Below are 55,221 nucleotides of genomic sequence, written 5' to 3'. Positions count from 1 at the left end.
TTCGTCGCGAACAGCGGAGTTTACCGGGCTGCGGTTTTCGGCACGAAGTCGGGCCTCCTGCAGTGAAGAAACCCGGCCGGTGTCACAGCCCCAGCGGGTGGGCGGGGGCGTCGAGGCCGGCGCCCAGCAGGCTTAGACCTAAGGCGAAGATCAGCAACCCGCCGGCCAGCGCCACCCCCTGGCCGGCCCGGGCCCAGGCCAGGCTGCCGCCCTGGTTGCCGGCGATGCGCCCGGCCCAGTGGCGGGCCTGCACGGCGAGGATCGCCAGCACCGACACGGTGATGGCGGTGCCCACGGACATGGCCAGCACGGCGGCGATGCCCGCCAGCCACAGGCCCAGCACGTTGGCCACGGCCAGCACCAGGATCGCGCCGGTACAGGGGCGGATGCCCACGGCCACCACGGTGCCGATCATGGCACCCAGGCTGTCGCTGCGGGCCGCCTGTTCGGGGGTGACGTGGTGGGCGTGGCCGCAGCCGCAGCCGTGTTCATGATCGTGATGATGGTCGTGTCCGTGCGCGTGATCATGATCATGTGCATGCTGCGCCACCGGGCGCAGGCGCCACAGGCCGCGCAGGGCGCGAAACACCAGCCAGGCACCCACCGCAGCCACCAGGGCGAAGCTGATCATCTCAAGCGTCCTCACCTGTCCGAGGGCATCCCGGGTCAGGCGCTCTGCGATCACCACCACGCCCACCACCAGGGCGATGGCGGTCAGTCCCTGCAGCAGGGACGAGGCCCAGGAGAGCACCAGGCCGCGGGTCATGTGCTGGCGATGGGTGAGCAGGTAGGTGGTGATCACCGCCTTGCCGTGGCCGGGCCCGGCGGCGTGGAAGATGCCGTACAGGAAGCCCACCAGCACCAGGGCGAAGGTATTGGCGGCGGTGGGGGCGTTCTGGATGCGCTCCATGCCCCGGGCCAGCTGCCGGTGCAGGTCCCGCTGGGTGTTGAGCACCCACAGGGTGGCCCGCTCCCAGGCGTTCAGGGCTTCCGGTTCGCTGGCCGTGGCATGGGGCGCTGAACTGCCGCCGGACAGGGGTGAGGCCCCGAGCAGCGGGGCCCACAGCAGCAGTGCGATCAGCACGGCCGGGATCAGGGTGCCGGGTCGCATCGCACCTCCCCGTGTTCGGTGAAGTGGCGGCCCAGGTCCGGGTCGCCGGTCTGGTTGGCGTCCAGGGCGGCGGCCCGGGCGACGATCACGGGATCGGGCCGGGGCTGGCGGATCTGCAGGCCGCAGCGTTCCGAGGCGCCCTCCAGGGCCACGGTCGCGTCCGGGTCGTGGAGGATCTCGATGTAGTAGCTGGGATCGAACACGGCGTAGGTGAGCGGCGCGGTCTCAGGGTTCACTGGTGCCGGCAACACCAGGGTAAAGCCCAGTTCCAGGCGACCGGCGGCATTGACCAGGCCATGATCCCGGACGCTGAAGCCCTGCATGCGCTGCCCGCCGTGGCTCACCTCGGTGAAATAGTGGTAGGGGGCGAGGTTCTCGATCATGCGGTTGCCGATGTCCGCGAGCTTTTCCTCCGGTGTGTTGCCCCGGGCATCGGTGGCCATCTCTTCCAGCAGCACCAGGCTGTAGAAGGGATCGATGCGCCAGACCTGGCGCAGGGCGGTAATGCGCCCCGCCTCGTCGAACACCACCGCCACCCGCAGGTCGATCCAGGCGTGGGGGTGGGCGTGGGCCTGGGCACTCAGCAGAACCGCCAGGAACAGGACGAGGCCAGTGAGCAGGCGGCGCAGGGGCTGTAGGGCGAATGGCTGCATGGGTGAAACGGGTCGCTGATCGTGGGGTGCCTTGTTATCACATAACCTGACTGCTTGGTAAGTGCAGGCTGGGCAAAGTTCATCAAGGGGCGCTTCAGAGCCGCAGGGAACGCAGCCTGGCATCGAGCCGTCCGGCATCCAATGGCGCGTGATGAATGATCTCCAGGCGGGTCTCCTGCCCCGGTGTGCGGGGTTCAAGGGTGCCCTCGCCGGAGACCCGGTTGAGGGTGAACCAGCCCCGGTCGGTGTGCAGCACGCCCTTGGTCCGGTCCCATGCACCCCCGTGCAGCAGCTCGATCAGGCCTTCGTGCGCCAGCCGAACGGCGGGGCCGAGCAGCCAGCTGATGCCGTGGTAGCCGTCGCCGTGCTGGGTCGCCAGGAACCAGTCGGACCGCGTGCCCGCAGGTGAATCATGGCTGTCCCCATGCGCGTACTCAGGATGATGGGTGTCCCCAAGTAGATCACCATGCGCGTACTCAGGATGATGGGTGTCCCCAAGTAGATCATCGTGCCCAGGATGATGGGTGTCCCCAAGTGGATCATGGGTGTCCTCAACGGATCGCTTTGGATGGGCTGGCAGGTCCAGCCAGGCGGGGTCCAGGGCACCCTGGCTGACCAGGGCGGTGCGGGACTTGGGCGGGTCCAGCCTCCGGGCGAAGTCCAGGAAGGCCTCCCGCTCCGCATCGCTGTACAGATCGGCCTTGTTGGCCACCAGCACGTCGGCGAGCGCGATCTGGTCCTGCCAGGTGGGGTGCGTCCGGTGCCGGGGTGAGGCCAGATGGCGTGCGTCGATGAGGGTGATCACGGCGCGCAGATCAAGCACCTGCCGGTAGAACTCACCAGTGAGGGTCTCGATCACCCGGGCCGGGTGGCCCAGGCCGGTGGGTTCGATGAGGATGCGCGCGGGGCGCTCCTCCCGGATGAGCCGGTTGAGCCCCACGGTGAAGGCCTGGCTGCTGACGCAGCAGAGACACCCGCCCGGCACCTGGCGGATGGCCACGTCCTCGCCTTCCATCAGTTGTTCGTCCACCCCCACCTGGCCGAACTCGTTGACCAGCACCGCCCAGCGTTCGCCCGCTGGACGATGGGCCAGCAGATGGCGGATGGCGGTGGTCTTGCCTACGCCGAGGAAGCCGGTGATCAGGTGGGTGGGGATGGGCATTGGATTCAAAATTCAAGATTCAAAATTCAAAGGGGTGGAGTCGTGTTTCTTTGAATTTTGAATTTTGAATCTTGAATTGTCTTCCAGCCGGTCGATCAGCGCTTCCCAACGTACCCGGCGCGGGCCGTCGATGCCGAGCTGATCCAGGAGCGCGGTCAGGGCCGCGCGGTCCGGGGCGGCGGGGGTGAGGTCCAGGTCTTGCGGCAGGTCTTCGATGTCGCAGTGGATGCCGGTGAGCCGGCGCGAGAGGCGCACGCTGTGCTCGTGTTCGGCGATCAGGTCCGCCAGGCGCCTGGCGCCGCGGATGTGCAGTTTCGCCACTGCATCGGTATCGGCAAACAGCGTGTCCAGGTCGCCGAACCGGCGCAGGATGCGCGCGGCGGTGGCCATGCCGATGCCGGGCACGCCGGGGATGTTGTCCACCTTGTCGCCGGCCAGGGCCAGCTGATCGGCCACCTGCTCCGGGCGCACGCCCAGCTTCTTCTCCACGCCCCGGGCGTCCAGGCGCCGGTCCTGCTGGAATTCCCACCACAGGTCGCCGGGGCCCACCAGCTGGGTCAGGTCCTTGTCGGCGGTGATCAGGTGCACGCTGCCGCCCGCGGCCTGCTGACGGGCGGTCAGGGTGCCGATGATGTCGTCGGCCTCGTAGCGGGGGCTGGAGAAGGCGGGAAAGCCCAGGGCAGTGACCAGGGCGCGGCACTGGCGGAACTGGCGCTTGAGGGATTCCGGGGCCGGCGGGCGGTTGGCCTTGTATTCGGGGTAGATCTCGTGACGGTAGGACTGGCCGAGGCTTTCGTCGAAGGCGAACACCACCGGCGCCGGCGCGGCCCGGGTGAGCAGGCGCACCAGGAACTCGCCGAAACCGGTCACCGCATTGGCCGGGTGGCCCTCACGGTCGGTGATGGCCTCGGGCAGGGTGAACCAGGCGCGGAACACGTAGATGCTGGAGTCCACCAGCCACAGGGGGCTGGCGCGGTCGGGGTCTGTCACGGGGTGTCCGGGCGGGCAGGGAGCAAGGCCCGTAGCTTATCAGCTGCGCGCTCAGCTCACGATGCGCAGCCGCTGGGTCTCGATCCAGCCGGGGATCTCGGCGGCGGGCAGGGGGCGGGACAGCAGGTAGCCCTGCACCTGGTCGCAGCCCATCTCCCGCAGCAGGTCCAGCTGGGATTTCTCCTCCACGCCCTCGGCCACCACCTCCAGGCGCAGGGCGTGGGCCATGAGTACGATGGCGCGCACCAGGGCGCGGGTGTCCTCGGCGTGCAGCATGTCTTCCACGAAGCTCCTGTCCACCTTGAGCTGCCGGATGGGGAAGTGGCGCAGGTAGTTGAGTGCCGAATAGCCGGTGCCGAAGTCGTCGATGCACAGGCCGATGCCCATGGCATCCAAGGTCTGCAGGGTCTCCGCCACGTGACGGTTCTGCTCCATGAGCAGGGATTCGGTGATCTCCAGGTGCAGGCGCTCGCTGGCGATGCGGTGCTGGCGCAGGCGGCGGGCGATGCGGCTCACCAGGCCGTCGCGGCGGAACTGCACGGGGGAGAGGTTGATGGCCAGGGTCAGGTGCGAAAGCCCCCGTGCGTCCCACTGGGCCAGCTGCGCGCAGGCGGCATCGATCACCCAGTCGCCGATCTCGTGGATCAGCCCGGAATCCTCGGCCACGGGGATGAACTCGTCCGGTGGCACCAGGCCGCGCACCGGGTGCTGCCAACGCATCAGGGCCTCGAGGCCCCGCACCCCCGCGCCGCTGAGGGAGACGATGGGCTGGTAGTGGAGCAGGAACTGGTTCGTGTCCAGGGCGGTGCGCAGTTCGCCCTCCATGGTCAGCCGGGCGCGCACGCTCCGGGTCAGTTCCGGCGAATAGAAATCGAAGGTGTTCTTGCCCCGGGACTTGGCCTGGTACATGGCGGTGTCGGCGTCCTTGAGCAGGTCCGCCTCCGCGGTGTCGTCGCTGGGATAGAGGGTGATGCCGATGCTGGCGCTCATGGTGATGCTCTGTTCACCCAGCATGAAGGGCGCGCGCAGGGTGTCCAGCAGCTTGCGCACGAAGGTGACCGCGTCCTCGGGGCGCTGGATGTCGGTAAGGATCACGGTGAACTCGTCGCCCCCCAGGCGCGCCAGGGTGTCGGTCTCGCGCAGCACCCGGCCGAAGCGCCGGGCGATCTCCTGCAGCAGCCGGTCGCCGGCGGCATGCCCCAGGCTGTCGTTGACCCGCTTGAAGTCGTCCAGGTCGATGAACAGCAGGGCGATCAGCCGCTCGTGGCGCTTGGCGTATTCCATGGCCTGGTGCAGGCGGTCCTGGAACAGCGTGCGGTTGGGCAGTTGGGTCAGGCTGTCGGAGTAGGCCAGTTCGTTGAGCCGTTCCTGGGCCTGCTCGCGCTCCCGGACCTCCTGGGCAAGTGCCTCGGACTGGGCGCGCAGGGCCCGGGTGTGGTGGCGGATCTGCTGGCGCAGGAACAGGGCCAGGCCGATGACCAGCAGCGTGAGCAGCACGATGCCGGCCAGAATCACCGGGTGCCAGCCGGGAAGCGGTCTGGGCGTCCCGCCGGTATCGCCCAGCCAGCGGTTCATGCTCAAGTGGTACAGGGAGCCGGGCTGGGTCTTGAGCTCTCTGAGGTGCCGGTCGATGGCCTGCAGGACCGGCGCCATCTCCGGGCGGGCGCTGGCGAAGTGCAGTTCCACCGGGTTGAAGATGATGTGGGTGGGAATGGCCTCCGGCACCCGGAACTGGCGCCCCACCAGGCGGTTCACGGCGGCGGCGTCCACCTCGCCATGGGCCAGCAGCTGCATCACTTCCCGGTAGTCGGCCACGGGACGGAGCTCCGCCTGCACGTTGAACTCGCGCAGCAGGGACTCCAGGGCCTGGGCGTGGGTGTCGCCGGCCTTCACGGCGATGCGCGCGCCGGCCAGGTCCAGCACGGAATCCACGACCACGTCCCGGTGCCGGTAGATCACGCCCCAGTTGGTGAGCATGGCCTCGCGGTTGAACTGCAGTACCTGGGCCCGCTCCGGGGTGTAGGCGATGGCGGCGATCAGGTCGATCTGCCGGTTTTGGCCCATTTCCAGCAGCTCCGCAAAGGAGGCGGCCACGTAATGGATCTTCCAGCCCTCCCGGCGCGCCGCCTCCTCCAGCAGGTCGATGACCAGGCCCCGGGGTCCCTCGGCATCGATGCCGATCAGGGGCGGGTTCACGTAGATGCCCACCCGCAGGGTCTCACCGCTGGCCTGTCCGCTGTTCAGTGTCTGGAATTGGGCCTGGGCGGGCGCCCAGGCCAGGCACAGGAGCAGCAGCCAGGTGACGGCAGCAGGGGTGGGGTGCAATCGCATGGGGCCTATTTGAGCCGGTTGATGTCGTTGCGCACGCCGGCCAGGGATTGATCGAATTCCTTGCGCTCGCTGGGCTCCAGGGGCAGTTCAATCACCGACTCCACGCCGTTGCGGCCCAGGATGCAGGGCACGCCCATGGCCACGTCGCGCTCGCCGTATTCGCCCTCCAACAGGGCCACGGTAGGCAGCACGCGCTTACGGTCCAGGGCGATGGCGTCTACCATGGCGGCGATGGCCGCGGCCGGGGCGTCGTAGGCGCTGGAGGTCTGTTTCAGGGCCAGGATCTCGGCGCCGCCGTGGCGGGTGCGCTCGACGATGCGCGCGATGGCCTCCTCGGACAGGAAATGGCGCACCGGGATGCCGTTGATGGTGGAGTAGCGCAGCATGGGCACCATGGAATCGCCGTGCCCGCCCAGCACCATGGCGTTGATGTCATTGACCGAGAGCCCGGTCTCCAGGGCGACGAAGGAGGCCATGCGCGAGGAATCCAGCACGCCCGCCTGGCCGAACACCCGGTTGCGCGGCCAGCCGGTGCGCTGCCAGGCCCGGTAGGTGAGCACGTCCACGGGGTTGGAGACCAGCAGCAGCATGGCATCCGGGGCGTGTTCCATGATCCCGTCCACGAGCTTGTCCAGGATCGCCACGTTGGTGTCCAGCACGTCGGAGCGCGACATGCCGGGCTTGCGGGGGATGCCGGCGGTGATCACCACCAGCTCGGCGCCGCTGAGGATGGCGGCATCGGTGCCGCCCTTGAGGCGGGTGTCGAAACCGAACAGGGGCGCGGTCTCCTGGATGTCCAGGGCCGCGCCTTCCGCCGCCCCTTCCCTGACGTCCAGCAGGACCAGTTCACGACAGGTGTCGTTCTTGGCCAGGAACTGCGCGGTGGATTCGCCGACCCGGCCGGCGCCGATGATCGCTATCTTTTCCATGGGGGTCTCCCGTGGTTTTGGGCCTCACCTAAGTGTAGACACATAACGCCGGTGACCGGTACCCGGGAAGGATGAAGGATGAAGCAAAAGTCGATCCTCTCACGGAGCCACGGGGACTCGGAGAAAGGCAAAGATTTCAACACCTCCGTGCCTCCGTGTCTCCGTGAGAGGATCGGTATTTCTGGGCTAGGGGGTGATGCGCGCCACGCCGGTGTCCACTGCGGCACGGGCCACGGCGGGGGGCACCACCTCGATCAGGCGGCTGTCCAGGGGCTTGGGAATGATGTACTCGGGGCCGAATTCCAGGTGCTTGAGGCCGTAGGCGTCCAGCACCGACTTGGGCACCGGCTCCCGGGTCAGGCGCGCCAGGGCGTGCACCGCGGCGATCTGCATGGCCTCGTTGATGGTGCGCGCGCGCACGTCCAGGGCGCCCCGGAAGATGTAGGGGAAGCCCAGCACGTTGTTCACCTGGTTGGGGTAGTCGCTGCGCCCGGTGGCCATGATCAGGTCGGAGCGGGTCTTGTGGGCCAGCTCGGGCAGGATCTCCGGGTCCGGGTTGGAGAGGGCGAACACGATGGGCTTCTCGGCCATGGAGCGCAGCATGTCCGGGGTGAACAGGTCCGGGCCGGAGACACCTACGAACACGTCGGCGCCCGCGCAGGCATCGGCCAGGGTGCGCGCCTCGGTGTCGTTGGCGAAGATCAGCTTGTACTCGTTGAGGTCCTCGCGGCGGGTGTGGATCACGCCCTTGCGGTCCACCATGAAGATGTTCTGCTTGCGGGCCCCCAGGGCCAGCAGCAGGCGCATGGAGGCGATGCCGGCGGCGCCGGCGCCCAGGCACACGATGCGCGCCTCCTCCAGGCTCTTGCCCTGCAGTTCCAGGGCGTTGAGCAGGCCGGCGGCGGCGATGATGGCGGTGCCGTGCTGGTCGTCGTGGAACACCGGGATGTCCAGGCGCTCGGAGAGGCGGCGCTCGATCTCGAAGCAGTGGGGCGCGGCGATGTCTTCCAGGTTGATGCCGCCGAAGCCGCCGGCGATGCGCGCCACGGTGTTGATGAAGTCCTCGGGCTCGGGGGCGTTGACCTCGATGTCGAACACGTCGATGCCGGCGAAGCGCTTGAACAACACCGCCTTGCCCTCCATCACAGGCTTGCTGGCCAGGGCCCCCATGTTGCCCAGGCCGAGCACCGCGGTGCCGTCGGTGATCACCGCCACCAGGTTGCCCTTGGCGGTGTAGCGGTAGGCGTCCTCGGGGTTCTTGTGGATGCGGCGCACCGGTTCGGCCACGCCCGGGGTGTAGGCGAGGATCAGGTCGTCCTGGGTCTCGGTGGGCTTGGTGACGGTGATGCCGATCTTTCCGGCGGGAGCTGCTGCGTGGTAGTCGAGGGCGCGTTCGTTCAGGTTCTTCTTGGGCATGGTGTTTTGTTATCGGTTATCGGGTGTGGTGTGTCGGGTGTGAGGATTCACATGACCGGGTGGCTGGGCGGGGTGCCGGCACGGGCCTCCTCGTAGAGGGGCTGCATCTTCACCGCCAGTTCGCTCAGATAGCGAATACGGGCGTCTGAACTTGGGTGGGTGCTCAGGAACGCAGGCGGGCTGCCGTTGCCCATGGCAGCCATCTTCTGCCACAGGGTCACGGCGGCCTGGGGGTCATAACCGGCCCGGGCGGCCAGCTCGATGCCGATCACGTCGGCCTCGCGCTCCATCTGGCGGCTGTTGGGCAGCTGCACGGCCAGGGCCGCGGCCAGCACCGCGCCGGTCATGGCCACCTGGGAACGTTCGCCGGACAGGGCGAAGCCGGCCACCGCCAGGTTGGTGGCCAGTGCCACGGACATCTTCTCGGCGGTGTGCGCGGACAGGGCGTGGGCCACCTCGTGGGCGATCACCTGGGCCAGCTCGTCATCGGTGGCGTTGAGCTTGGTGATCATCCCGGTGTAGATGCCCATCTTGCCGCCGGCCATGGCGAAGGCGTTGGGTACGTCGTTGTCGATCACCTGCATCTCCCACTCCCAGTTGCGGGTCTCGGGACGGTAGGCGATGGCCTGGGCCACCACGCGGCCGGTGATGCGGTCGATGCGTGCCTTCACCGCCGGGTCGCTGTTGAGCCGGCCCTCCTCGCGGATGGGGGCGAGCATCTGGGCATAGGCCTGGCGGGAGGCGGAGATGGCCTGGCTTTCGGGGACCAGCATGAGCTGCTGGCGGCCGGTGACCGGGTTGGTGGCACAGCCGGCCATGAACAGACTGACCAGGCCCAGGAGGATCAGCAGGAGACTGAGGGTGCGCTTTGTCATGGCGGTGCTTCGTGATCAGGTGTGGGTGATCGGGGCGGCTGCCGTGTGCCGGGGCTCAGGATCCGTTCACGGCGAGGATCTCGAGGTCTGCCGCGTGTCGCAGGCGGATGCGCAGCTGGCCGCGATGATTATAGACGTAGCCGCGTCCCCGTACCCGCGCATCCATGAGGCTTGTGACATCCAGATCCGGGAAAAATTGCAGGTCTTCCCGGTCGATGCGCAGGGCCACGTCGCCTTCCAGGTTGATCCAGATCGCCCGGCTGCTTTCGCCGATGCGTGTCACGCGGCCTTCCACGCGCCGGAAGCCGGTGGCGTCCCGGGGCAGCTCCGAGGCCTCGAACAGGCTGTTGTGGCTCAGGGACCAGATACCCCGCTGGGCGATGCCGGCCTCCCGTTCCGCGTCCCGGTAACAGTCCAGGTTCCAGTCGTTGGGCGGGATGGTCAGGCGGGTGCCGAGGCCCTGCTGCAGCATCAGGGCGGTGATGCTCCGGCCGTCGGGTGTGTAGAGATGGGCGAGGGTGCGCTGGTAGCGGTCGTGGCGCTGCCGGTCGTGGACGACGAGCACCTGCTGACCGTGCTCGGCGAGCAGGTCCATGAGGGCCTGGCGGGCCTCCTCCGCATAGGGCTCAGCCTCGCGCCGCTCGTCCCGGTGGTGGAACTCCGGCGTGTCCAGGCCGATCAGGCGGATGCGCCGCCCGTCCACCAGCCTGACGGTGTCGCCGTCATAGACGAAGTCCACCCGCGCCTTCCCGTGGTCCTGGCCCGGGGGCAGGCAGCTCTCCGGCAGCTGGGCGAGGGCGGGGGTTGTCGCCAGCAGGAGCGCGGCGAACAGGACGGCAAAAAAAAGGGCGCACCGTGCGTGCGCCCCTTGCATGGTTCGAGCGAGAACCATGAGCGGGTATTACATGCCGTAGCGGCGACGGAACTTGTCCACCTGACCGGCGGTGTCCATGATCTTCTGCTTGCCGGTGAAGAACGGATGGCAGGCAGAGCACACTTCCACGTTGAGCTCCGAACCCTGGTAGGTGGAGCGGGTCTTGAAATTGTTGCCGCAGCTGCAGGTCACGGCGACTTCGTGGTAATCGGGATGAATATCGGGCTTCATGGAAGCGTCCTCAAAACCATGTCTGGCAAGGAAAAGAGGCGCAATATACTGAATCCGGACCCCGGGGGCAAGGGGTCAGGGCTTCACAGGACCGGTGCCGGGCACTATGCTGCGCTGCCCCAGAGTCATGCCCCCGCGTGCAGCTTGTCCGGGTAAGTGCTTGTCCCCCAAGCGCTTCAGGGGTTTTCCACAAAACCTGTGGATAACTTTGTGGAAGAAATGGGGTCAACAGGTCCCGGGGCTTGCCGGATCAGGGGGGCTGTTGGATCGGTTAAAAAATAGCCAATTATTTAAGTGTCTGAAATGCTTGCTTTATTAGCATTCCCTGCGCGGGGGCTGTCATCATTTTCATCAACCGGTCATCGGCCGAATTGTCTGCCCCATTGATGTGCATAAACGTCAGGATTTTGTCGAGGTCGGTGCATGAGCAAATCGTCTGAACAGGTGGCTTGCGGCGGGCGCGTGGGTTTCGTCAGCCTGGGCTGCCCCAAGGCCCTGGTGGATTCCGAGCGCATCCTCACCCAGTTGCGGGCCGAGGGCTACGGGATCTCGCCCAGCTACGAGGACGCCGACCTGGTGGTGGTCAACACCTGCGGCTTCATCGACGCGGCGGTGGAGGAGTCCCTGGAGGCCATCGGCGAGGCGCTCACCGAGAACGGCCGGGTGATCGTCACCGGCTGCCTGGGCGCCGAGGCGGACAAGGTGCGTGACGCCCACCCCGGGGTGCTGGCCATCACCGGTCCCCACGCCTACGAGGCGGTGATGGCCGAGGTGCACCGCCACCTGCCCCCGTCCCATGCCCCCTTCGAGAGCCTAGTGCCCCTGGGCGGCGTGAAGCTCACCCCGCGCCACTACGCCTACCTGAAGATCTCCGAGGGCTGCAATCACCGCTGTACCTTCTGCATCATCCCCCAGTTCCGGGGCGACCTGGTGAGCCGCCCGGTGGGCGAGGTGATGCAGGAGGCGGAGAACCTGGTGGCCGCCGGCGTGAAGGAACTGCTGATCGTCTCCCAGGACACCAGCGCCTACGGCGTGGACGTGAAATACCGCACCGGTTTCTGGCAGGGCCGGCCCCTGCGCACTCACATCCAGCAGCTGGCCGAGGCCCTGGGCAGCCTGGGGGTCTGGGTGCGCCTGCACTATGTCTACCCCTACCCCCACGTGGACCAGCTCATCCCGCTCATGGCCGAGGGCAAGCTGCTGCCCTACCTGGACGTGCCCCTGCAGCACGGCAGTCCCCGGGTGCTCAAGGCCATGCGCCGTCCCGCCGCCTCGGAGAAGGCCCTGGAGCGCATCCGTGCCTGGCGCGAGATCTGCCCCGACATCACCCTGCGCAGCACCTTCATCGTCGGCTTCCCCGGCGAGACCGAGGACGAATTCGAGGAACTGCTGGCGTTCATCAAGGAGGCGCAGCTGGACCGGGTGGGCTGTTTCGCCTACTCGCCGGTGGAGGGCGCCGCCGCCAACGCCCTGCCGGACCCGGTGCCGGAGGAGGTGAAGGCCGAGCGCCTGGAGCGCTTCATGGAGGTGCAGGCGGCCATCAGCGCCGACCGGCTCCAGTCCAAGGTGGGCCGGACGCTCACGGTGCTGGTGGACGGCGAGGACGAGGACGGTGCGATCATCGCCCGTTCCAGCGCCGATGCGCCGGAGATCGACGGCGTGGTGGTGATCGAGGACGGCGAGGGGCTCGAGGCCGGACAGTTCGTGGACGTGGAGATCACGGCGGCGTCAGAACACGACCTGTTCGGCAAGCGGAAGGGCGAAGTAGGAATTGGGAAGTAGGAAGTGTGAACTGCGAAGCGCGAAGTTAAGGGCTTTTCATTCGTACTTCCCAATTCACATTTCTTCCTTCATAACGATCCGATCCAGGCGCAACACCCGCCGCTGTCCCAGCTGATTGCGGGCGATCATGAATTCCGCGTGCCGGCGGGTGCGCAGATCCGTGGGCCTGAGGGTCTCCACCCGGTCCATGCCGTAGCGGTCCTTCCATCTCACCTTCAGGGTCCGGCCACGCATGATGGCCAGTTCGTATTCGCTGTAGAGCTCGCAGGAGATCGGGGTGTAATCCGACGTCATCGTTCAGTCGTTCTCGCGACGGGCGTGGATGGCGATGCCACCGCCGTCCACGGTGGCGGTGATCAGGATGGGGGCGCAGCAGGTCTGGCAGTCTTCCACGTAGCTGGCGGGCAGGGTGGTGAGGTCCACCTCGGTGTCGAAGCCCGCGCCGCAGTGGGGGCAGATCAGGCTGACGAACTCAAGGGGCTGCATCGCCGTCGGGCAGGAACAGGGCCTGCAGGTCGTTGAGGAAACGCCGGCCCAGTTCGGTGGGTTCCAGGCGTTCGGGGTCAGCGGTGAGCAGGCCCCGTGCCACGGCCTCGCCGCGCATGGGCTCCAGGGCCTCGGGGGAGAGCCCGGTGCGCTCGGTGAACAGCGCCAGGGGCACGCCCTGGTTGAGCCGCATGGCATTGAGCATGAATTCGAACACCGTCTCCTCCCGTGTGAGGGTGTGTTCGCCGCTGGCGGCCTCGCCCGAGCGGGCCGTCTCCATGTACTGCCGGGGCTGGCGGTGTTTCCAGCGCCGCAGGATGCGGCCTTCCGCCGGCAGCGAGATCTTGCCGTGGGCCCCGGCGCCGATCCCCAGGTAGTCGCCGAACTCCCAGTAGTTGAGGTTGTGGCGGCAGGGGCGGCCGGCGCGGGCGTAGGCGGAGACCTCGTACTGAGTATAGCCGGCCTCGGCCAGATGCGCCTGACCGGCCGTGTGCATGTCCCAGAGGGTGTCCTCCTCGGGCAGCACGGGGGGGTGGGCGGCGAAGCGGGTGTTGGGCTCCAGGGTGAGCTGGTACCAGGACAGGTGCTCCGGACCCAGGGCCAGGCCCTCGGCGAGGTCCTTGAGCGCGCCGGCCACGGTCTGCCCCGGCAGGCCGAACATCAGGTCGATGTTGATGTTCTCAAAGCCCGCCGAGCGGGCCGCCTCAAAGGCCGCCCGCGCCTCCCGGGCGCCGTGGATGCGCCCCAGCTGCCTGAGCTGGTCGTCATCGAAGCTCTGCACGCCGATGGACAGCCGGTTGACCCCCGCCTCCCGGTAACCCCGGAACCGGCCCGCGTCCGTGGTGCCCGGGTTCGCCTCCAGAGTCACCTCCATGTCCGGCCGCCAGGGCAGGCGCGCACGCAGTGCCGAGAACAAGTGGTCCAGGGCCTCCGGCGAGAACAGGCTCGGCGTGCCGCCCCCCAGGAACACCGACTCCAGGCGCCGCCCCCAGACCCGGGGCAGCTCAGATTCCAGGTCCGCCAGCAGGGCATCCACGTAGGCCGCCTCGGGCACCGCCTCCCGGGCCTCATGGGAGTTGAAGTCGCAGTAGGGGCACTTGCGCACGCACCAGGGGAGGTGGATGTAGAGGCTCAGGGGGGGCAGGAGCATGGGGCGGGAAGGGGAGGTTGGGAATGGAAGTGCGAAGTGTGAATGGGGAAGTGGGAAGTTGAAAGCCCTTCTGACAGGGCCCGCAGGTCGGCCTTCAGGCCGACGCCGCTGTTCATCGGAGCCTGGTTCGTCGGCCTGAAGGCCGACCTACGTTCGGATTCAAGGTTTGCGGTTGTCGGCCGATATTCTGGTTCAGGTATCCCCTACGCAGGACCCGAAACATGCTTGCCGCCCTTACCAATGCGCCGCTGCGCGCCACCCCGGCCATCCCCGCCCAGCCCAACGGTCCCGGTCAGCGGGCCACCCCGGCCGTCCCGGCGGTGCCGCCGGGACGGGTGCCCGCCGAGCCGCCCGAGGCGGAACAGGTGCGGGTGCTGGAAGAGGTCAAGGCGCGCCTGGAGCAGGACACGGACTTCCAGATCATCAAGCGCACCTTCCGCATCGGTGACGACGACAAGGCCCCGGCCGAGGCGTCGAAGCAGGCGGCAGGCAATATCGAACCCGTGGTCGAGTCCGCTCCGCCGGCCCAGGGTGCTGCGGTCCAGGGTACGGCGGGCCTGGAGCTGGACATGCGTTTCGAGCGCACCACCTTCATCAGCGTGGAGGTGGAGGGCAATGCCGTCACCGGCGAGTTCCGCATCCGTTTCGAGGCCTTCCGCCAGGAGAGTTTCAGTGTCAGCCTGAACATCCAGGACCAGCCCCAGCGGGCCGACCCCCTGGTGCTGGACCTGGGCGGCGAGGGCGTGACGACCACCGGGGTGGATGAGGGCGTGGCCTTCGACATCACCGGCGATGGCCGCAAGGAGCAGGTGAGCTTCGTGTCGGGCAATTCCTGGTTCCTGGCCCTGGACCGCAACGGCAACGGGGTGATCGACGACGGGCGTGAACTCTTCGGTGACCAGCACGGTGCCGCCAACGGCTTCGACGAACTGGCCCGTTTCGACAGCAACGGCGACGGCGTCATCGACGCCCGTGACGAGGTGTTCGACCGGCTGCGCCTGTTCCGCATGGACGCCGACGGCACACAGCACCTGAAGTCCCTGGAGACCGCGGGCGTGAGCGCCATCCATCTCGCCTACGTCAACACCGAGAAGGCGCTCAACGAGGATGACCTCATCGCCCAGGTGGGCCGCTTCGAGCGCGCCGACGGCAGCACCGGTCAGGCGGTGGATGTGCTGCTGGGGTATCGGGCGCTGGCCTGAGCTGGCGGGGTAAAGTCAAAGGCTGTTCTCTCGCGGAGGCGCGGAGACGCGGGGAAAATCTTGTAGAAAAAACCCCGTGCCCCCGTGTCTCCGTGAGAGGATCGGGTTTTTGTTTGAGCAGATTCGTTGGAAAAAACCAGATCTCTCGCAAAGCCGCAAAGACGCCAAGAAAACCCATTCAATCATCTTTTCCCCGCGTCTCTGCGCCTCTGCGAGAGAAACGGTTTTGGTCTTTTCAGCGCCCCTGAAGCCGCTCCAGCAGGATCCGAAGCGCCTGCCCGCGATGGCTGCGGCGGTTTTTTTCCGCCGGGCTGATCTCGGCGGCGGTGAGTTCCAGTTCGGGGATCTCGAAGATGGGGTCGTAGCCGTGGCCGCCCGGGCCCCGAGCCTCGCTGGCGATGCGGCCCTCCCAGTTGCCCTCGGCGATCACCGGCGAGGGGTCGTCGGCGTGGCGCAGGTAGACCATCACGCAGCGAAACCGCGCCGTGCGCTGGGAAGGCTCCACGTGTTCCAGGGCCTTGAGCAGCTTGCGGTTGTTGGCCTCGGCGTCGCCGCCGGGGCCGGCGTAGCGGGCGGAGTAGATGCCGGGGGCGCCGTTGAGGGCGTCCACCTCGATGCCCGAGTCGTCGGCAATGGCGGGCAGGCCGGTGTGGGCGGCGGCGTTGCGCGCCTTGAGGATGGCGTTCTCGACGAAGCTCAGCCCGTTCTCCTCGGCCTCGGGCACACCGAAGTCCGACTGGGGCAGGATGGTGATGCCGGTGCCGGCGAGCAATTCCGACAGCTCCCGCACCTTGCCCGCGTTACCGGTGGCCAGCACGATCTTCATGGTTGTATGCCTTTTGCAGTGACTTGCCGCAGGGGCGCAGAGAAAATCAAAGGATCGGACAGGATTAACATGATTGACATGATGAAAAATCAGTCATCAAAAGAAGTGCTTTAAATCCTGTGAATCATGTTCATCCTGTCAATGAACTTTGATCTTTCTTCGCCTCCGCGCCTCTGCGGCATTCAGTTCAGTTCAAGTCAGTTCAGTCCTGTTCCAGCGCCGCGCGCTGGGCGGCGATGATGTCCTGGATGCCGCTCTGGGCCAGCGCCAGCATGCTGTTGAGTTCGTCCATGCGGAAGGCGTGGCCCTCGGCGGTGCCCTGCACCTCGATGAAGGCGTTGGCGTCGTTCATCACCACGTTCATGTCGGTCTCTGCGTTGGAATCCTCGGCGTAGTCCAGGTCCAGCACCGGCACGCCCTGGTAGATGCCCACGGACACCGACGCGACGGCGCCGAACAGGGGGTTGCGCTTGAGCTTGCCCTGTTTCATCAGGTGGGTGATGGCGTCGTGCAGGGCCACGTAGCCGCCGCTGATGGAGGCGGTGCGCGTGCCGCCATCGGCCTGCAGCACGTCGCAGTCGACGGTGATCTGGCGTTCGCCCAGGCCTTCAAGGTCCACGGCGGCGCGCAGGGAGCGGCCGATCAGGCGCTGGATCTCCTGGGTGCGCCCGCCCTGCTTGCCGCGGGCGGCCTCGCGGGCCATGCGCTCGTGGGTGGAGCGGGGCAGCATGCCGTATTCGGCGGTCACCCAGCCGCTGCCCTTGTTGCGCAGCCAGGGCGGCGTGCGGTCATCCACGCTGGCGGTGCACAGCACCCGGGTATCGCCGAACTCCACCAGCACCGAGCCTTCGGCGTGCTTGGTGAACCGGCGGGTGAAGCGGATTTCGCGCAGTTGGTCGGGCTGGCGGCCACTGGGTCGCATGGGTAACTCCTTGGGGGCGTGCGGGGGGCGGATTATAGCCTAAGTGGCAAGTGGCTAGTCTCAAGTGGCAAGGGAAACCCCTTGCGTGGTTGTCTGGGGCTTTATACTTGCCACTTGCCACTTGCCACTTGCCACTTGTCCGAAGGATCTCTCCATGATTCATAGCATGACCGGCTTCTCCCGCGCCGAAGCGGAAACCCCCAACGGCACCCTTGCATGGGAGATGAAGAGCGTGAATCACCGTTACCTGGAGGTGAGCCTGCGGCTGCCGGAGGCCTTCCGGGCCCTGGAGAACGCGGTGCGCGAGCGGGTGCAGGCCCGGCTGGGGCGGGGCAAGGTGGAGGTGTCCCTGCGTCACCAGGCACCCGCCGGCGGCGAGGCGGGGCTGGAGGTGAACGAACCCCTGGCGAAAAGGCTCATCGAGGTGTGCGGGCAGGTGGAGCACTGGGTCATGAACCCGGCACGCATCACGGCCCTGGAGATCCTGCGCTGGCCGGGGGTGGTGCGCGAACCGGCCCCGGATCTGGAGTCCCTGCACGGCGAGGCCATGACGCTGCTGGATGCCGCCCTGGACGAACTGGCCGCCACTCGGGCCCGGGAAGGGGCTCGCCTGCGCGAGACCCTGGAGACCCGCTGCAAGGCGATCTCGGAACTGGTGGCCCAGGTGCGCGAGCGCCGGCCAAAGGTGGTGGAGGCCCTGCGCGAGAAATGGCGCGCGCGCATCGCCGACCTGGGCGTGGACATGGAGCCGGGCCGCCTGGAGCAGGAGCTGGCCCTGCAGGCCCAGCGCCTGGACGTGGACGAGGAGCTGGACCGTCTGGACGGACACCTGAAAGAAGTGGCCCTGATCCTCGAGCGCGACGAGCCGGTGGGCCGGCGTCTGGACTTCCTCATGCAGGAGTTCAACCGCGAGGCCAACACCCTGGGCTCCAAGTCCAGCGACATGGAGACCACCAAGGCGGCGGTGGAACTGAAGGTGCTCATCGAGCAGATGCGCGAGCAGGTGCAGAACGTGGAGTGAGCCGTGCCCCGCTACTACTTCGACCTGAAGATCAGCCGCGATGAATACCTGCGTTACTACCAGGGCGCAGCGACGGCGGTGCGCGTCGTGGACCGCGAGGGTCGCGGCGTGCGCTTCCCCGCCTCGGCGTTGCGCGGTCACGTGACGCCCACGGGCATCAGCGGCAGTTTCTGCCTGGTCACCGACGAGAACCACAAGCTCCTGCGCCTGGAGCGACTCTAGCAGGCTGTTGTTCGCCGTCCCCGCGCATCATCCCCCCGCCTCTCCAGCGCTGGTCTATAAAGACTGATCTGGATCAAGGACGACCTGTCCCCGCGGTCCTATCTTTCGAGCGTGCGACGCGCTTGAAATCTTCTCGCCCGACCCCATCGTCGAGAACAACAGCGAACCACTGATGAACAACCCCCGGTGTCGCCGTGGCGGCCCGGACGTATAGGAGGTCATATCATGGCAATGATGCGTTACGAACCCTGGAGCCTGCTCAACCAGCTGACCCGCGAACTGGATCGCCTGTACCCGGGCGCCGAGGCGGGCGAGTCCGCCGCCACCAGCGACTGGACCCCGGCGGTGGACATCCGCGAGGACAAGGATGCCTACGTGATCCACGCGGACATCCCCGGCGTGGACCCGAAGGACATCGAGGTGAACATGGAGAACGGCGTGCTCACCATCCGCGGCGAGCGCAAGTCCGAGACCAAGGAAGAGCGCGAGAACTACAAGCGCGTGGAGCGGGTACGCGGCACCTTCTACCGCCGCTTCACCCTGCCGGACACCGCGGATGCGGAGAAGATCAGCGCCAAGAGCGTCAACGGTGTGCTGGAGGTGCGCATTCCCAAGCAGGAAACCGTGCAGCCCCGGCGCATCTCCGTGGAGGGCTGATCTCGCCTGAGTCGGTTCCCGTCCCGGTGTTCGTGCCGGGACGGAGCCCATGTTCATGATTGCGCCGCGTTCCCACGCGGCGCAATCGTTTGCGCTATCGTAGACGGATCATGGAATACAAAGATTATTACAAGCTGTTGGGTGTCTCCCGGACCGCGACCCAGGACGAGATCAAGAAGTCCTATCGCAAGCTGGCGCGCAAGTACCACCCGGACGTGAGCAAGGAACCCAACGCCGAGGAGCGCTTCAAGGAGATCAACGAGGCCTACGAGGTGCTGGGTGACGCGGACAAGCGCCGTGCCTACGACGACCTGGGCGCCAACTGGAAGTCGGGTCAGGACTTTCGTCCGCCGCCGGGCTGGGAGGACATCTTCTCCGGCGGCTTCCGCGGCGCGGGCCCTGGCGCCGGTCGCGCGGGGCCGGGGTTCGGTGGCGACGAGGCCGGCTTCTCCGATTTCTTCGAGACCCTGTTCGGCGGCGGTGCGCGCCGTGCCGGTGGGCGTCGTCCCGGGGGTGGTTTCCAGGCCCGGGGCGCGGACCAGACCGCGCGCATCGAGATCACCCTGGAGCAGGCCGCCCACGGCGGCTCCATGCCGGTGCAGCTGGGCAATGGCCGCAAGCTCCAGGTGAAGATCCCGGCCGGCGTGACCGAGGGCCAGCGCATCCGCCTGGCGGGGCAGGGCGGTCCCGGCGCCGGAGGCGGTCCCTCGGGGGACCTGTTCCTGGAGGTGGCCATCCGTCCCCATCCCTGGTTCCGTGTGGAGGGCCGTGACCTGCACCTGGACCTGCCGGTGACCCCCTGGGAGGCGGCCCTGGGCGCCACGGTCAACGTGCCCACCCTGGGCGGTCGCGTGGAATTGAAGATCCCGCCGGGTTCCCAGTCGGGCCGGCGCCTGCGTCTGAAGGGCAAGGGCTTGGCCGGCAAGCCACCCGGTGACCAGTATGTGATCCTGCAGATCCACACCCCGCCGGCCAGCAGCGAGGCGGCGCGCAAGTTCTACGAGCGCATGGCGAAGGAGATGCCCTTCGATCCCAGGGCGCATCTGGGGTGAAGGCGATTCAAAATTCAAGATTCAAAATTCAAAGGGAACCTGGACGCGAATCTCCTTTGAATTTTGAATCTTGAATTTTGAATTACTCAGTCTTGAACTGCCCCATGCGTTTTTCCAGTTCCCGGCTCAGGCCCAGCAGGAGTTCCACGGCGCGACGGCTCTCGGCGGCCTGGTTCGCGGCGCTCAGAGAGGCCTCGCTCACCTGATTGACGTTCTCGGCGATCGCCTCGGTGACCCGGGTCTGCTGCTGGGCGGCGCTGGCGATCTGCATGTTCATGTCGTTGATGTGGCCGATGGCGTCGGCGATGGCGCGCAGGGCCTGACCCGCCTGACCGATGCGCGTGACCCCCTGTTCCGCCTGGTCGCGGGCCTGCCGACTGGTCTGGGCGGCCTGCTGTGCGCCACCCTGGAGCTGCTCTATGATGGCGCGGATCTCCTGCGTGGAATCCTGGGTGCGCGAGGCCAGGGTGCGCACCTCGTCGGCCACCACTGCGAAACCCCGGCCCTGTTCACCGGCGCGCGCGGCCTCGATGGCGGCGTTCAGCGCCAGCAGGTTGGTCTGCTCGGCGATGGACTGGATCACCTCCAGCACGCCGCCCACCTTGTCGCTCTGCTGTTCCAGTTGGTCGATCACCCGGGCCGAGGTCTCCACCTGGCGCGCCAGTTCGTTGATCACCGCCACGGTGCGCTCGATCTCCTCGCGGCCTGAGCGGGCCTGCGTGTCCGCCTCGCGGGTGGCGGCGGCGGCCTCCTGGGCGTTGTGCGCCACTTCCCGTGCGCTGGCCTCCATCTCGGTGACGGCCGAGGCGATCTGCTGGGTCTCGGCCTGCTGGTCCCGGGCGGCCCGGTCCGTGCGCTCCGCCGCCTGGGCCAGGCCCTGGGCGGTCTCGGAAAGTTCGTGGCTGCTGGAGCGGGTCAGGCGGATGGCGTCGTGCAGGGCCGCCACGTAGTCGTTCAGCCCACGGGCCAGCGGACTGCGTGCCGCCGGGTTGCGGAAGGTCAGGTCGACCATGCCGTTATCCACACGCATGTGTCCACCCATCAGGTGCAGTTCCTCCGACTGCACCGCCTCGCGTCTGAGCAGCACCGCCATGTACACCAGCAGGGCGGTCTCGAACACCACGAATCCTGCGTGGATGAACACGATGTCCAGGCCGGTGCGCCATTCGAATATGTACACGCCCAGGTTTGCCTCCTGCATCCAGTTGAAGGCCAGGTGGTGCACGGCGATCACCGCCGCCGCGGTCACCAGGGGCAGCCAGTCACGGTAGTAGAGCAGGAAGGCCAGTAGCACGAAGATGGCGAAGTGCATCTCGATCATGCCCCGGCTCTGGTGAATGATCAGCGCCGAGAACACCATCAGCGCCGTGGCGTTGACCAGGCGGTTGAGCAGGCTGCCCGGGGTCAGCCACAGCAGGGCGGTGGGCACCAGGGCGGCGGGCAGTCCGATGACCAGGGCCGCGGTCCAGGTGCTGTGCCATCCGGCCAGGGCCAGGGCGAGTGCCAGCAGGAACCAGCACACGGCGACCATGATGAGATCGCCGTGGCGGTGCAGGTTGTGGAGGCTGAAGCTTTCGGTGGCGGACATGGGTCTCTCCGGAGTCAGGTGCGACGGTGCGTCTCGGGCCAGGCACAGAAACAGGCGGTATCGAGCAGGTTGAGGCGGCGCGGGTCTTCGCCCCGCTGCAGATCGAGCAAGGTGTCGGCCACCGGGCCGTCGGCCGCGGGCCGACAGCTGGTGCTGGCGCGATAGGGGCCCAGATACGCGAGGCTGCCCTCCGGCGACAGGACTGCGGCCAGTGGGCTCGCCGGCGGGGCCGTGTCCGGATCGGCAACCGTCACCTGCAGGCCGTCGATGCGCCGGAAATGCCTCAGGGCCCGTTCGAGGCTCCCCTCGTCCGGCACCACCACAGTGATCCGGGTGTCCTGTGCGGGTTCGGCGGCGAGGATGCGGTGCAGGTGATCACTGCTGGCCTGACTGCAGGCGCAGGCGGGGTCCCAGAAGTGCACCAGATGAATGCCTTCTTGAACCGAGTCTTTATGCAGTTGCCGGGTCAGGGCATCCACCCGGGCCTCATCCAAGCTGGCCAGCGCGGCATGAACAGGCGGGCTGCCCGGACCCTGCTCAAACCACCAGAAGGCCACGGCGGTGCCCGCCAGCCAGGGCAGCACGAGGGCCAGGGCGGCCATCTGGCGCCAGCGATGCGGGCGCTGGGGGTTGGCATGTGTCATGGGGGCCATGGGGTGATGTCAGCCGGTTTGTGCTTGTTGTCGGCCAGTGCCCGGAGTTCTTGACCGGTTTTTCGGTTCGACCCGACGAACGGCATGCGGTTCAGGGGAGTGACATGGAGATCTTTCATTCCGTATCGCCCTGAGTTATTTCCTCTCCAAGGAGATGGAGCAGACCCGCCGGGAGCGCAGCGAGTTGCAGAACGAAAGCAAGCGGTGAACTTCCGCCGCCGCAGGGCAGTCACAGGGGCATTCGGTGGTATCAACCGCGAGTCATCGACTGGTGAGGTCCCATGTATCACGTGCATTTCAAACTTCGAAACACCCTGACCGTTTTCCTCTGCCTCCTGCTGCTGGCCATGGCGCCCATGGCCTCGGCCACCCTGCCGGTGGAGGTGGACGGCGAGCCACTGCCTTCGCTCGCCCCCATGCTGGATCGTACCATCCCCGCGGTGGTGAACATCGCTACCCGCGGGCGCGTGGTGGAGCGCAATCCGCTCATGGAGGACCCCTTCTTCCGGCGCTTCTTCGACCTGCCCCAGCAGCCCCGTGAGCGCCAGACCCAGGGACTTGGCTCCGGCGTGATCCTGGACGCGGAGCAGGGCTACATCATCACCAACTTCCACGTCATCCAGCGGGCCGACGAGATCGTGGTCACCCTGCACGACGGCCGGCGTCTGGACGCCGAGGTGGTGGGCACCGACCCGGCCACGGACCTGGCGGTACTCAAGGTGCAGGGTGACAGCCTCACCGCGGTGAAGGTGGCCGATTCCGACGCCCTGCGGGTGGGCGATTTCGTGGTGGCCATCGGCAACCCCTTCGGTCTGGGTCAGACGGTGACCTCCGGGATCGTGAGCGCCCTGGGGCGCAGCGGTCTCGGCATCGAGTCCTACGAGGACTTCATCCAGACGGACGCCTCCATTAACCCCGGCAACTCCGGCGGCGCCCTGGTGAACCTGCGCGGCGAGCTGGTGGGCATCAATACCGCCATTCTGACCCCGGCGGGCGGCAATATCGGCATCGGCTTTGCCATCCCCGTGAACATGGCCCTGCAGGTCAAGGAGCACCTGGTGGCGCACGGCGAGGTGCGGCGCGGCCGCCTGGGTGTGACGGTGCAGGATCTGACTCCGGAGCTGGCCCAGGCCTTCGGCATCTCCCAGACCCAGGGCGCGGTGATCGCCCAGGTGGAGCCCGGTTCCGCCGCCGAGCGCGCCGGGCTCAAGGAGGGCGACGTGGTGCTGCGGGTCAACGAGCGCCGGGTGCGCAATGCCACGGAGCTGCGCAATGCCATCGGCCTGCTGCGGGTGGGCAGCGAGGTGAAGCTGGAGGTGGTGCGCGACAACCGCCGCCGCACCCTCACCGCCGTGGTGGCGGAGATCCGCGCCGCCACCACCGAGGGCGCGCAGTTCAGCCGTCGCCTGGAGGGTGCGAGTTTCAGCGACATCACCGAGGCCTCGCCCCTGCACGGCCGCGTGCAGGGGGTCCTGGTGACCGGTGTGCAAAGCGGCAGTCCCGCCGCGCGCGCGGGTCTTCGGGAGGGGGATGTGATCCTGTCGGTCAACCGTCAGCCGGTGAGCAATCTGGAGGAGATGCGCCGCGCCGTGGGCAGCAATGGCCAGCGCTTGCTGCTGAACATCCGGCGGGACGAGGGGGCGTTCTTTCTGATACTGCAATGAGGGAAGTCGGAAGTGTGAATTGGGAAGTCGGAATTGAAAGACCCTTAACCCGAATGTTTCATGAATTGCGCACGCCCTCGCTTGTCTCTTGTCCGCACAGGGGATTTTCCTCAGTCGGCCGTATAGCCCGATACGGCGCTCCCTCGGAAAATCCCCTGTGCGGCCAATATCCTGCGCGATCATCGCGCGAATTCATGAAACATTCGGGTTAACTTCGCACTTCCCAATTCCAACTTCCCACTTGATTTTCACCCTTCCGTGTTCTTCTCCACCCAGCGCACCTGCCCGTCCTTGAGGGTCTCGCGCTTCCAGAACGGGGCGCGGTGCTTGAGCTCTTCCATCAGGTAACGGCAGGCCTCGAAGGCGGCCTTGCGGTGCGCGGACCAGACGGCGGTGAGCACGATGGGATCGCCCGGCTCGATGGGGCCGACCCGGTGGGCGATCAGGCAGTCGTCCAGGGGCCAGCGGCTGCGGGCCTCGGCGACGATGCCTTCCAGGTGCTTCTCGGTCATGCCCGGATAGTGCTCCAGGGTCATGCCGCGCACGTCGTCGCCCTCGTTGAAATCCCGCATGGTGCCCACGAACACGGCGGTGGCGCCGAAGCTGCCGGCGGGCAGCTGGGCCTGGTGGGCCGCCAGGCGGGCCCAGGGGTCGAAGGGTTCGGGGTGTAGCGAGACGCTCATCTCAGCCGCCCGTGACCGGTGGGAAGAAGGCCACCTCGTCGCCGTCGCGCACCGGGTGATCCGCATCGGCGTATTCCTGGTTGATGGCGATCAGCACCCGGTCGGGCATGGCTTGCTCGGGCACGGCCCGGGCCCAGATGCCGCCGGCGGTGTCGTTGCCGTCGGCATCCAGTTGATCCTCGGCGCGGCCGACGCGCTCGCGCAGGCTGGCAAAGTAACGCACGGTGATGGACATGGTTTAGGCTTACACTCTCGAAAGCTTGAATAACCAACCGGAAGTATACCCGCTATGAGCACGCTGACCCACTTCAACGCCAAGGGCGAGGCCCACATGGTGGACGTGGGCGACAAGTCCGTCACCCACCGGGTGGCCGTCGCCGAGGGCCACATCACCATGGAGCCGGAGACCCTGGCCCTGATCCGTTCCGGGACCCACAAGAAGGGGGACGTGCTGGGTATCGCCCGGGTGGCCGGCATCATGGCCTCCAAGAAGACCTCCGAGCTGGTGCCCCTGTGCCACCCCATCTCCCTGACCCACGTGGAGGTGGAGCTCTCCACGGCGGATTCGCCCCCCTCGGTGCACTGTCGCGTCACCGCCGAGACCCGCGGCCAGACCGGCGTGGAGATGGAGGCGCTGACCGCCGTGCAGGTGGCCCTGCTGACGGTCTACGACATGTGCAAGGCGGTGGACCGGTTCATGACCATGGGCGGCGTGCGCCTGGTGCACAAGTCCGGCGGCAAGTCGGGTACGTGGGATTTGAAAGGCAGTGGCTAGTGGCAAGTCTCAAGTGGCAAGGAAGATCAAAAAGTTTAACCCCCTCTCCCTCAGGGACAAATCCGCCGGGAGCGGATTTGAACAGCCGCCAGGCTGGCCCGAAGGGTGGAGGGCAGGACGCCCGGAATAGAGGGTTGGGGTGAGGGTGGTCTCCCTTGCCACTTGAGACTTGCCACTAGCCACTGATTTACCGGTGCATCAGCTTGATGGACGTGGCCAGCTGATGGACCCGGCGCTTGATCTCGTCCCGGGTGCGCAGGTATGGCTTGCTGTCCTCGCTGCCGGCGGCCTGGCGCTCGGGGCTGTCGATGGGCCAGTTCTTGTGCACGAAGCTGTCCCGCTCCGGTAGGCGGATACGCTGCACATCGGCGCACAGGGTTACCACCAGGTCAGCCCATGCCAGCAGGTCCTCGTCCAGGCGCCGGGCGTCGAGCCCATCTGTCTTCAGGCCGTCTTGTTTGAGCGCCTCGACGGTGCGCGGATCCAGGCTGCTCATGTCCATGCCGGCGGCACGTACCTCCACCACATCGCCGAGCAGCCGCTTGCCATAGGCCTCTGCCATGGGCGTGCGTGCCGAGGTGGCCTGGCTGACGAACAGGATGTGGGGCTTGCGTCTCAGATTGGCTTTGCCGGTGGCCATGGGGCAGGGTCTCGTCGATGCGCTGGGTGTCAGCCCATTGTATACACGGGACGCGCGCTCATGACAGGTTGTCGCCTCTGCAAGCCGTCTCTGCGCGCGTTACACTGAGTGGCAAAATCGTTCATCCATTGGTTTGCTGGAGTCATCCGACCATGAAATGGTTAAAGCGCGTCCTGATTGCCCTGGTCCTGCTGGTGGTGCTTGCCGGTGTGCTGGCCGTCTACCTGATCGCCACCTTCGATCCCAACGCCTACAAGGACCGCATCAGTGCGGTGGTCAAGGAGCAGACCGGCCGGGACCTGGTCATCGAGGGCGAGATCGGCCTGTCCCTGTTCCCCTGGCTGGGCCTGTCTCTGGGTGAGACCTGGCTGTCCAACGCGGAGGGCTTCGCCGACGAACCCTTCGCGCGCATCGGCGAGGTGGAACTGTCCGTCGCCCTGATGCCCCTGCTGCGCCGTGAATTGCAGGTGCAACGCATCCGCCTGGTGGGTCTGAGCCTGAATCTCGAGCGCGACGCCCAGGGCCGCAGCAACTGGGACGACCTGGTGGCCGAGGCGGAAGAAGATGAACGCGAGGACCGTGAGCGTCACGAGCGCGAAGCCCCCGGCCTCAAGGACCTGGACATCGGCGGTGTGGAGATCCTGGACGCCCGGGTCTCCTGGCGGGATGCCCAGGCGGGCACCGCCCTGCGCGTGGACCCCCTGAATTTTGAGCTGGGCCGCATCCGCCTGGGCGTCGAGACCCCTCTCTCGTTGTCCCTGACCCTGATCCAGGAGGATCCCGCCCTGCGCGCCTCGGTGGATCTCAATGCCCTGGTGAACCTGGACCTGGACGCCCAGCGCTATGCCCTGCGCCGACTGGTGGCCAGGCTCCAGGCCGAGGGAGAGGCCCTGCCCCGGGCCATGGAGGCGAAGCTCGAGGCGGACGCGGCCGTAAACCTGGCCGAGGACGTGGCGAGCCTGGAACGCCTGACCCTGGAGAGCCTGGGGGTGCAGCTGGTCGGCCTGGTGCGGGTGAACAACCTCACCGGCGAGAAGCCCGTGGCGACCGGCGAGCTGCGTTCCAACACCTTCAGCGTGCGCGAACTGCTCACCAAGCTCGGCGAGGCCGCCCCCGAGACCGCCGATCCCGAGGTGCTCAAGAAGGTCGCCGTGGATCTGGCCTTCGAGGCCAACGCCGAGGCAGCCAGCCTGTCCCAGTTGCTGATTCAGCTGGATGACACGCGCCTGCGCGGCAATGCCCGGGTGAGCAACTACGAGCGCCCGGCCATCCGTGCCGAGCTGGACGTGGACCGCATCAACCTGGACCGCTACCTGCCCCCGCCGGCCAAGGAGGCCGCGCCCCGCCCGGATGCTCCGGCCCGGGAGGGCTGGCCCGATGACCCCATCGACCTGCCCGTCGAGATGCTGCGCAGCCTGAACCTCAATGCGCAGCTGACCATCGGAGAGATGATCATCAACCGCCTGAACCTGGCGCGCATCTCCCTGACGCTCACCGCCCGGGACGGCCTGGTGGAGGTCAAGCCGCTCACCGCCAACCTCTACAACGGTTCCGTGGAGGCGCTCATGAGCCTGGACGTGCGTGGCGACACGCCCCGCTACAGCTTCGAGCCCAGGCTCCAGGGGGTGCAGATCGGACCGCTGCTGGATGACATGACCGAGGGCAAGGGCAAGCTGGCCGGCACCACCCAGCTCAACGCGCGCATCACCACCCGGGGCAACAGCGTCAAGCAGATGGTCTCCGCCCTGAACGGGGACGGGCGTTTCGAGTTTGCCAATGGCGCGGTCAAGGGCATCAACATCGCCCAGATCATCCGCGACGCCGAGGCCCGCTTTCGGGGCCGCACCGTGGAGCGCAGCGACGAACCCAACCAGACCGACTTCTCCGAACTGCGCGGCAGCTTCACCATCGCCAACGGCGTGGTCACAAACAACGATCTGGCGGCATCCTCGCCGCTGCTGAGGGTGCGCGGCCAGGGCACCGCGGACCTGCCCCGGGAACAGCTGGATTACCGGGTGGACACCACCCTGGTGGCGACCCTGGAAGGCCAGGGCGGGCGCAGCCTGGATGAGCTGCGCGGTGTGAACCTGCCGATTCGCATCCGCGGTTCCTTCAGCGATCCGTCCTTCAGCCTGGATCTCAGGCCGATCCTGGAAGGCCGGGTGCGGGAAGAGGCGGGGCGCCGCATCGAGGAGCAGGTGACGCCGCGCATCGAGGAGCGACGCGAAGAGATCGAACAGCAGCTGCGCGACCGCCTGCCCCGGCTGCCTGGCCTGCGATAACAGACCACCCGGGCGCTGTGCGATCACATCGCCGTGAAGGAACCATCCATGTGGCCGGTGCACCCGCACCGGCCACATGCGTTCAGCCGAGCAGGGTCTCGACCTGGGCCCAGTACTTGTCGCCCCGGGTCTTGCCGACCATGCCGGTGACCATGTTGCGGCAGGTCTCGCACAGGGCGCGCAGTTCCGCGCGGCTCTTGCAGGACTCGAGCTTCATGGCCATGTCGGTGGCCATGGGACCGAGGCTGTCGAGCAGCAGGTGACTGAGTTCGAGCCGCAGCTCGCTGACGTCCTCATCGCGGCCCACCGGGTCGTTGGCCCCGTCGCCGAATTCCGACACGTCGTGTACCGCGGTGCCCCGGCTGAGGGTGATCAGGCCCATGTGTTCCAGGGCGATGATGTGACCCACGGCGTTCTCCTGCTCGAAACGATCGACCAGGCTGGCGACGTCGGTTTGGCCATCGACCATGATGAGCAGCTGGCGAAGCTTGGGAGGGAGTTTGAGGGCCCGGGTGTCGATTTCCTCGAGGCCCTTGGGGGTCTTGCTGTAGATGCCGGTCTTGTCCATGACGGCTTACCTCGTTGCTGATGATGATGCTGCGATTTCACGGTACTCCCGGTGTTTCCCCCGGAGCAATCCAGACCGGCCCCGTTCGCCGATCGTACGAGACCCTTCGTCGGTCGCGCCGGTGGCCGGTGCTTTGTTTTGTGATGGCGCTCACGCTGTGCGCGTCGGCCATCGCGGCTGCGACACCTGCTGCTACCGGCCAGCCGGTGCAGGTGCGTTTCGACGGTGCGCGCATGGATATCCACCTGGACGTGCTGCTGGTCGCCCCGGAGCAGGGGGTCATCGCGGCCATCCACGACTACGAGCGGCTGGGCCTGATCTTCCCCCTGGTGGTCGACAGCGGCATCGAGCAGGACTTCGGCGATGGTGTGCAGCGGGTGCGCGCCCACATGGAGGGCTGTGTGCTGTTCTTCTGCCGCCGCCTGGAGCACGTCCTGGACGTGCGACGGGCGCCCGGTGGTGGCGCCTGGAGCAGTGCCCAGAGCGTGCCTGCCTTGAGCGACGTGCGCGCCGGGCATTTCTCCTGGCGCACCGAGGCGGTCTCGCAACGCCAGACGCGCCTGGTGTTCTCCGGCCGGGTGGAACCCGACGTGTGGATCCCGCCCCTGATCGGTCCGCCCATGGTGCGCCGCTCCGTGGAGCGGCAATTCCGTGAATCCATGCCGCGCCTGGAGCGGGTCGCCTGGGCTCACCGGGGCCGCTGAGATAACTGCCAACGCCTCATGTCCGCATCCGATTTCAGCCAACGCCTGCTCGCCTGGTTCGAACGCCATGGCCGCCATGACCTGCCCTGGCAACAGGACATCAACCCCTACCGGGTCTGGGTCTCGGAGATCATGCTCCAGCAGACCCAGGTGGGCACCGTGATCCCCTATTACGAACGCTTCATGGCGCGCTTCCCGGACGTGGCGAGCCTCGCCAATGCGCCCCTGGACCAGGTGCTGCATCACTGGTCCGGGCTCGGCTACTACGCCCGGGCCCGCAACCTGCACAAGGCCGCCCAGGTGGTCCGCGATCAGCACGCCGGAAGATTCCCCGAGGACATCGAGGCACTGAAATCCCTGCCGGGCATCGGCCGCTCCACTGCCGGGGCCATCCTTGCGCTGGCCTGCGGGCAGCGCCAGCCCATCCTCGACGGCAACGTCAAGCGGGTACTGGCCCGGCACCGGGCCGTGGAGGGCTGGAGCGGCGAGACGGCGGTGCTGCGGGATCTGTGGCGCTTGGCCGAGGCCCACACCCCCGCTGAACGGGTGGCCGAGTACACCCAGGCCATCATGGACCTGGGTGCCACGGTCTGTACCCGCAGCCGCCCCGCCTGCGGCCACTGTCCCGTCGCTGAAGACTGCCGTGCGCGTCTCGAGGGCCGCACCGGCGAGCTGCCCGCGCCGCGCCCGAAGCGCGTCCAGCCCCTGCGCGAGACCTGCATGCTCATGGTCACCACGCCCCAAGGGGTGCTGCTGGAACAGCGCCCGGCGCGGGGGCTCTGGGGTGGTCTCTGGGGCTTCCCCGAGGTGGATGACGAGGCATCGGCCCTGGCCTGGTGCCGCGCGTCCCTGGGCCTGGATCCGCAACGGCTGGAGGCCTGGAATCCCTTCATTCACACCTTCACCCACTTCCGTCTGCGCATCACCCCGCTGCGGGTCTCGTTGCAAGACCCTGCCGGCTGTGTGATGGAAGCGCCCGGGCGGGTCTGGTATAACACCCGGACCTCATCAGGCCTCGGGCTCGCAGCCCCGGTGGCCCAACTGCTTGAAAAACTGGATCTCTAGAAGGAAAGACACATGGCTCGCATGGTGAACTGCGTACTGCTGGGTAAAGAGGCCGAAGGCCTGGACTTCCCCCCCTACCCCGGGGAACTGGGCAAGAAGATCTACGAAGGCGTCTCCAAGGAGGCCTGGCAGAAGTGGGTCAAGCACCAGACCATGCTGATCAACGAATACCGCCTCACCCCCGTGGACCCCAAGGCCCGCAAGTTCCTGGAAGAGGAAATGGACAAGTTCTTCTTCAGCGGCGGCTCCACCAAGCCCGAGGGTTATGTAGCCCCCAGCAAATAAACAGTAGCAAGTCTCAAGTGGCTAGTGGCAAGGAAAGACCGGTTTTCCCTTGCCACTTGCCACTAGCCACTAGCCACTGTCTTGACGCCGGGCCCCGCGCCCGCTTTAATACAGCCCCTTCGACCCCGCCCCAGGCCATCTCAAGGCCCGATACGGGTGGTGTCAGTCAGATCAGGCCAGGTAGCTCAGTTGGTAGAGCAGGGGATTGAAAATCCCCGTGTCGGCGGTTCGATTCCGTCCCTGGCCACCAATACATAAAGGTCAACAGTTCGCTGTTGGCCTTTTTTCTTGCCCGATCGCGCCGGCTCCCGCGTGTTCGCGAGGATTCCTGCGGAAGCCTGCGGACTTCGGCGTCCGGCCCCTGGCCCCGTCCAGGGCCACCTTCCTCTCTCTCCCGGCCATTTTTCTCTCCGGCCTCGCTCCCCCGGACACGCCCGAAGTCCGCAAAGGCCGCGAGCGCGGCCATTACAAATCAATGCGTTGCGCGCGGACGAATCAAGCGGTTGGATTGCAGCATCGCCCGACCAAAGGAAACCACACCGTTCACGCTGGTGCCGACGCAGTTTGAAGAATGTCAGAAACATCTATATACTTCTGACAATCGGAGACCACCCCATGAGTCACCTCAGCGAAGCCATTCTGTCCGCCGCCCAGGCCCTCCCGGAGGGAGGCCTGGTCTCGCCCAAGGAATTTCTGCATTTGGCTTCCAGGGCGGCGGTCGATCAGGCGCTGGCCCGACTGGCCCGCGAGGGGAAGTTGCTGCGCGTGGGACGGGGGGCCTACGCCCTGCCGGTAGCCAGCCGCTTCGGTTCGCGCCCGCCCTCGACCGAGGCCGTCGTCGAAGCCATCGCGTCCACCCACGGTGAAGTCGTCGTGCCCAACGGCGCGGCGGAAGCCAATGCGCTGGGGCTGACCACGCAAGTGCCGACCCGGGAGATCTTTCTGACCTCGGGACCCACGCGCAAGCTGCGCCTGGGCAACCGCATCGTCGAGTTCAAGCACGGCAGCCGCTGGCAGCTCGCGCTCGGCAAGCGCGCGGCCGGCAAAGCCATTCGCGCCCTGTCCTGGCTAGGGCCCGAGCAAGCGCCCTCCGCCCTGCACATCCTTCGTGCCAAGTTGCCTGCCGAAGAATGGGCCGCCTTACAGGCCGCGCGGGCGGTCCTGCCAGGCTGGATGGCGCGCGCCGTCAGCGAGATGAATGCGCATGGCTGAGTCCTGGTTTGGGCTCAGCCAGGCCGATCGGGTCGAGGCCCTGGAATACGCGGCGGCGCAGAGCGGCCGCCCGGCACATCTGCTGGAAAAAGACATCTGGGTGGTGTGGACGCTCGCGGCGATCTACGTTTCCCCCATCGCCGACACGCTGACCTTCAAGGGCGGTACCTCGCTTTCCAAGGTTTACAAGGTCATCGACCGGTTCTCGGAAGACATCGATCTGACCTACGACATCCGCGCCCTGGTGCCGGATCTGCTGCGCGAAGGCAATCCGATTCCAGCGTCTGCCAGCCAGGAGAAGAAGATCACCCGCGCGGTGCGCGCACGGCTTCCCGACTGGATCGAGCAGACGGTACGCCCCGTCATCGATGACGCCTTGGCCGCGAACGGCTTGCAGGCGGACTTGCGTCTCGCCGGCCAGGACCGCGACAAGCTGATCATCGCCTATCCCGCCGTCAAGACCGGCACGGGCTATGTCTCCGCGACGGTCCAACTGGAGTTCGGGGCGCGGGCCACGGGCGAGCCGCATGAGTTCCATCCGGTGGCTTGCGACATCGCGCCGTGGATCGAGGGCGTGACCTTTCCGACGGCACGCCCTTTGGTGATGGCCGCCGAGCGCACGTTCTGGGAGAAGGCCACGGCCGCACACGTCTACTGTCGTCAGGAACGCCTGCGCGGCGAGCGCTACTCACGTCATTGGTACGACTTGGCCGCGCTGGCGCAAACCGAGTACTTCGACAAGGCCGCCGCCGATCGAGAACTGGCGCATCAGGTGGCCAAGCACAAGTCGATGTTCTTTGCCGAGAAGGATGCCAACGGCGGCAAGATCGACTACGTCGAGGCTGTGAGCGGCTCGCTCAGGCTGGTACCCGAAGGCGCATCACGCACGGCGTTGGCACAGGATTTTGCGGCGATGCGCGAGGACGGCCTTCTGGTGTCGGATCAGCCGGAGTTCGATGCGATTCTGGAAACCTGCGCCGCCATCCAGGACAAGGTCAATCGGCTGGCTTGAAGTCGGCCGTTTCAAAGCCCAGCTCGCTCCCGCTGCTCCTCCCACAACAACGGCGTCCCCGACGCCAGATCGAACAGCGTCACCTCCGGCGGCAGGGTCTCGTCGAGGATGGCGGCGACGATGTCCGGCGCCAGGGTGGTGAGGTTCACCATCCGGCTCACATAGGCCCGATCCATCCCCTCGCGCTCGGCCACCTCGGATAGCGTGCGGGCCTCGCCGGACTCCACCATCGCCAGCCAACGGTGGCCGCGGGCGAGCGCAAGCTGGATCGGTGTCGGCGTGTCGTCCCACGGGCGTGGTTGCATGGCGCTGCCGTCCGGCAGGGCCACGGCCTTGCGGCTGCCACGGCGCTTGATCCGGATCGGCACGGTGACGGTGAGGCTGCCGTCGCTCGCGGTGATCACCTCGGCCTGGCCGGTCTTGTCGATCAGGATTTCGCTGCGGGCTCCATCCCTGGAGCCCGTCCCTGCGGGACCAGCCTTGCGGCTGTCCAAATTCGTTCCCGACGAATTTGTCATGTCACGGCCTCCTCAAGGGTTTCCGGGGTGGGTTCACGGCGCACATCCTGTGCGCCGCCCTGCGGGCAGCCTTCGGCTGTGCGAGACAGCGGTTTGGGACACCCACAATACCAGACTATGGGTGTTCCAATGCGGATCTGCTGTGCGAGACAGCGGTTTGGGACACCCACAATACCAGACTATGGGTGTTCCAATGCGGATCTGCGGTCAGTCGTGAAACCTGCGCCGCACCTACAGCGGGCTGACCGGCACGAGCCAGACCTACCCCCTGGCAAATGACGAGACCGACTCCGGGCTCGGTCGCCCCAACGCGCTGCTGCGCATCGAGCTCGAGGCGAACCGCTCGGGCGTGACGAGCCTGCAGAAACACTCGGTGAGCTTCGAGCGCGCCGGCTATGGACTTCACTACGGCAAGTACTACGGAGGCATCTGATGCCCGCAAGCCTTGATCCTAACCTCGGCCTCAACTACGGCTGGAGCACCGGTGAATCCGGCTGGGCCGCCGGCATGGACGCCAACCTCAAGCGCCTCGGCGCGGTGGTGGGGCTGTCCGTGAAGGACCGCGACCTCACCACGCCACCGGCCAGTCCCGCCAACGGCGACCGCTACATCGTGCCCGCCGGCGCCACCGGCGCCTGGTCCGGCAGGACCGACCAGATCGCCGTGCGCATCGCGGGCGCCTGGGAGTATCACGTCCCGAAAGTCGGCTGGGCCTGCTTCATCGAGGACGAGGACGTGCTCGCCGTCTACAAGCCCACCGGCTGGAGCGCCGGCCTGCCCGTCTGAACCATCCCTCACCCCACCGTCCCGAACCCGCCCACGAGGCGGGTTCGTCGTTTCTGGAGACCGCCGATGACCGAAGACCCCAAACCCGCCCTCGTCGAGAACATGGTCCTGCTGCGCCGCGAGGACTTCGAAGAGTTGCTCGACTGCGCCGCCGAACGCGGGGCCGAACGCTGCCTCGCCCACCTGGGCCTGGAGAACGGCAGTGCCGCGCGTAACATCCGCGAGCTACGCGACCTGCTCGACGCCTGGCGCGACGCCCGCCGCACCGCCTGGCAGACCTTCGTCAAGGTGCTGACCACGGGCCTGCTGGCCGCACTCCTGGTCGGCGCCGCGATCAAGTTCAAGCTCATGGGAGGCGCGCAATGATCGAGACCCTGCTCGGAGGACTGCTCGGAGGCGCATTCCGCCTCGCACCCGAGGTCCTCAAGTGGCTCGACCGCAAGGGCGAGCGCGGCCACGAACTCGCCATGCAGGACAAGGCGCTGGAATTCGAGAAACTGCGCGGCGCCTCCCGCATGGCAGAAATCACCGCCGCAGCCGATGCGGCCTGGAACAGCGGCGCAGTCGAGGCATTGCGCGAGGCCGTGGCCGCCTAGGGACAGCGATCGGGCGCACGCTGGGTGTCCAGCGACACCCAGATCTACGCACTAAGGAACGTCTGAGCAATTCGCTTTGACCAGCCATGAGGCCAAAGGACGGTTTGGGACATCCATGATCTACGCTACCTGCCTAACCTGGCCGGGTTATAGATGTCCAAAACCACCGCCCATCCCGAGTTATGGGTGTCCCAAACTACAGCCGTCCAGTCGATCATGGTCCGCGACCAAGTCTCTGACGACCCTGTCTACCTTGGTTTCTTCCACGCCCCCTCCCACGCGTGCCTGCCTATCGGTTCCACACGACCCTACAGGCGAGATACTCACCGATCACCATGCGGACATCGATCCCGGTCTGCCAGTCGACCGAATATCTATAACGACCTGGCTGTACGATCAGCCACGCTCCGACCTGGGCCGGAGGGACGGATTTTCCCAAGGCACGCAGGAAAGCGCGGCTTCCCAGCTCTGGCCATAAACACTGGGCTTCTCCCCCTATGCATTCGAACTCCTGCCTCTCCGCCTCCAGCATCGCAGGAACTGCACGAACCGAGTAAGCGTCGGGTTCGTCGTGCCAGGACTCGCTCAATTCGTAGGCGGCGTGTCCCTTTGCCAACTTGATGACGACGTTGCGTACTCGCGCTTCATCGGGCTTCCACCAGGGACGGCCGGTGTCGTCATCCCAGCGACACGCCTCCAATTGAGCAGTGAGCCGAGGATTTCTCGACAGCGATCGCCTAACCTTTTCCCTCGCAAGCCCCTCGATATGGGTCGTTCCGGTCATGACGCACTCCAGCAAGCACGCCAGATATTCTTCGTCCAACGAGAAGCCGCCGTTGCACTCCCTACAGGCTTCGACGACCGGTAGGTTTTCGGGAAGCGGATCGTCCAGGAATACTCGCGATGGCACATGATCGACGGTTTCCGGAGGGCCGCCACAATAGACGCAGCTTCCTTTTAGGCGCTCATCTACGAAGAGGTGTTTCGGGTCCATACGCCCGTCCTCTTTCAGTTGGTGTTACCGCGCCGCGCCACTTCCCAGCGACGCCACCCCGGCACATGCGCGCTCATCAGCGCCTTGAACATTCTGCCGTGCGTCGAGAAACGGAGGTGCAGCAGTTCATGGACGATGACGTAATCCTGGAACCGCTCTTCTTGCTCGACGAGGTCGGATGCAAGGGTGACGGTACCCGCAGAGGAACATGATCCCCACTTCCTGCGCATCTCCTGCACCCGGATCACCTTCGGGTTGACACGCAGAGTCACCGCCCAAGCCATGGCGCGGCGCTTGAGTTCCTGAGCCGGATAGAGCGAGCCATTTCCGGATCCGGTACGCCTTGTCGCTCGGGAGTCGCGATACGCTGCACCACCGGCCTTCATCATTCACCCTCCGTCAGCAGCAGCTTGACCACCAAGTCGACTACGCGGGCGCGCTCATCTTTGGAGAGCGCGAGGAGCGGCTTGTAGAGGGCGGCACGGAAGCGACGTTGTTCGTCGGGATTGACCGCCGCGTTCGGGAAGCGGCCGAGCAGAGCCTCGGCCTCCCTTGCGATTTCCATGGCCTCGATGCCGGCCCCTCGCAACGCCGCATCGCCGCGAAACGTCCAATAAATCGCAAAGGCTCGTGCCGTTAGGCCGCTATCACGGGCCGTCTTGAGCGCCGCCTCCTTCTCGGCCGCTAGCTGAGCCAGCAGGTCCATGGCGGCGAGACCGGTGGTCTTCCGTTCCTCGAGGTCCTTTAGGATGCGCTCCGCACGGTCCTTCAACGGCTGCAGCACCGGCGCGGTCGCGGCATCCTCGTCGACCTCCTGCTGCAAGCCGCGCACGAGGTTGAACACCTTGCCTTCATCGGATCCCTTCTCGCCACGCAGCGACTCAAGCGTCTTAACGTCGAAGGTCACGCTCTTGGTGAGCCGCCCCAGCCCCTCCTGCGTGGCGCTCCCTTCGATCAGGCGTCGGGTCTTGTAGGCGAGGTCGGCCACGAAGCCGACCTTGTCGGCATAGGCGTTGCGAACCGCTGCATAGAGCTGGCTCAAGTGCTTGTAGGTCGCGATGTGGTCGCGCAGCTCGGGCGACGGAGACAGGATCTCCCAAAGCGCCTCGATCTCCTTGTAGGCCTCGAAAAAGGCCTTTCGGGCCTCGGGCGCGAGGAAGCGGCCATACACGAGCCGCTCCAGACGCTCGTCGGCGCTACCGCCCTCGCCCGCGTCGAGGTAGTCCGTCTCGGCCTGGGCGATCTTCTGTTGGAAGTCCTGGAGTAGGACGTCGAGGTCCTCGATCACCCCACTCACGTCGCTGGAGTCGAACTGCAGGGCCTTCTTGAGCTCCCGCAGCACGCCGACAAAGTCCACCACGAGACCGACCCGCTTCTGCACCCCGTTGGCATCGACGTAGGGACGATTGACGCGGGCGATCGACTGCAGCAGCACGTGGTCGCGCATCGGCTTGTCGAGGTACAGGCAGTAGAGCAGCGGCGCGTCGTAGCCGGTGAGCAGCTTGTCAGTGACGATGAGGATCTTGGGGTCCTCGGCGGGCTTCTTGAACAGCAGCCGGACGTCCTCTTCCCGCTCGGGGGAGAGTTGGAGCTCCGCCACCAGGGGCCGATCGATGGCGTCGGCCGCGTTCTCGGTATAGACCGGCACCGACCACTCGGACGGCAACAGTTTGTCCAACGCCCTCTTGTATTTCGCGCAGGCCTCGCGGTTGACGGCGACGAGGAAGGCCTTGTAGCCCAGCGGCAGGACGCTTTCCTTGAAGTGCTCCGCGACGAAGGCGGCCACCTTCTCGATGCGGTCGTCCGCCGTCAGGAAGGTACGCAGTCCCACCGCGCGGTCCAGCACCTTGTTGAGCTCCTCTACGTCGGTGACACCCTCGCTGTCAGCCAGCGCGAAGAACTCCTTGTCGAGTCGATCCGCTGGCACCGTCATCGTGGAGGGTGCCATCACGTGCTTGATGGGCAGGGTGGTCTCGTCGGCGATGGACTCGGCGATCGAGTACTTGTCGAGATAGCCCGGCTCGTCCTGGGCGCCGAAAATCTTGAACGTACCCTCACCCTGGGAGGTCCGGGCAATCGGCGTGCCGGTGAAGCCGATGATGGTGGCCTTCGGCACGGCCGCCATCAGGTAGGTGCCCAGGTCCTTGGCCACCGAGCGATGCGCCTCGTCGATGAAGACGTAGACGTTGTCACGCAGACAGCTGTCCTTCCGGATCGCCTCGAACTTGTGGATCATCGAGATGATCAGGCCCCGGAAGTCGGCGTCCAGCAACGCCTGGAGTTCGGCCTTGTTGTTGGCCCGCCGGACTGCGATGTCCTGCTGCTGCATCTCGCCGAGCAAGCGCTCGACCCAGCCCTTGAGCTGACCCTCCAGCTCGGTCCGGTCCACCACCAGGATAGACGGACGGTTTGGCGGACGGTTTGGGACGGACGGTTTGGGACATCCATAATCTGGGGACGGTTTGGGACATCCATGATCTACGCTACCTGCCTAACCTGGCCGGGTTGTAGATGTCCAAAACCACCGCCCATCCTGGGTTATGGGTGTCCCAAACTACATCCAAACTACACCCCTCCCAAACTACACCCCTTGGCGAAAAGCCATGCGGGGGGGCGCGAGCGCAGCGCTTCGCCACCGTCAGGGTGCAAACCGAGGTTTGCAGAGTTTGCGGTTTGCCCCCTGCTTACGGGGGACTACTGGCCATGTCAGCGCGAAACCCAGACCCGTTGACCATCAGGCTGGTACTTTCGATCTACGCGAACGGCGGGTACAATTTTTCTTGTGATACCATAGAAGAACTTGCGATCAATGACCACCTTGCTGACATGGCTGGGCAATACTGATCTCCGCGCGTCCGAAGGCTCTGCATCGGATCAACCGGGGCCCATCCTGAACGCGCTCCAGGCAAGGTCGTTTTCATCTGTACATCTTCTTTCCGACCACGACAAGGAAAGGACCGCGCGGTTCATCACCTGGCTTCAGGAACATTTCACGGGCCAGATAGCGCCCCATCATGTCACGCTGACGAACCCCACCAGCTTCGAGGATATCTATCGCGAGGCGGTCCGCGTCGTGGGCAAGGTTAGCGCTCAAGCGCCAGACGAAGAGCTCACCTTTCACCTCAGTCCAGGCACTCCCGCAATGGCTGCGATTTGGGTCTTGCTCGCCAAGACCCGCTACCCTGCGCGGTTGATCGAGTCCTCACGCGAGCACGGCGTCAAGGACGTTCACATTCCATTCGAACTGTCTGCCGAGTTCATTCCTCGGGCGAGCAGGCAGGCTGACGAAGCGCTGGCCCGACTGGCGCAGGGACTGCCCCCGGAGGCGCCCGAATTCTCGTCCATCGTCCACCGATGTGCACCGATGAAAAGATGCGTAGCGTTGGCACACCGCCTTGCCCTGCGCGACGTACCCGTCCTTATTCAAGGGGAGTCTGGAACCGGCAAGGAGTTGTTTGCACGAGCCATTCATCAGGCAAGCGCGCGTAGAGATGCCCCTTTCGTTGCCGTCAACTGCGGTGCGATCCCCCAAGAACTTGTTGATGCCGAGCTGTTCGGCCATGAGAAGGGTGCCTTCACGGGCGCAGCGGCATCACGAGCCGGCTACTTCGAAGCCGCCCATGGCGGCAGCCTGTTTCTGGACGAGGTCGGAGAGTTACCCCTTGCGTCGCAGGTGCGACTGCTGCGGGTGCTCCAGGAGCGCGAGATCACCCGTGTTGGCACGACCAAATCCCGCCCGGTTGATGTGCGGGTGATCGCTGCAACCAATCGCGCCCTGCCTGACGAGATCCGGCAAGGACGTTTCCGCGAAGACCTTTTCCACAGGCTGGCGGTGGGCGTGCTGTTGTTGCCGCCCTTGCGGGAGCGCGAAGGGGACTTGTCTCTCCTGATCGACGCGCTGTTGGCCGCCATCAACGCCGAGGCGGCAACCCAACCAGGCTTTCAGCACAAGAAACTATCTGCCGGCGCAAGAAACCTTCTGCTGCAGCATTCCTGGCCGGGCAACGTGCGCGAACTGCACAACACGCTGACTCGGGCGACCATCTGGGCTCCCGGAGGCGAGATCACCGCACAAGATGTGGCTGAGGCTCTCGCCGTGACCGTCGCACCCAAGACTGAAACGATCCTGGGACGCCCCCTGGAGACGGGCATTTCCCTACCCGATATCTTGGCCGATGTCGCGCGCCACTACCTTGAACGCGCCTTGGCACAAACCCACGGGAACAAGTCGAAAGCCGCAAGACTCTTGGGTCTGGGCAGCTACCAGACCCTGACGAACTGGCTCCAAAAGTACGGGCTCGCGTGATTGGCACAAAAAATGCCTAAACCGATAGCTTCACAAGAAATTTTGCAGCACGAACATTGCAAGGAGCAGTGACTTGGCCACCCAGACCAAAGAAACCGACGCGCGCATCCTGATCGACGATCAGCTGCGCACGGCCGGCTGGAATCCGGCGGACAAGTCGCAGGTCCTCACCGAGGTGAAGGTATCGGGCGCTCCCCAGGGTGTCGCCGAGCCTGGCTCAGAGGCCACCGTCTTGTCGACCGCGGACGGCGATGCCGTTCCCACCGGGCGCGCCGACTATGTGCTGCTCGATCAGCGGGGCCGTCCGCTCGCGGTGATCGAGGCCAAGAAACAGGCGATCCACCCCTACGTGGCCAAGCAGCAGGCCCTGCCCTACGCCAAGCAAATCGGCGCCCCTTTCATCTTTCTGACCAACGGGGAACTGATCTACTTCTGGGATTACCAGAACGACGACGCCCGCATCGTCAATTCCTTCTTTTCCCGGCGCGACCTGGAGCGCTTGGTGCACATGCGGGCCGAGCGCAAGCCGCTGGCAACCATCCCCATCCCCGACACCTACCTGCGCCAGGGAGAAACCCGCACGCTGCGCCCCTACCAGACGGAGGCGATGCAGGCCCTCGACCGGACCGTGGAATTGGGCAAGCGCCGCTTCCTCATCGAACTGCCCACGGGCTGTGGCAAGACCGACTTGATCGTCCTCTACATCAAGCGCCTCATTCAGGCAGGTCAAGCCGAGCGGGTGCTGTTCCTGGTGGATCGCGACCAGTTGGCCAAACAGGCCATCGAGGCTATTCAGGACTTGCTGCCCGGCTACTCCAGTTACTGGCTCAAGCCCGGCATGGTGCGCCAGGAGAAACAGATCACCGTCTGCCTTCTGCAGACGATGATCGGGCGTTACCAGGAATTCACCAGCGGCTACTTCGACGTGGTTGTCGCCGACGAATGCCACCGTTCCATTTATGGGGCCTGGCAGACCGCGCTCACCCATTTCGATGCGTTGCATGTCGGGCTGACCGCGACCCCGGCCATGTACATCGAGCGCAACACTTTTCAGTTCTACCACTGCAAGGACGACACACCCGACTACTCCTACCCGATTCAGGAGGCCTTCAAGGCCGGCTACCTGGTGCCCTACAAGTTCGCCACCGGAATCACCACCCTGGTGGCCGAAGGCGCGGACATCGACGAGGAGCACTACGACCCCGCCGAGTTCGAGCGTAAGTGGACCAATGAGGCGAGCAATCGCCTGATGATGGAGGAGTTCGACCGTCTCGCCTGGCAGAACTACAAGGAACTGGCGCCCGGCCAGAAGACGGGGCCAGGGAAGGCCGTGGTCTTCGCCATCACCAAGCACCACGCCGCCCGTCTCGCGGAATATCTCAACGAGCTTCACCCCGAGCACAAAGGCCGCTACGCCGAAGTCATCACCTCAGACGTGGCCAACGCCGACGACCTGATCCGCCGTTTCAAGCAGGAGGTGCTGCCGATGGTTGCCGTGAGCGTCGGAATGCTCGACACCGGCTTCGACTGCCGCGAGGTGCTGCACCTGGTGATGTGCCGCCGCGTGCGCAGTCCCATCCTCTATCAACAGATGCGAGGCCGCGGCACGCGCACGGCGCCCCACATCGGCAAGGAGAAGTTCGTCATCTACGACTTCTTCCGCAACCACGAGCACTTCAACGACTCGGACACCGACATCTTCGCTGGCGGTGCCGGAGGCGGCTACGCACCCAAACCCAAGGCGCCCGGCGGCAAGACCCCACGCGAGCTTGTTGAGCTAGGCCTCGAAGACGAATGGCTGGATGCCGTGCATTACATCGAGGTTGGTCCCGATGGCGAGCGAGTGGACAAGCGCGACTATGTCACCGACTGGGAGCGCACCGTCCGAGCGGGAGTGGAATCCGATCCCATCATCGCCAAAGTGAGGGCCGGTGAACCCCTGAGCGAGCAGGAAGAAGCGACACTCGCCCAGCGCCTGAACCAACCGGAACGCTACTTCAACGAAGAGAACCTGCGCCGCGCCTACCGCAACCCTGGTGGCAACCTGGTGGACTTCATCCGCGCCGCGTTGGGGCTACTCAAGATCAAGAGCCGCGAGGAGCGCGTGGAAGAGAACTTCCGCGCCTGGCTCGTGGCCAAGAACCTCACCCCCGAGCAGGCGCAATATTTGGCGCTGCTCAAGAACCGTGGCCTGGTGAAAGGCAAGGTGTCGCTCGACGACCTGTTCGCCCCGCCGCTGTCCATTCTCAACGCGGCCAACATCGGTATTGAACTGTTTGGCGAGCAAGGTCTGCGCGCCGTGATGGATGAAATCAATCAGTCGGTGCTGGTCGGATAACGGGAGGCCGGATCATGCACATCGACTACATCGAAATCGAACACTTCAAGCGATTCGCCACGCGGCAGCGCATCGCTCTGGATCATCCTGCCGTTCTCATCGGCCCCAACAACTGCGGCAAGACGAGCGCGATTCAGGCGCTCGCGCTCTGGTCCCTGGCTGTCAAAACCTGGTATGACCTGCGCAAGGAGAGCAGCGCCAAGGATCGCACCTCGGCCCCCATCAACCGGCTGGCCATCACAGCGGTTCCCATACCGCGCACCCGTCTGTTGTGGCACCAGGCCAAGGTGCGAACCGGAAACAAGGATATCCCGCTGACCATCACCGTGGGCGTGTGTCACAACGGCCTATGCAAGCCGATCACCATGCGGTTTCGCAACCAGGGCGACGAACTGATCTATTGCGATCCCGACGATGCCGCCAAGGCAGACATGGCGCTGATGGCCCATGCCGCCGGCCTCAAGGTCGAGCTGCTCTACCCCATGTCCGGCCTGGAAAGCGAAGAGCCCGTGCTCAAGCCCGGCCGTATCGATGTCCTTCTCGGCCAGGGACGCACCGCCGAGGTGCTGCGCAATCTCTGTCTCATGGTGCATCGCGACCATCCGGACGACTGGAATCAGATCAAGAAATTGATGAAACGCCTGTTCCATATCGACCTGGGCGAGCCGCTGGAAAACGCACGCGGCGCAGTGGAACTGCACTACCGTCAGCAAGGGGCGAAGGAGCCTTTCGATCTCTCCCAGGCAGGCCGTGGTTTGCAGCAGATGCTCCTGGTGTTTGCCTACCTCTACGCGCACAAGGGCAGCATCCTGATGATCGACGAACCCGATGCGCATCTGGAGATCCTGCGACAGCGGCAGATTTATGTCCTGCTGCGCGATATCGCCCAGGAATGCGGCTCCCAGATCCTCATGGCCACCCATTCCGAAGTGATCCTCGACGAAGCCCTGGACAACCATCTCGTCCTGCTTCTCGAAGGACGGGCTGACGATGTGGCGCGCAAGGCCGACATCAAAAACAGCCTCAAACATTTCGGTGCCGCACACTACATACGCGCCCGGGAACGGGGGTATGTGTTCTATGTCGAGGGCAGTACCGATGTCGAGATATTGCGCGCCTTGGCCGAACGGTTGAATCATCCTGTCGCCAGACAATGGGATGAGCGGCTCAATGTGTTCTATGTGCAGGATAACTTCCCGCTGGCAACCGCCGACAGCGAGCTGGAGCGTGTCGAGGGCGGCTTCGGCATCACGCCCCGGGATCATTTCAACGCCCTGCGTAATCTGATCCCAGGCCTCAAGGGGCTGGGCATCCTTGACAACGACGGCCGCAACCGCCAGGACCTTCAGGACAATGCCCTGACGGTCACGTACTGGTCGCGCTACGAGGCCGAGAACTACTTCATCACTCCCGATGTCCTGCGCGCCTATGCGCAAGATCACTTGGATCCCTTGTTCCGAGCACAGGCCGACGAGGTGCTGGACACACTGATTCGTGAGCAGGTATTCGCCAACAAGGATGGCGATTTCCAGACCTGGAAGTCTCTGCCGCCGGATGCCGCCCGCCTGTTGTGGCAGGCGCAGACGCAGCGCCTTAAGCTGTCGCACTTCGCCGAAGAATATTTCCGCCGTCTGGCGGAAGTCGCCGGTGGGCCAATGCTGTTGCGCAAAGGGCAGCTCCATCTGCTCGTGCAATATGCCGACCCGGCCCACATCGACGAGGAAGTCCGGCACAAGCTCGACCTGCTGCAAAAACTGATCTCCGACGCCCTGCCGGACGAGCCGGCCGACATCGACGGGAACACCGCATGAACCAGCAACTGCGCCGCAAGCTCGATCACATCACCGACGTCCTCTGGGCCGGTGGCGTGACCAATCCGGTCACCTACATCGAGCAGATCTCCTACCTCATTTTCCTGAAGCTGCTCGACGAAGAAGAGTCCGACCGCGAGCTGCGCGCCCGTCTGGGTGCGAACGGCGGCAACGCCAAGCCGCTGTTTCCCGCGCAGTCCGAGCGCTACCGCTGGAGCCATTGGCGCTTCAAGAGCGGGACCGAGTTGCGCGACTTCATCCGCGACGAGGTCTTCCCCTATATGGCCTCGCTGGCCAAGGACGAGCCGGAGGTGGCCGAGTACTTCCGCGACGCGGTACTGGAGATCGTCGACCCGAACGTGCTCAAGCAGGTCATCGACGAGCTCGACGGCTTCGAGTTCCGCAAGCTCGGCCCGGACGTGAAAGGCGATATCTTCGAATACCTGCTGACCCATCTGGGCTCCAGCTCGCTCAACGGCCAGTTCCGCACCCCGCGGCAACTGCGCGCCTTCATGGTCGAGATGGTCGATCCGGACATCGGCGATGCCATCTACGACCCCGCCTGCGGCACAGCGGGCTTCCTCATTGACGCGGTGGACTGGCTGCTCGCCAAGTACTCGGACCATGTCACCGAATACCCCATCTATGGCGAGGACTGGCTGGAGAAAAGGGGCAAGACCCTGGCCGAGCTCAAGGCCGAGATCCCCCGCCTGCAGACCTACCGCAAGGGCGCCGGCGAGAAGATCCCGGACTGGAACCTGCTGGAGGCCTCCATCTACGGCACCGATGTGTCGCGCCAGATGGTGCGCATCAGCATGATGAACCTGGTGCTGCACGGCATCCGCCACGCCAGGCTCAAGCGCGCCAACGCGCTCTCCGACATGGGCGGGCTCTCCGAAGACGACCTGCGCCGCCGCTACAAGGTCATCCTGGCCAATCCGCCGTTTGCCGGCCAGTTGCCCAAGGATTCGATCCGCGCCGATTTACCCACCCACAGCAAGAAGAGCGAACTGCTGTTCCTCTCCTTGATGATGCAGCACCTCGCCCCCGGCGGTCGCTGCGCGGTGGTGGTGCCGGAGGGCCTGCTGTTCGGCTCCACCGGCGCACACGTCGATCTGCGCAAGAAATTGGTGCACGATTTCGACCTGCTTGCCGTGGTCAGCCTGCCGGCCGGGGTGTTCAAGCCCTACGCCGGCGTCAAAACCGCCGTGCTCGTGTTCCGCAAACCGGCCTCCGATACCGCCAAGCGGCTGGACAAGGTTTGGTTCTACGAGGTGAGGAACGACGGCTACGACCCGGACAAGATTTCCGGCGGCGGCCGCGTCGAGACACCGGAGAAGAATGACATCCCCGACCTGCTCACGCAGTGGAAAGCCTACAAGGCCAGCGGCTTCGCCAACCCGCCGGGGCTGGAAGCTAACACGCTGCTGCCGCACGGCAGCGATGAACCGACTTGTTGGTGGGTCAGCCGCGAGAAGCTGGCTGATGCCGACTACAACCTGGGGGCCGGTCAATGGAAACCGCGCGTGGCGGAAAAGACCAGTGACGAAGACCCGCGTGAGCTGATTGCCGACGCACTGGGCGATTATCGCAAGGTGGTGGCGGGGCTGGAAAAGCTGATGCAGGAGTTGGCGGAATGAGTTGGCTAACTGCACCTCTGCGTAAAGTAGCTCCGCCCGTTCCAGCGCAAATCCTCTTCGCGCCAGATGACCAGGTGTGGCTGCTCTCACTGGATCAGATCGAAAGCGAAACCGGTGAAATTGTTGGAAAACGCTATGCCGCCGCCTCAAATGCCGGGACATCCACATTTAATTTCGATACTGGCAATGTGCTCTATTCGAAGCTGCGACCCTATTTGAACAAAGTGGTGATCCCTGACGAAGTAGGGATTGCAACAACTGAGTTGATTCCGTTGCGACCAGACCCCAAAACGCTCAATCCACGTTTTCTTGCTTATTACCTGCGCTCCCCTAGATTCGTAAACCAGGCCTCGCATCACGTTGCTGGGGCCAAGATGCCACGCGTGGTCATGGATTGGTTTTGGGAACATGAGGCACCGATTCCGTCGCCCAAAGAGCAATCCCGCATCGTCGAACTGCTCGACGAAGCCGACCGCCTGCGTCGTCTGCGCCGCGAGGCCGACGCCAAGGCCGCCCGCATCCTGCCCGCGCTGTTCCTCAAGATGTTCGGCGACCCGGCAACGAATCCAAAAGGGTTGCCGGTCAAATTGATGGGTGACCCGGCCGTATGCGAGATTAATCCGAGGACTAGAGTGCGGTTGGACGATTCCGTTCTGGTGTCCTTTGTAGCCATGGCCGATGTGGATGAAGTCCTCGGCCGAATCACGGGCACGCAGTCTCGGCCATACGGTGAGGTGAAGAAAGGGTTTACGCCTTTTAAAGACGGGGACGTACTTTTCGCAAAGATCACCCCGTGCATGCAAAATGGTAAGGCCGCTATTGCCTCCGGATTGGTCGGTGGAATTGGCTTCGGGTCAACTGAATTTCATGTGCTGCGAGCAGGGCCAGACGTCACGCCCGAATACCTTTTCGCGTTGGTACGGCTGCAATCTTTTAGAAATCATGCAATGAGCGCATTTACCGGATCGGCGGGTCAGCAGCGTGTGCCGACAGAGTTTCTGCGCCAATTCAGACTCCCTGTGCCGACAGCAACGGACCTGCACAAATTCTCGAACGTTATGCGTCAGCTAATTGCGTGCCAGATTCAGGCTGAGCGCGCTGCTGAGAAATTGGGGGCACAGTTTCATCTGCTTCTTCAGCGCGCCTTCTCCGGCCAACTCACCGCCAAATGGCGCGAGGCCCACATGAAGGAACTGCTGGCGGAGATGGAGCAGCAGGCCCGCCTGCTCAATCTGCCGCTACCCAAGGAACTGGAGGCCGTGCGATGAGCGCCGGCCGCCCGATCCGCGCCTTTCGCATCGGCAATTTCAAGGCCTTCGCCGATACCCAGCGCATTCCCTTGAAGCCGATCACCCTGATCTTCGGCCCCAACAGCGCGGGAAAGTCCAGCTTCATCCACAGCCTGGCGCTGGCGCACGAGGCGCAGTTTGGCCGCGACAAGCCCAGCCTGAATGGCAGCGGCCGGCGGCTGGACGTGCACCACACCGCTGTCGGCGGCAGCGCCATCGACCTGGGCGGTTTCCGCCAGTATGTCCACCGGGGGCAAGCCCACCGGCGCGTGGAGTGGGGCGCGGAGCTCGACGTGGCGGCGATCGAAGGGCGGCTGGCGCAACTGCTGGCGCCGGTGCGCAGCGTGACGATCTCCATCGCCCTCGGCATCGCGCTCGATCAATACGACCGCCCCGTGCCGGGCGCCGAGCCGCGGGTGGAATCCATCGAGATCGGCGGCGACGGCGCGGAGCTTATGCGCATGAGCCGCCGCCGGACGGACGGCCAGGGCGGCACGCTGCGCCTGGATCGTCTCGCCAGCGATCACGCGGTTTTTCGCCAGGTGCTCAAGGCCATCGTCGAGTCGGCCACCACCTCCGAGGAGATGCGGCCCGAGGACTTCGAGGGGGCGAACGCGGCCATCGCCGACCTCTTGCCCGAGCTGCAGGTGCGCGTCGATCCCTTCTTCCCCGCCGCCGTGGAGCTGCCGAAGGCCGACGGCGGGGAACTGTCGCCGGTGAGCATGCTGTTCCCGGTCAGCAAGGGTAACCGCAAGGACGACATCGCCCAAGCCGTTCGCTTCTATCTGCCGCGCACCCTGAACGATCTGATCAAGGGGCTGGCCGAAATGCTGGCCAACGAGCTCAAACGTCTGCAATACCTCGGTCCCTTGCGATCCTTCCCGCCCCGCCATCTCGCCTTCGCCGAGCACGAGGATGCCAACTGGTACGCCGGCGGCGGCTACGCCTGGGACGTGGTGCGGCGTGATGATGCCGTTCGTGAAGCGGTGAATGGTTGGTTAGGGTCAGGAAAATTAAAAACTCCATACAAGTTGGTAGTTCGCTCCTTGGTGGCTTCTGATCAACTTAAGGAGCCATTGGCGAGCGGGCTCGACTCCATTGAAGATGATGATGAAGCCATGTTTATCGGTTCAGTCGATAAACATGGCTTGATCATGGAGTACTTTCCAATCCGTGATGATGCGAGGCCATTTTTCCGTGATGTTGAGGATTCTGCTGAAAAACTTGTGAAGGTCGTGGATTCCTCCGATATAGACCGGATCCGAGAGCTTGTTCTTTTTGATCAGAGAACCAACACGGTTGTCACTCACCGTGATGTAGGTATTGGTATTTCACAAGTATTGCCCGTGCTGGTCATGGCCTACGGTTCGCAGGAAAAGCTTCTGGCGATGGAGCAGCCCGAGATCCACTTGCATCCTGCGTTGCAGGCCGAGCTGGGCGACGTATTCATCGAGGCGGCACTGGGCGAGCGCGGCAACACCTTCATCCTCGAAACCCACAGCGAGCATCTCATTCTGCGCATCATGCGCCGGATGCGCGAGACCTACCTCAAAAAGGAAACGGGCCTGCCACCTGTGACACCCGAGGATGTGTCCGTGCTCTATGTCGAACCCGACGGCGCCCGCAGCATCGTGCGCGAAATGCCGCTGAACGAATTGGGCGAGCTGGTCAAATCCTGGCCCGGTGGCTTCTTCGAGGAAGGCTTGAGGGAGCAGTTCGGCGATGCTTGACGAGTACGCGCTGATCCCGGACATCTTCGATCCGGCGGCCTATTCCGATCCCGCCTTCATCGAGATGTGCCTGCCGCATCTGAAGGAACCGCTGCTGCAGGAAGCGGTGGTGCGCGATCTGCGCGACGGCGGCTGGAGTGAGTTCTGTTTTCAGAATGCCGGCAGCCTGCACCGGCTCTGCAAGGAGATCCTCAAGAAGCTGCGGGCCAGCAACCGGCTGCGCCGCTTCCCCCAGCAGAACGCCAGTGCGCCTGCGACGGCCCTGGAATGGTGCCAGGAGGGTCTGGCCGGGCACGGCATCGCCCCGCTCACCGGCATCATCGCCGCTCACGGCACCAAACAGCACTGCACCGCCGCCGAGGTCGCTTGCATCGAGAAGTTGACGGGCACGCCCTGGTGGCAGGCTCGCAGCCCATCCGTCACTGTGGACCGCAAGACGGCAAACTACCTCGCAGTGCTCGGACGGATCCTGCAACAAGCCAATTCGTTGATGTTCGTCGATCCCAATCTGGACCCGAGCAGCCACAATTACCGCGAGTTCGGCCAGCTGCTGGTGCCGCTTGCCGGCCGAGCGATCAAACCACGCATCGAAATTCACCGTAGCTTCTGCAAAGGCGACGGCCCTGCCCGAACCTTTCCCACGGAAACCGACTGGAAGGCCGCCTTCGCCATCCTCGGTAACGCACTCGATGCCCATGGTCTGACAGCGGAGATCTTCTTCTGGGATGACTTTCACGAGCGCTACCTCATCGCTGATGTCATTGGCATCAGCGTCCCCGCGGGCTTCGACATCACCGCCAGACCGGACGATTGGTCGACCTGGGGCCGCCTCGGCCGCGACGACAAGGACAAAATCCAGCGCCTGTTCGATCCCGCCGCCCGCGCAGGCAGCCTGAAATGGCGTTTCGTCATCGGTAAGGCAGCATAACCACCCGGAGTTCCGAATGCTCGGCGCAACCATCCAAGCATTGATTGGAGTAGCCACCAAACCCGACAGGGCGTCGCCAGAGTACCCCAAGTGAGGATACGGTTTAGGACATCCATGATCTACGCTGCCTGCCTAACCGGGCTGGGTTGTGGATGTCCAACATCACCGCCCATCCCGGTTTATGGGTGTCCCTAACCACCCTCTAACCACATCCCTGGCCCGGATTGCGGACGCGGGTTCGTTTCAGTATTCCGCCGAGACCCCGCAGGAGTTCGAATCTTTCCGCACGAGCCCGCAGGAACCCTCACCAGCCCGCACGGCCCGATGCCAAGGCATTGATTTTGAATCACCTGCTTGATCGGTCCGCGCTTGCGGACTGCTGACTTTCGGTACGCCGGCTTGTCGCCGTGGTCGAGATGCCTTCGCGTTGCAAACCGTCGACACTTATCGATATCTGCAGACGTAAAGGAACATTCTCAGCCGGCATCGCCCTGAGCCGCGGCGGTCTTGGTTGATGCCGCCAGGCACGACGCCTCGTAGGCCTCGATATCGACTTGGCGGTACAGCACCCGGCCGCAGATCGTCTGTAACTTGGGCCCGATCCCCGCGCTGCGCCAGCGCTCCAGGGTGGCCTCGCTGATGTTCCAGCAGGCGGCCAGTTGCTTCTGGTTGAGGTGAGCGACTTCCATCTTGGTCTCCTTCCGAATGAGTTGGTAGGAGTCCATGAAGGCGCTGTTCGGTCCGCCAGCCAAGTCAATTCAGAAGACGCGCGGTTACTACGGGAGATCGTTCAGCTCGTAGCTGGTACTGCGCCCACCTGCATCCGATTTCCGCAGGACGCCCCGTGCAAGCAGATCGTTGATGTCACGCAGGGCTGTGTCAGGCGAGCACTTGGCAATGGCCGCCCACTTGCTGCTGGTGAGCTTACCTTCGAAGCCGTCGAGCAGCTTGTTCAGCAACTTCACCTGTCGCTCGTTCAGTGGTGTGGTTGCCCAGCGCTGCCAAAATCGCGCCTTGGTCAGCACCGCGTCGAGGGTGTGCTGCGCCTGGTCGACGGCGCGATGGAGCGTGTCGAGGAACCAGGCGAGCCACTCGGTGACGTCCATGGACTGCTTCTGGGTCCGCTCCAGGATGTCGTAATAGGCTTTGCGTTCGCGCTGGATCTGTGCCGACAGACTGTAGAACCGCTGCGGGCTGCCATCGGCACGTGCCAGGAGCAGATCGCCGATGGCGCGCGCGATACGACCGTTGCCGTCGTCGAACGGATGCAGCGTGACGAACCATAGATGGCCGAGACCGGCTTTGACGAGTGGCGGCTCGTTTGATGCGCCATTGAGCCAGTCGAGGAAGCGGCTGGTTTCGGCCTCGAGACGATCGGCAGGCGGCGCTTCGAAATGCACCCGCTGGCGGCCGATGGGTCCGGAAACCACCTGCATCGGCCCGCTGGCATCGTCCCGCCAACCGCCGACCTTGATCCTGGAAATGCCGGAGTAGCCGGTGGGAAACAGGGCGGCATGCCAGCCGAACAGACGCCCCCGCGTGACCGGTGCCTGGCAGTTGGCCGTGGCATCCAGCATCATCTCGACCACGCCGTCGACGTGCCGATCAACCGGCGCAAGCGCGCCGATGTCCACGCCCAGCCTGCGCGCGATGGACGAGCGCACCGATTCGACGTTGAGCTGCTCACCCTCGATTTCGCTGGTCTTGACCACATCCTCGGTCAACGCCGCCAGGCTAGCCTGGTCACGCAAGGCCATGCCGACGTCGGCCAGACGGCCCATCAACAGCCCCTGGGCACGACTGACTTCGGCCATGGGTCCAGCCAGTGCTGCCAGGTCGAAGCGCCAGTTCGGCCAGTCACTGGACTGCCAGATGTACTTGTAATCGCCGCTTTTCATGCGGAGATTATGGGCTCCATTCTCTGCATGCGCAAGTTATTCGCCGCATAACATGCGGCGATAGAAGGCGCGATGCCCCGCATCGCGGGCTGCTTTACCCCGGAATGGGTGTGAATGGGTGTCCGATTGGCGGCTGGCGGTCGCCCGACACCGCCCGAGCATTATTTCGGATATTTCGGCGTTTCGTTTGTTTCGTTTATACTTCCTCCCATGACGATATTCCATGAACCCAGGAGGCTGCCATGACCACTCTTTCATCTGCCCGCCCACTGCCCTCGGCAGAGGAGATCGCGCTCGCCCGGGAGAGTGGCCGGGCCCTGTCCGCCTATCTGCAGACCCACGCCGAGACGCAGCAGATCGAGATCTTCGACGACAAGGGCGCAGCCCACCCGGTTTGCGTCCCGGTGTCGGCGCTGCGGTTGCTGGTGGATGTCCTGACCGAGATCGGCGAGGGCAACGCGGTCAGCATCATTCCGATCCATGCCGAACTGACGACGCAGGAGGCGGCGGACGTGCTCAACGTCTCACGCCCGTTCCTGGTACAGTTGCTGGAGCGCGGCGAGATTCCGTTCCACAAGGTCGGCACGCACCGCCGGGTCCGCTACCAGGACGTCATCGCCTACAAGGAGCGGATCGACGCCGACCGCAACAAGGCCCTCGACGCCCTGGCCGAGCAGGCGCAGGGGCTCAAGATGGGGTACGAATGAATGAGCTCGCACTTCACCGTCATCTACGACGCGTGCGTGCTCTACCCGGCACCGCTGCGCGACTTTCTAATGCGCCTGGCCCTGACCGATCTGTTCCGGGCACGTTGGTCGGACATGATCCACGATGAGTGGATGCGCAACATCCTCGCGCAACGGCCGGACCTGAAGCCCGAAGACCTGGAGCGCACCCGTTCCCTGATGAACTCCCACGTGCGAGATTGCCTGGTCACCGGGTTCGAGCACTTGATCCCTTCCGTCGAACTGCCGGACCCTGACGACCGCCATGTGGTCGCAGCCGCCATCCACAGCGGCGCCAGCTTGATCGTGACGTTCAACCTGAAGGACTTCCCGGCGGAGCAGCTCCAACGCTACAACCTGGCGGCCCAGCACCCTGACGACATCATCTTCGATCTGCTCGACCTGCACCCGGCGCGGGTATGCGAGGCAGCCGCCAACCATCGCCGGTCGCTGAAGAACCCGCCGAAGACGGCCGATGAGAACCTAGACACCCTGCTCAAGCAAGGCCTCACGCAGACGGTCGGCCTGCTGCGGGAGTGGAAGGTGGCGATCTAACGGACGCGGGTTCGATTCCGGTTTCGGGAATTGAACTGGCCCCCCAGAGCAGACGAGGTTGAGGGCCATTTCCGGAGACCAGTCTGGGCAAAAAACCTGCTTGAATGTCCGCAGATTCGCCTGTCAACCCCCGCTTTTCGCCGCAGCCAGCAGGACTTATCAACTTGCCGGAACGCCGGTATCGCGTACTTTCAACAGTCGTTTGGCGCGGGCTGCCACCCCACCACCATACAGCCTAAGGCCAACCCGACAGGGTTGGTCTAATATTAACGACAATTCCTCTCTGACCCGGTTTCTCCCAAATCTCTTGATCCGCATATGATGCCTTTGTTTGCTGACCATCAGGTTCCACCGCTCACACAGGCTGCCGAACGTCTCGGCGGTCTGGAGGCCTTGCACGGCTATCTGACCGCTCGGCTGCTCACACCGGAAGACGCCCCTGTTGAGGACTGGTTCGTGCGCGGCTTCGCAGTCGGTTCCCTCGATGCGCTCTCAGAGCAGACCCATGAGGCCCTGTATGAGGCCTTGGAGGCAATCGCCGCCGCACTTCGGGCCGGCAACTTCAGGTTTCCCCGGGGGACAGGCAGCGCCGATATCGCTTTGTGGTGTGCGGGCTTCGTTCAGGGCATCGAGGTTGCCGAGTCGTTTTGGTGTGCACGCAATGATGATTACTTAGATGCCGGCAAGGCATTACTCCCCATCCATGCCATGATCAATCCCGATCTGCGTGAGATGTTCGCCGAGCCGGGGCAGGCAGATGATGCATCGAGCCTGGACGAATGGTCCGTGCTTGTGGCGCCCAGCGTGCGCAAGATAGCCATCTACCATTTCGCCGACGATGAGGTCTTGGAACTGTTGTTGAGCGAGGATGACCCCTTCTACGAGCAGTTCCGCGATGAGGAGCTGGCCGCCGCAGATGACCAGATCCTGCTGGAGCGCTTGCAGGATCTCCATGATGAAGTGCCCCGAGTCCTGATCGATGAGTGCATTCGGCGCGGCGAGGCCATGATCCCCCGGCTTCATGCGCTGCTCGCGGACGAGTCCAACTGGTCCCCGGACAGCGCTGACGATGGTGTGTGGTGGTCCTTGGTTCATGCCATGAACATCCTCGGGGCACAATCGGGTGAGGCTGCCGGAGCTGCGCTCGCGGCGGGTCTGGCCCAGTTGCGCAAGCACGGGGAGGATGAGATCTGGGACTGGTTCCATCCCCATTATGCGCAACTGAGCTCGGGCAAGGAGGCTCACATCAGGCCCGTTCTGTGCGCCATCATGGAAGACGGCACTGTCTCTGCGTACGGACGGAGTATCGCGCTAGATTGGCTGGTATCGACCTTCCGCGCCGGTGAAGAAGGTCTCGAGGAGGTGCTGGACCGCGCCGCAGCGATCATGGGTGATCCGGCACAGGATCCGGATCTGCGTGAGCTGATAGTCTGTACGCTGTTGGACCATCCGAGGGAACGGCACCGCTCGGCGCTCCTTGAGCAGGTACGCATCAACGACGCGGGCGAGCGAGGACTTGATTACGCCTTTGGGGTCGCCGATGTGGAGGATGCGTTCAACGAGCCTCGCCGACCCGCCCGCGATCCCGGCCACTTCCTGTCCTTCTATGATCCCATCGCCATCCGGCAGCGGAAATTGATGTGGTTGAAAGAAGATGAACGAGCCAACGGATTTGCGTCGCAGTCCGACGATGGTCTGTGGGCACCCGTGGAGACTTATGTGCGAGAGACGCCGAAGCTCGGGCGCAATGACCCGTGCCCTTGCGGCAGCGGCAGGAAGTATAAGAAATGCTGCTTGAACAAGGGCTAGGAGCCTGGGCGGTAGAAACCTGCAGCGTTAGAATTGGCTATGCCGACGACCTACCGCCCCTACAATCCCGATCAGCAGTTACTGTTGCCCGCGTCGCTCAAGGAGTGGCTTCCGGAGCAGCATTTGGCCTACTTCGTCTCCGATGCGGTGGACGCCTTGGATCTCACGGCGTTTCATGCCCGCTATGAAGGCGATGGCAGGCGCCGACAGCCGTTTGATCCGGCGATGATGGTGAAGGTGCTGACGTATGCCTACGCCAACGGGGTGTTTTCCTC

General features: G+C 65.1%; 54 protein-coding genes, 1 tRNA gene and 1 pseudogene. 29 read left to right on the top strand and 27 right to left on the bottom strand.

Features of this window, described 5'->3' with window-relative positions:
* Window positions 1-82 precede the first annotated feature (82 nt).
* From D580_RS0101755 to rpmE, 10 genes are all read right to left on the bottom strand, one after another.
* The gene (locus D580_RS0101755; RefSeq protein WP_018952719.1) at window positions 83-1,111 is read right to left on the bottom strand and encodes a nickel/cobalt transporter; all 1,029 of its coding nucleotides are present in this window, start codon (window positions 1,109-1,111) and stop codon (window positions 83-85) included.
* Complete coding sequence (locus D580_RS0101750; RefSeq protein ID WP_018952718.1) at window positions 1,093-1,764, bottom strand: DUF1007 family protein; 672 nt, start codon at window positions 1,762-1,764, stop codon at window positions 1,093-1,095. Before D580_RS0101750 ends, D580_RS0101755 begins: the two co-directional genes overlap by 19 nt.
* A 94-nt stretch (window positions 1,765-1,858) precedes the next feature.
* The gene (locus D580_RS0101745; RefSeq protein ID WP_018952717.1) at window positions 1,859-2,926 is read right to left on the bottom strand and encodes a CobW family GTP-binding protein; all 1,068 of its coding nucleotides are present in this window, start codon (window positions 2,924-2,926) and stop codon (window positions 1,859-1,861) included.
* A 12-nt stretch (window positions 2,927-2,938) separates the two neighbouring features.
* Window positions 2,939-3,916: a 5'-3' exonuclease gene (locus tag D580_RS0101740; protein ID WP_018952716.1), complete on the bottom strand. Its 978-nt coding sequence runs from the start codon at window positions 3,914-3,916 to the stop codon at window positions 2,939-2,941.
* A 51-nt stretch (window positions 3,917-3,967) separates the two neighbouring features.
* Window positions 3,968-6,247 (bottom strand): putative bifunctional diguanylate cyclase/phosphodiesterase, encoded by a 2,280-nt coding sequence (locus D580_RS0101735; RefSeq protein WP_018952715.1) that lies wholly within the window; start codon window positions 6,245-6,247, stop codon window positions 3,968-3,970.
* 5 nt (window positions 6,248-6,252) lie between these two features.
* Window positions 6,253-7,176: a malate dehydrogenase gene (gene mdh / locus D580_RS0101730; RefSeq protein WP_018952714.1), complete on the bottom strand. Its 924-nt coding sequence runs from the start codon at window positions 7,174-7,176 to the stop codon at window positions 6,253-6,255.
* Between the two features lie 186 nt (window positions 7,177-7,362).
* On the bottom strand, window positions 7,363-8,592 hold the full coding sequence (locus D580_RS0101725; RefSeq protein WP_018952713.1) for a malic enzyme-like NAD(P)-binding protein: 1,230 nt from the start codon (window positions 8,590-8,592) through the stop codon (window positions 7,363-7,365).
* 47 nt (window positions 8,593-8,639) lie between these two features.
* Complete coding sequence (locus D580_RS0101720; RefSeq protein WP_018952712.1) at window positions 8,640-9,467, bottom strand: M48 family metallopeptidase; 828 nt, start codon at window positions 9,465-9,467, stop codon at window positions 8,640-8,642.
* Between the two features lie 55 nt (window positions 9,468-9,522).
* Window positions 9,523-10,341, bottom strand: a complete 819-nt coding sequence (locus D580_RS0101715; RefSeq protein WP_018952711.1) for a thermonuclease family protein — start codon at window positions 10,339-10,341, stop codon at window positions 9,523-9,525.
* A gap of 27 nt (window positions 10,342-10,368) precedes the next feature.
* On the bottom strand, window positions 10,369-10,572 hold the full coding sequence (gene rpmE, locus D580_RS0101710; protein WP_012639502.1) for a 50S ribosomal protein L31: 204 nt from the start codon (window positions 10,570-10,572) through the stop codon (window positions 10,369-10,371).
* A 423-nt stretch (window positions 10,573-10,995) separates the two neighbouring features.
* Here rpmE and rimO point away from each other — a divergent pair, with 423 nt between their 5' ends.
* Window positions 10,996-12,354: a 30S ribosomal protein S12 methylthiotransferase RimO gene (gene rimO / locus D580_RS0101705; protein ID WP_026289604.1), complete on the top strand. Its 1,359-nt coding sequence runs from the start codon at window positions 10,996-10,998 to the stop codon at window positions 12,352-12,354.
* 54 nt (window positions 12,355-12,408) lie between these two features.
* On the opposite strand, the gene D580_RS0101700 is transcribed toward rimO, so the two are convergent.
* From D580_RS0101700 to hemW, 3 genes are read right to left on the bottom strand one after another with little or no spacing between them, the layout of a single operon-like run.
* Window positions 12,409-12,648, bottom strand: a complete 240-nt coding sequence (locus tag D580_RS0101700; RefSeq protein WP_018952709.1) for a transcriptional antiterminator, Rof — start codon at window positions 12,646-12,648, stop codon at window positions 12,409-12,411.
* Window positions 12,649-12,651: 3 nt separating this feature from the next.
* Window positions 12,652-12,840, bottom strand: coding sequence for a CPXCG motif-containing cysteine-rich protein (locus tag D580_RS0101695; RefSeq protein WP_012639499.1), 189 nt, complete (start codon window positions 12,838-12,840; stop codon window positions 12,652-12,654).
* Window positions 12,827-13,990, bottom strand: a complete 1,164-nt coding sequence (hemW, locus tag D580_RS0101690) for a radical SAM family heme chaperone HemW (RefSeq protein WP_018952708.1) — start codon at window positions 13,988-13,990, stop codon at window positions 12,827-12,829. The genes D580_RS0101695 and hemW overlap by 14 nt, the downstream gene beginning before the upstream one ends.
* Before the next feature lie 221 nt (window positions 13,991-14,211).
* On the opposite strand from hemW, the gene D580_RS0101685 reads away from it, so the two are divergent.
* Window positions 14,212-15,192: a hypothetical protein gene (locus D580_RS0101685; protein ID WP_018952707.1), complete on the top strand. Its 981-nt coding sequence runs from the start codon at window positions 14,212-14,214 to the stop codon at window positions 15,190-15,192.
* Between the two features lie 235 nt (window positions 15,193-15,427).
* On the opposite strand, the gene rdgB is transcribed toward D580_RS0101685, so the two are convergent.
* Together rdgB and rph are read right to left on the bottom strand one after the other, a co-directional pair.
* The gene (gene rdgB / locus D580_RS0101680; protein WP_018952706.1) at window positions 15,428-16,018 is read right to left on the bottom strand and encodes an RdgB/HAM1 family non-canonical purine NTP pyrophosphatase; all 591 of its coding nucleotides are present in this window, start codon (window positions 16,016-16,018) and stop codon (window positions 15,428-15,430) included.
* 202 nt (window positions 16,019-16,220) lie between these two features.
* Complete coding sequence (gene rph / locus D580_RS0101675; RefSeq protein ID WP_018952705.1) at window positions 16,221-16,940, bottom strand: ribonuclease PH; 720 nt, start codon at window positions 16,938-16,940, stop codon at window positions 16,221-16,223.
* Window positions 16,941-17,094: 154 nt separating this feature from the next.
* On the opposite strand from rph, the gene D580_RS0101670 reads away from it, so the two are divergent.
* The 4 genes from D580_RS0101670 to D580_RS0101655 all read left to right on the top strand — a co-directional run bounded on the left by D580_RS0101670 (window position 17,095) and on the right by D580_RS0101655 (window position 19,892).
* Window positions 17,095-17,961, top strand: a complete 867-nt coding sequence (locus D580_RS0101670) for a YicC/YloC family endoribonuclease (RefSeq protein ID WP_026289603.1) — start codon at window positions 17,095-17,097, stop codon at window positions 17,959-17,961.
* 3 nt (window positions 17,962-17,964) lie between these two features.
* On the top strand, window positions 17,965-18,183 hold the full coding sequence (locus D580_RS0101665; RefSeq protein ID WP_018952703.1) for a DUF2835 domain-containing protein: 219 nt from the start codon (window positions 17,965-17,967) through the stop codon (window positions 18,181-18,183).
* Window positions 18,184-18,408: 225 nt separating this feature from the next.
* Window positions 18,409-18,840: an Hsp20/alpha crystallin family protein gene (locus tag D580_RS0101660; RefSeq protein WP_026289602.1), complete on the top strand. Its 432-nt coding sequence runs from the start codon at window positions 18,409-18,411 to the stop codon at window positions 18,838-18,840.
* A 110-nt stretch (window positions 18,841-18,950) separates the two neighbouring features.
* The gene (locus D580_RS0101655; protein WP_018952701.1) at window positions 18,951-19,892 is read left to right on the top strand and encodes a DnaJ C-terminal domain-containing protein; all 942 of its coding nucleotides are present in this window, start codon (window positions 18,951-18,953) and stop codon (window positions 19,890-19,892) included.
* A gap of 82 nt (window positions 19,893-19,974) precedes the next feature.
* Here the strand turns inward: D580_RS0101655 and D580_RS0101650 are convergent, their stop codons facing one another.
* Complete coding sequence (locus D580_RS0101650; RefSeq protein ID WP_018952700.1) at window positions 19,975-21,480, bottom strand: methyl-accepting chemotaxis protein; 1,506 nt, start codon at window positions 21,478-21,480, stop codon at window positions 19,975-19,977.
* 14 nt (window positions 21,481-21,494) lie between these two features.
* A complete protein-coding gene (locus D580_RS0101645; protein WP_018952699.1) occupies window positions 21,495-22,133 on the bottom strand; it encodes a DUF6436 domain-containing protein in 639 nt (212 codons plus the stop codon).
* A 281-nt stretch (window positions 22,134-22,414) separates the two neighbouring features.
* Here D580_RS0101645 and D580_RS0101640 point away from each other — a divergent pair, with 281 nt between their 5' ends.
* The gene (locus D580_RS0101640; protein WP_018952698.1) at window positions 22,415-23,797 is read left to right on the top strand and encodes a DegQ family serine endoprotease; all 1,383 of its coding nucleotides are present in this window, start codon (window positions 22,415-22,417) and stop codon (window positions 23,795-23,797) included.
* A 248-nt stretch (window positions 23,798-24,045) separates the two neighbouring features.
* Here D580_RS0101640 and D580_RS0101635 read toward each other — a convergent pair whose 3' ends face one another.
* On the bottom strand, window positions 24,046-24,480 hold the full coding sequence (locus D580_RS0101635) for a molybdenum cofactor biosynthesis protein MoaE (protein WP_018952697.1): 435 nt from the start codon (window positions 24,478-24,480) through the stop codon (window positions 24,046-24,048).
* A gap of 1 nt (window position 24,481) precedes the next feature.
* Entirely contained in the window at window positions 24,482-24,715 is a 234-nt protein-coding gene (gene moaD / locus D580_RS0101630; protein WP_018952696.1) for a molybdopterin converting factor subunit 1, read from the bottom strand.
* Between the two features lie 54 nt (window positions 24,716-24,769).
* On the opposite strand from moaD, the gene moaC reads away from it, so the two are divergent.
* Window positions 24,770-25,255 (top strand): cyclic pyranopterin monophosphate synthase MoaC, encoded by a 486-nt coding sequence (gene moaC, locus D580_RS0101625; RefSeq protein WP_012639485.1) that lies wholly within the window; start codon window positions 24,770-24,772, stop codon window positions 25,253-25,255.
* A 187-nt stretch (window positions 25,256-25,442) separates the two neighbouring features.
* On the opposite strand, the gene D580_RS0101620 is transcribed toward moaC, so the two are convergent.
* A complete protein-coding gene (locus tag D580_RS0101620; RefSeq protein WP_018952695.1) occupies window positions 25,443-25,895 on the bottom strand; it encodes a low molecular weight phosphatase family protein in 453 nt (150 codons plus the stop codon).
* Between the two features lie 152 nt (window positions 25,896-26,047).
* Between D580_RS0101620 and D580_RS0101615 the strand changes: the two genes are divergently transcribed.
* Complete coding sequence (locus D580_RS0101615; RefSeq protein ID WP_018952694.1) at window positions 26,048-28,177, top strand: AsmA family protein; 2,130 nt, start codon at window positions 26,048-26,050, stop codon at window positions 28,175-28,177.
* An 82-nt stretch (window positions 28,178-28,259) separates the two neighbouring features.
* On the opposite strand, the gene D580_RS0101610 is transcribed toward D580_RS0101615, so the two are convergent.
* Entirely contained in the window at window positions 28,260-28,745 is a 486-nt protein-coding gene (locus D580_RS0101610) for a hypothetical protein (protein WP_018952693.1), read from the bottom strand.
* A gap of 143 nt (window positions 28,746-28,888) precedes the next feature.
* Between D580_RS0101610 and D580_RS0101605 the strand changes: the two genes are divergently transcribed.
* The 6 genes from D580_RS0101605 to D580_RS0101580 all read left to right on the top strand — a co-directional run bounded on the left by D580_RS0101605 (window position 28,889) and on the right by D580_RS0101580 (window position 33,023).
* Complete coding sequence (locus tag D580_RS0101605) at window positions 28,889-29,449, top strand: hypothetical protein (RefSeq protein ID WP_026289600.1); 561 nt, start codon at window positions 28,889-28,891, stop codon at window positions 29,447-29,449.
* Between the two features lie 18 nt (window positions 29,450-29,467).
* Entirely contained in the window at window positions 29,468-30,514 is a 1,047-nt protein-coding gene (mutY, locus tag D580_RS0101600; protein WP_018952691.1) for an A/G-specific adenine glycosylase, read from the top strand.
* 12 nt (window positions 30,515-30,526) lie between these two features.
* Window positions 30,527-30,799, top strand: coding sequence for an oxidative damage protection protein (locus D580_RS0101595; protein ID WP_012639479.1), 273 nt, complete (start codon window positions 30,527-30,529; stop codon window positions 30,797-30,799).
* Window positions 30,800-30,973: 174 nt separating this feature from the next.
* Window positions 30,974-31,049 (top strand) — tRNA-Phe (locus D580_RS0101590).
* Between the two features lie 365 nt (window positions 31,050-31,414).
* On the top strand, window positions 31,415-32,011 hold the full coding sequence (locus D580_RS0101585) for a DUF6088 family protein (protein ID WP_018952689.1): 597 nt from the start codon (window positions 31,415-31,417) through the stop codon (window positions 32,009-32,011).
* Window positions 32,004-33,023 (top strand): nucleotidyl transferase AbiEii/AbiGii toxin family protein, encoded by a 1,020-nt coding sequence (locus D580_RS0101580; RefSeq protein ID WP_018952688.1) that lies wholly within the window; start codon window positions 32,004-32,006, stop codon window positions 33,021-33,023. The genes D580_RS0101585 and D580_RS0101580 overlap by 8 nt, the downstream gene beginning before the upstream one ends.
* Window positions 33,024-33,034: 11 nt before the next feature.
* Here the strand turns inward: D580_RS0101580 and D580_RS0101575 are convergent, their stop codons facing one another.
* Complete coding sequence (locus tag D580_RS0101575) at window positions 33,035-33,541, bottom strand: hypothetical protein (protein ID WP_018952687.1); 507 nt, start codon at window positions 33,539-33,541, stop codon at window positions 33,035-33,037.
* Window positions 33,542-33,973: 432 nt separating this feature from the next.
* On the opposite strand from D580_RS0101575, the gene D580_RS0101570 reads away from it, so the two are divergent.
* The 3 genes from D580_RS0101570 (at window position 33,974) to D580_RS15070 (ending at window position 34,923) form a co-directional block, all read left to right on the top strand.
* Complete coding sequence (locus D580_RS0101570; protein ID WP_018952686.1) at window positions 33,974-34,327, top strand: DUF2793 domain-containing protein; 354 nt, start codon at window positions 33,974-33,976, stop codon at window positions 34,325-34,327.
* Between the two features lie 66 nt (window positions 34,328-34,393).
* Window positions 34,394-34,693, top strand: coding sequence for a DUF6127 family protein (locus tag D580_RS0101565; protein ID WP_018952685.1), 300 nt, complete (start codon window positions 34,394-34,396; stop codon window positions 34,691-34,693).
* A complete protein-coding gene (locus tag D580_RS15070; protein ID WP_018952684.1) occupies window positions 34,690-34,923 on the top strand; it encodes a hypothetical protein in 234 nt (77 codons plus the stop codon). The genes D580_RS0101565 and D580_RS15070 overlap by 4 nt, the downstream gene beginning before the upstream one ends.
* Before the next feature lie 289 nt (window positions 34,924-35,212).
* Here the strand turns inward: D580_RS15070 and D580_RS0101555 are convergent, their stop codons facing one another.
* From D580_RS0101555 to D580_RS15060, 3 genes are read right to left on the bottom strand one after another with little or no spacing between them, the layout of a single operon-like run.
* Window positions 35,213-35,917: a hypothetical protein gene (locus D580_RS0101555; RefSeq protein ID WP_018952683.1), complete on the bottom strand. Its 705-nt coding sequence runs from the start codon at window positions 35,915-35,917 to the stop codon at window positions 35,213-35,215.
* A 14-nt stretch (window positions 35,918-35,931) separates the two neighbouring features.
* Window positions 35,932-36,306 (bottom strand): M48 family metallopeptidase, encoded by a 375-nt coding sequence (locus D580_RS15065; RefSeq protein WP_231363476.1) that lies wholly within the window; start codon window positions 36,304-36,306, stop codon window positions 35,932-35,934.
* On the bottom strand, window positions 36,303-38,309 hold the full coding sequence (locus tag D580_RS15060) for a type I restriction enzyme subunit R domain-containing protein (protein WP_018952681.1): 2,007 nt from the start codon (window positions 38,307-38,309) through the stop codon (window positions 36,303-36,305). The genes D580_RS15065 and D580_RS15060 overlap by 4 nt, the downstream gene beginning before the upstream one ends.
* A 417-nt stretch (window positions 38,310-38,726) precedes the next feature.
* Here D580_RS15060 and D580_RS0101540 point away from each other — a divergent pair, with 417 nt between their 5' ends.
* The 7 genes from D580_RS0101540 to D580_RS0101510 all read left to right on the top strand — a co-directional run bounded on the left by D580_RS0101540 (window position 38,727) and on the right by D580_RS0101510 (window position 49,959).
* Window positions 38,727-40,223 (top strand): sigma-54 interaction domain-containing protein, encoded by a 1,497-nt coding sequence (locus tag D580_RS0101540; protein ID WP_018952680.1) that lies wholly within the window; start codon window positions 38,727-38,729, stop codon window positions 40,221-40,223.
* 73 nt (window positions 40,224-40,296) lie between these two features.
* Window positions 40,297-42,561, top strand: a complete 2,265-nt coding sequence (locus D580_RS0101535; protein ID WP_018952679.1) for a type I restriction endonuclease subunit R — start codon at window positions 40,297-40,299, stop codon at window positions 42,559-42,561.
* Window positions 42,562-42,575: 14 nt separating this feature from the next.
* Window positions 42,576-44,372 (top strand): ATP-dependent nuclease, encoded by a 1,797-nt coding sequence (locus D580_RS0101530; RefSeq protein WP_018952678.1) that lies wholly within the window; start codon window positions 42,576-42,578, stop codon window positions 44,370-44,372.
* Window positions 44,369-46,012, top strand: coding sequence for a type I restriction-modification system subunit M (locus D580_RS0101525; RefSeq protein ID WP_018952677.1), 1,644 nt, complete (start codon window positions 44,369-44,371; stop codon window positions 46,010-46,012). Before D580_RS0101530 ends, D580_RS0101525 begins: the two co-directional genes overlap by 4 nt.
* A complete protein-coding gene (locus D580_RS15805) occupies window positions 46,009-47,280 on the top strand; it encodes a restriction endonuclease subunit S (protein WP_081617217.1) in 1,272 nt (423 codons plus the stop codon). Before D580_RS0101525 ends, D580_RS15805 begins: the two co-directional genes overlap by 4 nt.
* Window positions 47,277-49,031 carry an AAA family ATPase gene (locus tag D580_RS0101515; protein ID WP_018952675.1) on the top strand — a complete coding sequence of 585 codons (1,755 nt, stop codon included), beginning with the start codon at window positions 47,277-47,279 and terminating at the stop codon, window positions 49,029-49,031. The genes D580_RS15805 and D580_RS0101515 overlap by 4 nt, the downstream gene beginning before the upstream one ends.
* A complete protein-coding gene (locus D580_RS0101510; protein ID WP_018952674.1) occupies window positions 49,024-49,959 on the top strand; it encodes a hypothetical protein in 936 nt (311 codons plus the stop codon). The genes D580_RS0101515 and D580_RS0101510 overlap by 8 nt, the downstream gene beginning before the upstream one ends.
* Window positions 49,960-50,435: 476 nt before the next feature.
* On the opposite strand, the gene D580_RS0101505 is transcribed toward D580_RS0101510, so the two are convergent.
* Window positions 50,436-50,648 (bottom strand): helix-turn-helix transcriptional regulator, encoded by a 213-nt coding sequence (locus D580_RS0101505; RefSeq protein WP_026289598.1) that lies wholly within the window; start codon window positions 50,646-50,648, stop codon window positions 50,436-50,438.
* Between the two features lie 87 nt (window positions 50,649-50,735).
* Window positions 50,736-51,857 (bottom strand): Fic family protein, encoded by a 1,122-nt coding sequence (locus D580_RS0101500; protein WP_018952672.1) that lies wholly within the window; start codon window positions 51,855-51,857, stop codon window positions 50,736-50,738.
* A 242-nt stretch (window positions 51,858-52,099) separates the two neighbouring features.
* On the opposite strand from D580_RS0101500, the gene D580_RS0101495 reads away from it, so the two are divergent.
* The 4 genes and pseudogenes from D580_RS0101495 to D580_RS15045 all read left to right on the top strand — a co-directional run.
* Window positions 52,100-52,564, top strand: a complete 465-nt coding sequence (locus tag D580_RS0101495; protein WP_018952671.1) for a helix-turn-helix domain-containing protein — start codon at window positions 52,100-52,102, stop codon at window positions 52,562-52,564.
* Complete coding sequence (locus D580_RS0101490; protein ID WP_018952670.1) at window positions 52,565-53,137, top strand: PIN domain-containing protein; 573 nt, start codon at window positions 52,565-52,567, stop codon at window positions 53,135-53,137.
* Window positions 53,138-53,455: 318 nt separating this feature from the next.
* Window positions 53,456-54,946, top strand: coding sequence for a UPF0149 family protein (locus D580_RS16650; RefSeq protein WP_018952669.1), 1,491 nt, complete (start codon window positions 53,456-53,458; stop codon window positions 54,944-54,946).
* A 39-nt stretch (window positions 54,947-54,985) separates the two neighbouring features.
* Window positions 54,986-55,221 (top strand): annotated as a pseudogene (locus D580_RS15045) (IS5/IS1182 family transposase); the annotation flags it as partial.

It is taken from the genome of Thioalkalivibrio sulfidiphilus, assembly GCF_000377945.1.
Taxonomy (GTDB): domain Bacteria; phylum Pseudomonadota; class Gammaproteobacteria; order Ectothiorhodospirales; family Ectothiorhodospiraceae; genus Thioalkalivibrio_A; species Thioalkalivibrio_A sulfidiphilus_A.
The sequence above is the reverse complement of the archived record's forward strand: the minus strand, read 5'-3'. Positions and strand labels throughout refer to the sequence as shown.

Coding starts and splice junctions, on each gene's coding strand:
- D580_RS0101755 (WP_018952719.1), bottom strand. CDS start 1,111: ATGCGACCCGGCACCCTGATCCCGGCCGTGCTGATCGCACTGCTGCTG.
- D580_RS0101750 (WP_018952718.1), bottom strand. CDS start 1,764: ATGCAGCCATTCGCCCTACAGCCCCTGCGCCGCCTGCTCACTGGCCTC.
- D580_RS0101745 (WP_018952717.1), bottom strand. CDS start 2,926: ATGCCCATCCCCACCCACCTGATCACCGGCTTCCTCGGCGTAGGCAAG.
- D580_RS0101735 (WP_018952715.1), bottom strand. CDS start 6,247: ATGCGATTGCACCCCACCCCTGCTGCCGTCACCTGGCTGCTGCTCCTG.
- mdh (WP_018952714.1), bottom strand. CDS start 7,176: ATGGAAAAGATAGCGATCATCGGCGCCGGCCGGGTCGGCGAATCCACC.
- D580_RS0101725 (WP_018952713.1), bottom strand. CDS start 8,592: ATGCCCAAGAAGAACCTGAACGAACGCGCCCTCGACTACCACGCAGCA.
- D580_RS0101720 (WP_018952712.1), bottom strand. CDS start 9,467: ATGACAAAGCGCACCCTCAGTCTCCTGCTGATCCTCCTGGGCCTGGTC.
- D580_RS0101715 (WP_018952711.1), bottom strand. CDS start 10,341: ATGCAAGGGGCGCACGCACGGTGCGCCCTTTTTTTTGCCGTCCTGTTC.
- rpmE (WP_012639502.1), bottom strand. CDS start 10,572: ATGAAGCCCGATATTCATCCCGATTACCACGAAGTCGCCGTGACCTGC.
- rimO (WP_026289604.1), top strand. CDS start 10,996: ATGAGCAAATCGTCTGAACAGGTGGCTTGCGGCGGGCGCGTGGGTTTC.
- D580_RS0101700 (WP_018952709.1), bottom strand. CDS start 12,648: ATGACGTCGGATTACACCCCGATCTCCTGCGAGCTCTACAGCGAATAC.
- D580_RS0101695 (WP_012639499.1), bottom strand. CDS start 12,840: ATGCAGCCCCTTGAGTTCGTCAGCCTGATCTGCCCCCACTGCGGCGCG.
- hemW (WP_018952708.1), bottom strand. CDS start 13,990: ATGCTCCTGCCCCCCCTGAGCCTCTACATCCACCTCCCCTGGTGCGTG.
- D580_RS0101685 (WP_018952707.1), top strand. CDS start 14,212: ATGCTTGCCGCCCTTACCAATGCGCCGCTGCGCGCCACCCCGGCCATC.
- rdgB (WP_018952706.1), bottom strand. CDS start 16,018: ATGAAGATCGTGCTGGCCACCGGTAACGCGGGCAAGGTGCGGGAGCTG.
- rph (WP_018952705.1), bottom strand. CDS start 16,940: ATGCGACCCAGTGGCCGCCAGCCCGACCAACTGCGCGAAATCCGCTTC.
- D580_RS0101670 (WP_026289603.1), top strand. CDS start 17,095: ATGATTCATAGCATGACCGGCTTCTCCCGCGCCGAAGCGGAAACCCCC.
- D580_RS0101660 (WP_026289602.1), top strand. CDS start 18,409: ATGGCAATGATGCGTTACGAACCCTGGAGCCTGCTCAACCAGCTGACC.
- D580_RS0101655 (WP_018952701.1), top strand. CDS start 18,951: ATGGAATACAAAGATTATTACAAGCTGTTGGGTGTCTCCCGGACCGCG.
- D580_RS0101650 (WP_018952700.1), bottom strand. CDS start 21,480: ATGTCCGCCACCGAAAGCTTCAGCCTCCACAACCTGCACCGCCACGGC.
- D580_RS0101645 (WP_018952699.1), bottom strand. CDS start 22,133: ATGGCCCCCATGACACATGCCAACCCCCAGCGCCCGCATCGCTGGCGC.
- D580_RS0101640 (WP_018952698.1), top strand. CDS start 22,415: ATGTATCACGTGCATTTCAAACTTCGAAACACCCTGACCGTTTTCCTC.
- D580_RS0101635 (WP_018952697.1), bottom strand. CDS start 24,480: ATGAGCGTCTCGCTACACCCCGAACCCTTCGACCCCTGGGCCCGCCTG.
- moaD (WP_018952696.1), bottom strand. CDS start 24,715: ATGTCCATCACCGTGCGTTACTTTGCCAGCCTGCGCGAGCGCGTCGGC.
- moaC (WP_012639485.1), top strand. CDS start 24,770: ATGAGCACGCTGACCCACTTCAACGCCAAGGGCGAGGCCCACATGGTG.
- D580_RS0101620 (WP_018952695.1), bottom strand. CDS start 25,895: ATGGCCACCGGCAAAGCCAATCTGAGACGCAAGCCCCACATCCTGTTC.
- D580_RS0101615 (WP_018952694.1), top strand. CDS start 26,048: ATGAAATGGTTAAAGCGCGTCCTGATTGCCCTGGTCCTGCTGGTGGTG.
- D580_RS0101610 (WP_018952693.1), bottom strand. CDS start 28,745: ATGGACAAGACCGGCATCTACAGCAAGACCCCCAAGGGCCTCGAGGAA.
- D580_RS0101605 (WP_026289600.1), top strand. CDS start 28,889: ATGGCGCTCACGCTGTGCGCGTCGGCCATCGCGGCTGCGACACCTGCT.
- mutY (WP_018952691.1), top strand. CDS start 29,468: ATGTCCGCATCCGATTTCAGCCAACGCCTGCTCGCCTGGTTCGAACGC.
- D580_RS0101595 (WP_012639479.1), top strand. CDS start 30,527: ATGGCTCGCATGGTGAACTGCGTACTGCTGGGTAAAGAGGCCGAAGGC.
- D580_RS0101585 (WP_018952689.1), top strand. CDS start 31,415: ATGAGTCACCTCAGCGAAGCCATTCTGTCCGCCGCCCAGGCCCTCCCG.
- D580_RS0101580 (WP_018952688.1), top strand. CDS start 32,004: ATGGCTGAGTCCTGGTTTGGGCTCAGCCAGGCCGATCGGGTCGAGGCC.
- D580_RS0101575 (WP_018952687.1), bottom strand. CDS start 33,541: ATGACAAATTCGTCGGGAACGAATTTGGACAGCCGCAAGGCTGGTCCC.
- D580_RS0101570 (WP_018952686.1), top strand. CDS start 33,974: ATGCCCGCAAGCCTTGATCCTAACCTCGGCCTCAACTACGGCTGGAGC.
- D580_RS0101565 (WP_018952685.1), top strand. CDS start 34,394: ATGACCGAAGACCCCAAACCCGCCCTCGTCGAGAACATGGTCCTGCTG.
- D580_RS15070 (WP_018952684.1), top strand. CDS start 34,690: ATGATCGAGACCCTGCTCGGAGGACTGCTCGGAGGCGCATTCCGCCTC.
- D580_RS0101555 (WP_018952683.1), bottom strand. CDS start 35,917: ATGGACCCGAAACACCTCTTCGTAGATGAGCGCCTAAAAGGAAGCTGC.
- D580_RS15065 (WP_231363476.1), bottom strand. CDS start 36,306: ATGATGAAGGCCGGTGGTGCAGCGTATCGCGACTCCCGAGCGACAAGG.
- D580_RS0101540 (WP_018952680.1), top strand. CDS start 38,727: ATGACCACCTTGCTGACATGGCTGGGCAATACTGATCTCCGCGCGTCC.
- D580_RS0101530 (WP_018952678.1), top strand. CDS start 42,576: ATGCACATCGACTACATCGAAATCGAACACTTCAAGCGATTCGCCACG.
- D580_RS0101525 (WP_018952677.1), top strand. CDS start 44,369: ATGAACCAGCAACTGCGCCGCAAGCTCGATCACATCACCGACGTCCTC.
- D580_RS15805 (WP_081617217.1), top strand. CDS start 46,009: ATGAGTTGGCTAACTGCACCTCTGCGTAAAGTAGCTCCGCCCGTTCCA.
- D580_RS0101515 (WP_018952675.1), top strand. CDS start 47,277: ATGAGCGCCGGCCGCCCGATCCGCGCCTTTCGCATCGGCAATTTCAAG.
- D580_RS0101510 (WP_018952674.1), top strand. CDS start 49,024: ATGCTTGACGAGTACGCGCTGATCCCGGACATCTTCGATCCGGCGGCC.
- D580_RS0101505 (WP_026289598.1), bottom strand. CDS start 50,648: ATGGAAGTCGCTCACCTCAACCAGAAGCAACTGGCCGCCTGCTGGAAC.
- D580_RS0101500 (WP_018952672.1), bottom strand. CDS start 51,857: ATGAAAAGCGGCGATTACAAGTACATCTGGCAGTCCAGTGACTGGCCG.
- D580_RS0101495 (WP_018952671.1), top strand. CDS start 52,100: ATGACCACTCTTTCATCTGCCCGCCCACTGCCCTCGGCAGAGGAGATC.
- D580_RS0101490 (WP_018952670.1), top strand. CDS start 52,565: ATGAGCTCGCACTTCACCGTCATCTACGACGCGTGCGTGCTCTACCCG.
- D580_RS16650 (WP_018952669.1), top strand. CDS start 53,456: ATGATGCCTTTGTTTGCTGACCATCAGGTTCCACCGCTCACACAGGCT.